Here is a 56,220-nt window from a genome sequence, read left to right as displayed (position 1 = left end):
TGAGGTCCGCACGGACCACCTCCAGCCGTGCGCCCGTGACGGTCAGCCGGGCAGGATCCCGTACGACCGCCGTGACCTCATGGCCCGCCTCCAGGCCCTGCCGAACGAGCTCGCGCCCGATGCCGCCGGTGGCACCGAAAACCGTGAGTTTCATGGGTACTCCCGTACTCGATGGAGGTGGGTGAGTATTCACTCACCCGTGTCTCCCTCTAGAGTGGGTAAGTACTCACCCACCCGTCAAGCCCGCCAACCGACCCAAGGGGACGAACAGCATGGAGCCCAAGTCCGGCCCGGCCCGCGTCCGCATCCTCGACGCCGCCCACGAGCTGATGCTCACCGTGGGGCTGGCGCGTGCCACGACCAAGGAGATCGCCAAGGCGGCCGGCTGCTCCGAGGCGGCGCTGTACAAGTACTTCACCGGCAAGGAGGAGGTGTTCATCCGCGTCCTCGCGGAACGCCTCCCGAAACTGGCCCCCCTGCTGCACGCCCTTGCCGCCGAGCCGGGCCGTCACACCCTGGAGGAGAACCTCACCGAGATCGCCCGCCAGGCCGCCCTCTTCTACGAGCAGAGCTTTCCGATCGCCGCCTCGCTGTACGCCGAGACCCAGCTCAAGCGGCGCCACGACGACGCGATGCGCGAAATGGAGTCCGGCCCGCACAAGCCGATCGAGTGGCTCGATGCCTACCTCAAGGCCGAGCAGTCCATCGGCCGGGTCGCCCCCACCGCTGACACCTTCGCCGCGGCCTCCCTGCTCCTGGGCGCCTGTGCGCAACGGGCGTTCGCCTACGACGCCACACAGGACGGCGTACGCCCGCCGGTGGAGGAGTTCGCCTCCCGGCTGGCCAGGACCCTGCTCGGCGGAATCTCGGTAGCCGGGGAATCGGCGTGACCGTCACGCTGGGCCCATGACATCCAGGACCCCCGAATGCGGCTGAGGCTCACGGAGTTCAGACCCCGCACCGGCCCCCATGAACACCGCGTCGTCCGGCCCCGCCACACCCTGCGCCACACGTCGCTGACCGCACCGGAACCGATCGGCCTGCTCCTCGGCGACCACGACGGACTGAACCGGCTCGCGGGCCTGTTCTCCTTCGCCGCCTACTCACGCCACACGATCGTCCATGTACCGCTGCGGGACGGGATCCCGCCGGACGAGGGTTGGGGGGAGCGCGTCGACCTCGTCCTCGCACACCACTCGTACGGGCTGCGCCCCAGCAAATGGCCCGAGCTGCGGCGCACCCTCAAGGCCGGCACCCCCCTGTCCGTACGCACCGACGAGGCACGTACGCACAAGGACGCCGACGCCTGGAGGCAACGACACACACGCGCGGACTTCCGGGACGAACTGCGGCACGCCACGCACGCGCGCACGTTCTTCCTGTTCGGCAGCCGGGACACCTTCGCCCTGGCGGCCGTGAACTTCGCGTACGCCGCGGGCTGGGGACCACGCCAGAAGGGCGTGGCCAAAGGGCACTCGGCCATGGTGACGGGAATCTGGCTGAAGGACGAGCCCGGCGGCGGGCACCCCCGCGAGGTCCTGGTCTGCTTCAAGCCCTACCCGCCCTACGCCCACTTCAAGAGGCCGGGTGGCTGAGCCAGTCGTCCACTCCCGACAGCAGCTTGGCCTTCATGTCCTCCGGCGCCGCCGAAGCCCGTACCGACTGCCGGGCCAGTTCCGCGAGCTCCGCGTCCGAGAAGCCGTGATACTGCCGGGCGATCTCGTACTGCGCGGCCAGCCGGGACCCGAACAGCAGCGGGTCGTCGGCGCCCAGCGCCATCGGCACCCCGGCCTCGAACAGCCTCCGCAGCGGCACATCCTCATGCTTCTCGTACACACCGAGCGCCACATTGGACGCCGGACACACCTCGCACGTCACCTGCCGGTCCGCCAGCCGCTTCAGCAGCCGCGGATCGTCCGCCGCGCGCACCCCGTGCCCGATCCGGTGCGCGTCCAGGTCGTCGAGACAGTCCCGTACCGACGACGGTCCGGCCAGCTCGCCGCCGTGCGGCGCCGACAGCAGCCCGCCCTCGCGCGCGATGTTGAAGGCCCGGTCGAAGTCCCGTGCCATGCCCCGGCGTTCGTCGTTCGAGAGTCCGAAGCCGACCACGCCCTTGTCCGCGTACCGCACCGCCAGCCGGGCCAGCGTGCGGGCGTCCAGCGGATGCTTCATCCGGTTCGCGGCGACCAGCACCCGCATCCCGAGCCCGGTCTCGCGCGAGGTCGTCTCCACCGCGTCCAGGATGATCTCCAGCGCCGGGATCAGCCCGCCGAGCCGGGGCGCGTACGACGTCGGGTCGACCTGGATCTCCAGCCACCCCGAGCCGTCACGCACATCCTCCTCCGCGGCCTCCCGCACCAGCCGCCGGATGTCCTCGGGCTCACGCAGACACGAGCGGGCCGCGTCGTACAGCCGCTGGAAACGGAACCAGCCCCGCTCGTCCGTCGCCCGCAGTTTCGGCGGTTCCCCGCTGGTCAGTGCTTCGGTCAGCGCCTCGGGCAGCCGTACTCCGTACTTGTCGGCCAGTTCCAGAACCGTCGCCGGGCGCATCGACCCGGTGAAGTGCAGGTGCAGATGGGCTTTCGGCAGCTCAGAGACATCACGTACACGCTCCATTCGAGGATCCTGCCGTACGTCACCGGTGTCCCGGTACCGCTTTCCCCTTTAGTGGTCTTGCTCGCACAAAAAGGCACCCCCTCACGTGAGGGGGTGCCTTTTCACGGCGGGCTCAGTCCTGTGCCTCCGCCAGCAGCTTCTGGATCCGCGAGACGCCCTCGACGAGATCCTCGTCACCCAGGGCGTAAGACAGCCGCAGATAGCCCGGCGTACCGAAGGCCTCGCCCGGAACGACCGCGACCTCGGACTCCTCCAGGATCAGCGCGGCCAGCTCGACCGTGTCCTGTGGGCGCTTGCCACGGATCTCCTTGCCGAGCAGGGCCTTGACCGACGGGTAGGCGTAGAAGGCGCCCTCGGGCTCCGGGCAGAGCACGCCGTCGATCTCGTTGAGCATCCGCACGATGGTCTTGCGGCGGCGGTCGAAGGCCGTGCGCATCTCCGCCACCGCGTCGAGGTTGCCGGAGACCGCGGCGAGGGCCGCGACCTGGGCGACGTTCGACACGTTGGACGTGGCGTGCGACTGGAGGTTGGTCGCGGCCTTGACGACGTCCTTCGGGCCGATGATCCAGCCCACGCGCCAGCCCGTCATGGCGTACGTCTTCGCGACACCGTTGACGACGATGCACTTGTCGCGCAGCTCGGGAAGGAGCGCGGGCAGCGAGGTGAACTTCGCGTCGCCGTAGACGAGGTGCTCGTAGATCTCGTCGGTCAGCACCCACAGGCCGTGCTCGACCGCCCAGCGGCCGATCGCCTCGGCGTCGGCCTCGCTGTACACGGCACCGGTCGGGTTGGAGGGGGAGACGAAGAGCACGACCTTCGTCTTCTCGGTGCGGGCCGCCTCCAGCTGCTCGACGGAGACCCGGTAGCCGGTCGTCTCGTCGGCGACGACCTCCACCGGGACACCGCCGGCCAGCCGGATCGACTCCGGGTACGTCGTCCAGTACGGCGCCGGGACGATGACCTCGTCGCCCGGGTCGAGGATCGCGGCGAAGGCCTCGTAGATCGCCTGCTTGCCGCCGTTGGTCACCAGGATCTGGGACGCGTCGACCTCGTAGCCGGAGTCACGCAGCGTCTTCGCGGCGATCGCGGCCTTCAGCTCGGGGAGGCCGCCGGCCGGGGTGTAGCGGTGGTACTTGGGGTTCGAGCAGGCCTCGATGGCGGCCTGGACGATGTAGTCCGGGGTCGGGAAGTCCGGCTCGCCGGCGCCGAAGCCGATCACCGGCCGCCCGGCGGCCTTCAGGGCCTTGGCCTTGGCGTCCACGGCGAGAGTGGCGGACTCGGAGATCGCGCCGACTCGGGCGGAGACCCGGCGCTCGGTGGGAGGGGTTGCAGCGCTCATGGGGCCCATCGTTTCAGACCGGAAACTCCCCCGGCACGCGGGTTTCACAGACTGAACAACTGCTGAACAACCGTCCGGATTCGCCTCGCACGCTGGGCGATCTTCCTTCCCCAAGCCCCCTACGGGCGCTTTCTGTTCGACGACGGCCCGCGGACCACGTACACTCTCACCTCGTTGGCCTTCAGCAGCCCACCCAGCCGGTGCACACCGAGCACCCGGTCGGATGCGGTACGTTGGGGGACGCACAAAGGGTCGTAGCTCAATTGGTAGAGCACCGGTCTCCAAAACCGGCGGTTGGGGGTTCAAGTCCCTCCGGCCCTGCTACACACACCTTCGCCAGGATGTGTGCGCATGTACGTACAGCAATGCACCGCCGTGCGGCTCCAACCGGGCGCGGCACGGCCACGACCCGGGAACAGGTGAGGACGAATGGCGGACGCCGTGGGCTCCATTGATACGCCTGATGCCCAGGATGAGGCGCCGGAGTCCAAGAAGACCCGTAAGGGCGGCAAGCGTGCCAAGAAGGGCCCGCTGAAGCGCCTCGCGCTCTTTTACCGGCAGATCGTCGCAGAGCTCCGCAAGGTCGTCTGGCCGTCGCGGAACCAGCTGACGACGTACACGACCGTGGTGATCGTCTTCGTCCTCGTCATGATCGGCCTGGTGACCGTGATTGACTATGGACTCAACCACGCCGCCAAGTACGTATTCGGCTGAGCACAGAGCGAAGGGCGCCGAGGTTACCGGCGCCCCTTTTCGCATGTTCCACCACAAAGTATCCAGGAAGAAGCAGCCACCGTGTCTGACCAGAACCTGAACGACGCCATCGAGCCCGACGAGTCTGTCGACGACGAGCTCGACATCGTCGAGGGCGCGGACGAGGACCTGGACGAGGTCGAGGCTGCCGACGCCGAGGCGGGCGAGCCCGCCGAGGAATCCGCCCTCCACGTCGAGGACGAGTCCGGCGGTGACGTCGAGGCCGTCGAGGACGAGGACGAAGAAGAGGTCGAGGAAGAGCCGGCCGAGCCGGTCGACCCCGTCGCCGCCCTGCGCGAGGAACTGCGGACCCTTCCCGGCGAGTGGTACGTCATCCACACCTACGCCGGTTACGAGAACCGCGTGAAGACCAACCTCGAGCAGCGTGCCGTCTCGCTGAACGTCGAGGACTTCATCTTCCAGGCCGAGGTGCCGCAGGAAGAGGTCGCGCAGATCAAGAACGGCGAACGCAAGACCATCCGCCAGAACAAGCTCCCCGGCTACGTGCTGGTGCGCATGGACCTGACGAACGAGTCCTGGGGCGTCGTCCGCAACACCCCCGGCGTCACCGGCTTCGTGGGCAACGCCTACGACCCGTACCCGCTGACCCTGGACGAGATCGTCAAGATGCTCGCCCCGGAGGCCGAGGAGAAGGCCGCCCGCGAGGCCGCCGAGGCCGAGGGCAAGCCCGCTCCGCAGCGCAAGGTCGAGGTCCAGGTGCTGGACTTCGAGGTCGGCGACTCGGTCACCGTCACCGACGGTCCCTTCGCCACCCTCCAGGCCACGATCAACGAGATCAACGCCGACTCGAAGAAGGTCAAGGGCCTCGTCGAGATCTTCGGCCGCGAGACCCCGGTCGAGCTGAGCTTCGACCAGATCCAGAAGAACTGAGGTTCTGCGGACCGCATGCTTCCGAGCAGGTCAGACGGGCTTTCGCAGCCTGTCTGACCTGCTCGGTTTTTGGCCGCGCATCTATACCCGCTATCGTTGTGCGGTATGCCTGCGTCCAGAGGAGCAATCTGGGCCCGGGTAGGACCCGAAGAGAGGAACCGGAGAGCTATGCCTCCCAAGAAGAAGAAGGTCACGGGGCTCATCAAGCTCCAGATCCAGGCCGGTGCCGCCAACCCGGCTCCGCCGGTCGGCCCCGCGCTGGGTCAGCACGGCGTCAACATCATGGAGTTCTGCAAGGCGTACAACGCCGCGACCGAGTCGCAGCGTGGCTGGGTGATCCCGGTGGAGATCACGGTCTACGAGGACCGCTCCTTCACCTTCATCACCAAGACGCCGCCGGCCGCCAAGATGATCCTCAAGGCCGCGGGCGTGGAGAAGGGCTCCGGCGAGCCGCACAAGACCAAGGTCGCCAAGATCACCCAGGCGCAGGTCCGCGAGATCGCCACCACCAAGATGCCCGACCTCAACGCCAACGACCTGGACGCCGCCGCGAAGATCATCGCCGGCACCGCGCGTTCCATGGGCGTCACGGTCGAGGGCTGAGCCCCAACCCCCCGTACAAAGCAGAAGTGGCAGGGCCTGCTCGGCCCGTACCACGACTCCTTTCAGAACACACAGGAGCAGTTGTGAGCAAGCGCAGCAAGGCCCTTCGCGCTGCGGACGAGAAGATCGACCGGGAGAAGCTGTACGCCCCGCTCGAGGCCGTCCGTCTCGCCAAGGAGACCTCCACGTCCAAGTTCGACGGCACCGTCGAGGTCGCCTTCCGTCTGGGTGTCGACCCGCGCAAGGCCGACCAGATGGTCCGTGGCACCGTGAACCTCCCGCACGGCACCGGTAAGACCGCCCGGGTCCTGGTCTTCGCGACCGGTGACCGTGCCGAGGCCGCACTCGCCGCGGGTGCCGACATCGTCGGCTCCGACGAGCTCATCGACGAGGTGTCGAAGGGCCGTCTGGACTTCGACGCCGTCGTCGCCACCCCGGACCTCATGGGCAAGGTCGGCCGCCTCGGCCGCGTGCTCGGTCCCCGTGGCCTCATGCCGAACCCCAAGACCGGCACCGTCACCCCCGATGTCACCAAGGCTGTCAACGACATCAAGGGCGGCAAGATCGAGTTCCGCGTCGACAAGCACTCGAACCTGCACTTCATCATCGGCAAGACGTCGTTCGACGACACCAAGCTGGTGGAGAACTACGGCGCGGCGCTGGAGGAGATCCTCCGTCTGAAGCCGTCCGCCGCCAAGGGTCGCTACATCAGGAAGGCCGCCATCAGCACCACGATGGGCCCCGGCATTCCGCTCGACTCCAACCGCACCCGCAACCTCCTCGTCGAGGAGGACCCGGCCGCGGTCTGAGACACCGGCAGGTTCCCGGGCCCCGCACCTTTCCAGGTGCGGGGCCCGTTCCCATGTGCGGGCGCTGCGCTCTGGGTTAGCGTGCGAGCAGGGCACTTGCACCAGGGGGACGCATGAAGAGGACGACGGTCTGGGTCACGACGGCCGCCGCGCTGACGGGACTGGCCGCCTGCACGTCCTCGGGCTCCTCCGACGAGCCGAAGGACAAGCCCACCTCCTCGGCCCCCGCCGCCCTCCCGGCCCTGCGCACCGCCGAGCGCTCCACCGAGCGGGCCGAGACGGCCCGGGTGAGGTCCACCACCGTGATGGGCACCCAGCTGTCCCTCACCGCCGACGGCGTCCTCGCCTGGCGCGACGGCCTCTCCGGCAGCCTCATCATCGACTACACCGGCGGCACCGCGGCCGAGACGATGCGCGGCCTCGGCGTCACCTCCATGGAGGCCCGCTACCTCTCCGACGCCTACTACGCGCGCATGGGTGACACCTTCGCCGCCAAAATGGGCGGCAAGCACTGGCTCAAGTACGCCTACGACGACCTGAAGACCCTCGGTGGCGGCGCCGACCTGGCCGACCAGATGCGCTCCACCACCCCCAACCAGTCGGTGAGGCTGCTGCTGGACTCCGGGAACGTGCGCGAGGTCGGCAGAGAGACCGTGGACGGCCAGGCCGCCACGCACTACTCCGGCACCGTGCGGGTCGAGGACGTCACCGACACCGAACTCCGGCGGCGCCTCCAGGACGCCGACGTCACCGCCGAGACCGTCGACGTCTGGATCAACGAGAAGAACCTCCTGGTCAAGAAGGTGGAGAAGACCAGCACGACGAACGGCAGGGTGACCCAGAGCGCCCACTACAGCGACTACGGCGTCAAGGTCGCCGTACACAAGCCGCCGGCCGCCGACACCGAGGACTTCAAGGCCCTCCTGTCACAGTCGAGCACCAACCCCACCTGAGCCGCAGGGAATTCGCGGATCCCTGGCGCCCCTCTCGGATAGGCTCGCGGTCTTGCTGTGAATCGACCATGTGTTCCTTGGGGGGAATCAATGGCTACTTCTGTACGACGTTCCGCGCACCGCCGGACCATCGGCGCGGGGCTCGCCGCCGTGGCCCTCGCCGCGGGTGCGGTGAGCTGTTCCAAGGGGGGCGAGGAATCGCCCGAGATGACGCCCGCGGCGGCGGTCGCCAAGGCGGCGAAGAACACGGAGGAGATCACCTCCTTCCGCTACCGCATGAAGGGCGAGATGCCCGAGCAGGGGCAGGTGGTGGCCGAGGCCTCCATGCGGACCAAGCCCGACCTCGCGATGAGCATGAAGATGACCGCGCCCAAGCAGGGCTCCGCTGAGATCCGGCTCGTCGACAAGGCCATGTACATCGGCGGCAACGCCGAGCTGGCCAAGGAGATGGACGGCAAGAAGTGGATGAAGTTCGACCTGTCCGGGCTCGACAAGGACGGCGGCCTCGGCGCCACCGCGCCCGGCGCCGGCCAGGCCGACCAGAACCCGGCCTCCATGTCCTCCTTCCTCAACGGGGCCAAGGACGTGAAGAAGGTCGGCACCGAGACGGTCGACGGGGTCAAGACGACCCACTACGCGGGCGACGTCACGCTGGCCGAGCTCAAGGCCTCCTACAAGGACGCCGACAAGTCGGTCCGCGAGCAGCGCGAGAAGAGCACCGAGCAGCTGGAGAAGCTGGGCCTGGACAAGTTCACGATGGACATGTGGGTCGACGGTGAGGACCACGCCAAGCAGTTCCGCATGCAGGGTGACGCGGACAAGGGCAAGTTCGACATGACCTTCACCTTCCTCGACTACAACAAGCCCGTGACCGTCACGGCCCCGCCCGCGAAGGACACCGCGGACCTGGCCGAGATGATGAAGGAACTCCAGAACGGCTGAGCGTCGTAGGGCCGGATTTGCTTGACAGGGATCCGGTCACGTACGCTCCTACAGAAGCCAAAGACCGCTGGTCGTTGCTGTGTTCTCGCTAGAGGGTGCAGTGGCCGAAGGATCCGCTGAAACCGCGGACGACCCGCGCAGGTGAATGTGGAAGTCGCTCCTGGACCACATGCATTACGTATGTGATGCCGGTCGAGCTACGCCCCGTGCGCCTGCGCCGGGGCGTTTCGTTTGTTCAGCCCCTTCTGAGCGGTCCTCATCACCCGGAAGGAGGCCGACGCTCTATGGCAAGGCCCGACAAGGCTGCCGCGGTAGCCGAGCTGACGGAGCAGTTCCGCAGCTCGAACGCCGCCGTGCTGACCGAGTACCGGGGTCTCACCGTGGCGCAGCTCAAGACGCTGCGTCGTTCGCTCGGTGAGAACGCCCAGTACGCCGTGGTGAAGAACACGCTGACCAAGATTGCGGCCAACGAGGCCGGGATCACGACGCTCGACGACCTGTTCAACGGTCCGACGGCGGTCGCCTTCGTCACCGGTGACCCGGTGGAGTCGGCGAAGGGTCTTCGTGACTTCGCCAAGGACAACCCGAACCTCGTCATCAAGGGCGGTGTCCTTGACGGCAAGGCGCTGTCCGCCGACGAGATCAAGAAGCTTGCGGACCTCGAGTCCCGCGAGGTTCTGCTCGCCAAGCTGGCGGGCGCCTTCAAGGGCAAGCAGACTCAGGCTGCTCAGGTCTTCCAGGCGCTCCCGTCGAAGCTCGTCCGCACCGTGGACGCGCTTCGTGCCAAGCAGGGCGAGCAGGGCGGTGCCGAGTAATTCGGCTCCCGAAATGATCGCTGCCTGAGGCGTCCCGCCTGAGGTGACGGTCGTCGCGGGCCGAACGTACGCCCGCCAGACATGTACATACCGGCACCAGCCGAATTAGTGGAAGGATCGCCCATCATGGCGAAGCTCAGCCAGGAAGACCTGCTCGCGCAGTTCGAGGAGATGACCCTCATCGAGCTCTCCGAGTTCGTGAAGGCGTTCGAGGAGAAGTTCGACGTCACCGCCGCCGCCGCGGTCGCCGTCGCCGGTCCGGCCGGTCCGGCCGCCGCCGCCGAGGTCGCCGAGGAGCAGGACGAGTTCGACGTCATCCTCACGGGTGCCGGCGAGAAGAAGATCCAGGTCATCAAGGTCGTGCGTGAGCTGACCTCCCTGGGTCTGAAGGAGGCCAAGGACCTCGTGGACGGCGCCCCGAAGCCCGTTCTCGAGAAGGTCGCCAAGGAAGCCGCCGAGAAGGCCGCCGAGTCCCTCAAGGGCGCCGGCGCCTCCGTCGAGGTCAAGTAACACCTCTCACAGGTCCCGCTGGACCTGTAACGCGCAAGCACTGAAGAGCGATCATCCATCCGGGTGGTCGCTCTTCGGCGTTCCTGGGGGCGCGGCCACGGTTACCTTGCCCCCTCCAGGGCGGGGGGTATGGTGATCTTCGTCGTGTCTCCCGAACGCCCCTGGTTCGGGCTGGGGGGCCTTGACGAACCGCACGCAGCGCGCAATTCTCAGGACGCGTCGCCAGAACGGTCCGAATCCGAGGCATGGATCGGTGACGAAGAGGGCAGTATCAACGTGCGTTGAGGGCAGGCATGCCGAGGACGTTGAGGGCAGCGAGAGTTTTTGAAGACTGGGCAGAAAAGCAGGGCTGGACATCAGTGCGCCAACTGGCTACACTGACCCTTTGCGCTGCCTGTTAGCTGCCCCCTGCCCGTCACCAGGGGTCTGCCCTCGCCTGAGCATCGATGATCGGACCATCTCTGAGCTGGCCTTTCGGCCGAATCGGAGATACCTGTCTCTATGCCGTGGGTGAGGGTCCGGGGAGCGCGTAGTGAGTCCGAGCCCTCGGAAGGACCCCCTCTTGGCCGCCTCGCGCACTGCCTCGACCGCGAATACGAACAACGCCGCCAGCACCGCCCCGCTGCGCATCTCTTTTGCAAAGATCAAGGAGCCTCTCGAGGTTCCCAACCTGCTCGCGCTGCAGACCGAGAGCTTTGACTGGCTGCTCGGGAACACCGCCTGGCAGAGTCGGGTCGAGGAGGCTCTGGAGTCAGGTCAGGACGTCCCCACCAAGTCCGGTCTGGAGGAGATCTTCGAGGAGATCTCCCCGATCGAGGACTTCTCCGGGTCGATGTCGCTGACGTTCCGTGACCACCGTTTCGAGCCGCCGAAGAACAGCATCGACGAGTGCAAGGACCGCGACTTCACGTACGCGGCCCCGCTCTTCGTGACGGCCGAGTTCACCAACAACGAGACCGGCGAGATCAAGTCCCAGACGGTCTTCATGGGCGACTTCCCGCTCATGACCCACAAGGGCACCTTCGTCATCAACGGCACCGAGCGTGTCGTGGTGTCGCAGCTGGTCCGCTCGCCGGGCGTCTACTTCGACTCCTCCATCGACAAGACGTCCGACAAGGACATCTTCTCGGCCAAGATCATCCCCTCCCGGGGTGCCTGGCTGGAGATGGAGATCGACAAGCGCGACATGGTCGGTGTCCGTATCGACCGCAAGCGCAAGCAGTCCGTCACCGTGCTCCTGAAGGCTCTCGGCTGGACCACCGAGCAGATCCTCGAGGAGTTCGGCGAGTACGAGTCGATGCGCGCCACCCTGGAGAAGGACCACACCCAGGGCCAGGACGACGCGCTGCTCGACATCTACCGCAAGCTGCGTCCGGGCGAGCCCCCGACCCGTGAGGCCGCGCAGACGCTGCTCGAGAACCTCTACTTCAACCCGAAGCGCTACGACCTCGCCAAGGTCGGCCGTTACAAGGTCAACAAGAAGCTGGGTGCGGAGGCTCCGCTCGACGCGGGCATCCTGACCGTCGAGGACATCATCTCGACGATCAAGTACCTGGTGAAGCTGCACGCGGGCGAGACCGAGACGGTCGGCGACAGCGGCACGAACATCGTCGTCGAGACCGACGACATCGACCACTTCGGCAACCGTCGTCTGCGCAGCGTCGGCGAGCTCATCCAGAACCAGGTCCGCACGGGTCTGGCTCGTATGGAGCGCGTCGTGCGTGAGCGCATGACGACCCAGGACGTCGAGGCGATCACGCCGCAGACCCTGATCAACATCCGGCCGGTCGTCGCCTCCATCAAGGAGTTCTTCGGCACCAGCCAGCTGTCGCAGTTCATGGACCAGAACAACCCGCTGTCGGGTCTCACCCACAAGCGCCGTCTGTCGGCTCTTGGCCCGGGTGGTCTCTCCCGTGAGCGGGCCGGCTTCGAGGTCCGTGACGTGCACCCGTCCCACTACGGCCGCATGTGCCCGATCGAGACGCCCGAAGGCCCGAACATCGGTCTGATCGGTTCGCTCGCCTCCTACGGCCGCGTCAACGCGTTCGGCTTCGTGGAGACGCCGTACCGCAAGGTCGACGGCGACGTCGTCACCGACGAGGTCGACTACCTGACGGCCGACGAGGAGGACCGCTTCGTCATCGCGCAGGCCAACGCCACGCTCGACGACGACATGCGCTTCACCGAGAACCGCGTCCTGGTCCGCCGTCGTGGCGGCGAGGTCGACTACGTTCCCGGTGACGACGTGGACTACATGGACGTCTCGCCGCGCCAGATGGTGTCGGTCGCGACCGCCATGATCCCGTTCCTCGAGCACGACGACGCCAACCGTGCCCTCATGGGCGCGAACATGATGCGTCAGGCCGTGCCGCTCATCAAGTCCGAGGCCCCGCTCGTCGGCACCGGCATGGAGTACCGCTCCGCCGTCGACGCCGGTGACGTGGTCAAGGCAGAGAAGGCGGGTGTGGTCCAGGAGGTCTCCGCGGACTACATCACCACCGCCAACGACGACGGCACGTACATCACGTACCGCCTGGCCAAGTTCGCCCGCTCCAACCAGGGCACCTCGGTCAACCAGAAGGTCATCATCGACGAGGGCGACCACGTCATCGAGGGCCAGGTCCTCGCCGACGGCGCGGCCACCGAGAACGGCGAGATGGCGCTCGGCAAGAACCTGCTCGTGGCGTTCATGCCGTGGGAGGGTCACAACTACGAGGACGCGATCATCCTGTCGCAGCGCCTCGTGCAGGACGACGTCCTCTCCTCGATCCACATCGAGGAGCACGAGGTCGACGCCCGTGACACCAAGCTCGGCCCCGAGGAGATCACCCGGGACATCCCGAACGTCTCCGAGGAGGTCCTCGCCGACCTCGACGAGCGCGGCATCATCCGCATCGGTGCCGAGGTCATCGCCGGTGACATCCTCGTCGGCAAGGTCACGCCCAAGGGTGAGACCGAGCTGACGCCGGAGGAGCGCCTGCTGCGCGCGATCTTCGGTGAGAAGGCCCGTGAGGTCCGTGACACCTCGCTGAAGGTGCCGCACGGCGAGACCGGCAAGGTCATCGGTGTGCGCGTCTTCGACCGCGAGGAGGGCGACGAGCTTCCCCCCGGTGTGAACCAGCTGGTGCGCGTGTATGTGGCGCAGAAGCGCAAGATCACCGACGGTGACAAGCTCGCCGGCCGACACGGCAACAAGGGTGTCATCTCCAAGATCCTGCCCATCGAGGACATGCCGTTCCTCGAGGACGGGACCCCGGTCGACATCATCCTCAACCCGCTCGGTGTGCCGTCCCGAATGAACCCGGGACAGGTTCTGGAGATCCACCTCGGCTGGCTCGCCAGTCGCGGCTGGGACGTCTCCGGGCTCGCCGAGGACTGGGCGCAGCGGCTCCAGGTGATCGGCGCCGACCAGGTCGCCCCGGGCACCAACGTCGCCACCCCGGTGTTCGACGGTGCGCGTGAGGACGAGCTCGCGGGTCTGCTGAACCACACCATCCCGAACCGCGACGGCGAGCGCATGGTGCAGCCGACCGGTAAGGCGAGGCTGTTCGACGGCCGCTCCGGCGAGCCGTTCCCGGAGCCGATCTCGGTCGGCTACATGTACATCCTCAAGCTGCACCACCTGGTCGACGACAAGCTGCACGCCCGTTCGACCGGTCCGTACTCGATGATCACCCAGCAGCCGCTGGGTGGTAAGGCCCAGTTCGGTGGCCAGCGCTTCGGTGAGATGGAGGTGTGGGCGCTGGAGGCATACGGCGCCGCCTACGCCCTCCAGGAGCTGCTGACCATCAAGTCCGACGACGTCACCGGCCGCGTGAAGGTCTACGAGGCCATCGTCAAGGGCGAGAACATCCCCGAGCCCGGCATCCCCGAGTCCTTCAAGGTGCTCATCAAGGAGATGCAGTCCCTGTGCCTCAACGTGGAGGTGCTGTCCTCGGACGGCATGTCCATCGAGATGCGCGACACCGACGAGGACGTCTTCCGCGCTGCGGAAGAGCTCGGCATCGACCTGTCCCGGCGCGAGCCGAGCAGCGTCGAAGAGGTCTGACGGGAGTCCGGCCGGAGGACCTGGTGAGGAACCTCCGGCCGGCCCCTGGACCCCCGTTTCAGACCCTAAGACTTACAACCCTGAGAGGGATTGACGCATAGTGCTCGACGTCAACTTCTTCGATGAGCTCCGGATCGGTCTGGCCACCGCTGACGACATCCGTCAGTGGAGCCACGGCGAGGTCAAGAAGCCCGAGACCATCAACTACCGCACCCTCAAGCCCGAAAAGGACGGACTCTTCTGCGAGAAGATCTTCGGTCCGACCCGGGACTGGGAGTGCTACTGCGGCAAGTACAAGCGTGTCCGGTTCAAGGGCATCATCTGTGAGCGCTGCGGCGTCGAGGTGACTCGCGCCAAGGTGCGCCGTGAGCGGATGGGCCACATCGAACTGGCCGCCCCCGTCACGCACATCTGGTACTTCAAGGGCGTTCCGTCGCGCCTTGGTTACCTGCTCGACCTTGCCCCGAAGGACCTGGAGAAGGTCATCTACTTCGCGGCGTACATGATCACGTACGTCGACGAGGAGCGCCGCACCCGCGACCTGCCCTCCCTGGAGGCGCACGTCTCCGTGGAGCGTCAGCAGGTCGAGAACCGGCGTGACGCCGACCTCGAGGCCCGCGCCAAGAAGCTGGAAAGCGACCTGGCCGAGCTGGAGGCCGAGGGCGCCAAGGCCGACGTGCGCCGCAAGGTGCGCGAGGGTGCCGAGCGTGAGATGAAGCAGCTGCGCGACCGTGCGCAGCGCGAGATCGACCGTCTCGACGAGGTGTGGACCCGCTTCAAGAACCTCAAGGTCCAGGACCTCGAGGGCGACGAGCTGCTCTACCGCGAGCTGCGGGACCGCTTCGGCACGTACTTCGACGGTTCGATGGGTGCCGCTGCGCTGCAGAAGCGCCTGGAGTCCTTCGACCTCGACGAGGAGGCCGAGCGCCTCCGCGAGATCATCCGTACCGGCAAGGGCCAGAAGAAGACCCGTGCGCTGAAGCGGCTGAAGGTCGTGTCTGCCTTCCTGCAGACCTCCAACAGCCCCAAGGGCATGGTGCTCGACTGCGTCCCGGTCATCCCGCCGGACCTTCGCCCGATGGTGCAGCTGGACGGTGGCCGCTTCGCGACCTCCGACCTGAACGACCTGTACCGCCGTGTGATCAACCGCAACAACCGCCTGAAGCGACTCCTTGACCTCGGTGCGCCCGAGATCATCGTGAACAACGAGAAGCGCATGCTTCAGGAGGCCGTCGACGCGCTCTTCGACAACGGCCGTCGTGGTCGCCCGGTCACGGGCCCCGGCAACCGTCCGCTGAAGTCGCTGTCCGACATGCTCAAGGGCAAGCAGGGTCGATTCCGTCAGAACCTGCTCGGCAAGCGTGTGGACTACTCCGCGCGTTCCGTGATCGTCGTCGGTCCGCAGCTGAAGCTGCACCAGTGCGGTCTGCCGAAGGCGATGGCGCTGGAGCTCTTCAAGCCGTTCGTGATGAAGCGCCTGGTCGACCTGAACCACGCGCAGAACATCAAGAGCGCCAAGCGCATGGTGGAGCGCGGCCGCACCGTCGTGTACGACGTCCTCGAAGAGGTCATCGCCGAGCACCCGGTGCTGCTGAACCGTGCTCCCACCCTGCACCGCCTCGGCATCCAGGCCTTCGAGCCGCAGCTGGTCGAGGGCAAGGCCATCCAGATCCACCCGCTCGTCTGCACCGCGTTCAACGCGGACTTCGACGGCGACCAGATGGCCGTCCACCTGCCGCTCTCCGCGGAGGCGCAGGCCGAGGCCCGCATCCTGATGCTGTCCTCGAACAACATCCTCAAGCCCGCCGACGGCCGTCCGGTGACGATGCCGACCCAGGACATGGTCCTCGGTCTGTTCTTCCTCACCACCGACGGCGAGCTGCGTGACACCAAGGGCGAGGGCCGGTCCTTCGGCTCCACGGCCGAGGCGATCATGGCGTTCGACGCCGGCGAGCTCGCGCTCCAGTCGCAGGTCGACATCCGCTTCCCGGTGGGCACCATCCCGCCGCGTGGCTGGACGCCGCCGGCGCGCGAGGAGGGCGAGCCCGAGTGGCAGCAGGGGGACACGTTCCGCCTGCGCACCACCCTGGGCCGCGCGCTCTTCAACGAGCTGCTGCCCGAGGACTACCCGTTCGTCGACTACTCGGTGGGCAAGAAGCAGCTCTCCGAGATCGTCAACGACCTGGCCGAGCGTTACCCCAAGGTCATCGTGGCGGCGACGCTCGACAACCTGAAGGCGGCCGGCTTCTTCTGGGCGACCCGTTCCGGCGTCACCGTGGCCATCTCCGACATCGTCGTTCCCGACGCGAAGGTCGAGATCGTCAAGGGCTACGAGGCTCAGGACGAGAAGGTCCAGAAGCAGTACGAGCGCGGTCTGATCACCAAGGAAGAGCGCACTCAGGAGCTCATCGCGATCTGGACCAAGGCGACCAACGAGGTCGCCGAGGCGATGAACGCGAACTTCCCCAAGACGAACCCCATCTTCATGATGGTTGACTCGGGTGCCCGAGGAAACATGATGCAGATGCGGCAGATCGCCGGTATGCGTGGTCTGGTGTCGAACGCCAAGAACGAGACGATTCCGCGTCCGATCAAGGCGTCCTTCCGTGAGGGCCTGTCCGTGCTGGAGTACTTCATCTCCACGCACGGTGCCCGTAAGGGTCTGGCGGACACCGCCCTGCGTACCGCCGACTCGGGTTACCTGACCCGTCGTCTGGTGGACGTCTCGCAGGACGTCATCATCCGCGAGGAGGACTGCGGCACCGAGCGCGGTCTTCGGCTCCAGATCGCGGAGGTCGGCGCGGACGGTGTGCTGCGCAAGGCGGACAACGTCGAGACCAGCGTGTACGCCCGTGCGCTGGCCGAGGACATCACCGTCGACGGCAAGGTGCTGGCCCCGGCCAACACCGACCTCGGCGACGTCCTCATCGACGAGCTCGTCAAGCACGGTGTCTCCGAGGTCAAGACCCGCTCGGTCCTGACCTGCGAGTCCGCCGTCGGCACCTGCGCCATGTGCTACGGCCGCTCGCTGGCCACCGGCAAGCTGGTCGACATCGGTGAGGCGGTCGGCATCATCGCCGCCCAGTCCATCGGTGAGCCCGGTACCCAGCTGACGATGCGTACCTTCCACACCGGTGGTGTGGCCGGTGACGACATCACCCAGGGTCTGCCGCGTGTCGTCGAGCTCTTCGAGGCCCGTACCCCGAAGGGTGTCGCCCCGATCTCCGAGGCCCAGGGCCGCGTGCGGATCGAGGAGACCGAGAAGACCAAGAAGATCGTCATCACGCCGGACGACGGCAGCGACGAGACGGCGTTCCCGATCTCGAAGCGCGCCCGACTCCTGGTCAGCGAGGGCGAGCACGTCGAGGTGGGCCAGAAGCTCACCGTGGGTGCCACCAACCCGCACGACGTGCTGCGCATTCTGGGCCAGCGTGCCGTCCAGGTCCACCTGGTCGGCGAGGTCCAGAAGGTCTACAACTCGCAGGGTGTGTCGATCCACGACAAGCACATCGAGATCATCATCCGGCAGATGCTGCGCCGCGTGACGATCATCGAGTCCGGCGACGCCGAGCTGCTGCCCGGTGAGCTGGTCGAGCGCTCGAAGTTCGAGACCGAGAACCGCCGTGTGGTCCAGGAGGGCGGTCACCCGGCCTCCGGTCGTCCGCAGCTGATGGGTATCACCAAGGCCTCGCTGGCGACGGAATCCTGGCTGTCGGCCGCCTCCTTCCAGGAGACGACCCGAGTCCTGACGGACGCGGCGATCAACGCCAAGTCCGACAGCCTCATCGGCCTCAAGGAGAACGTCATCATCGGTAAGCTCATCCCGGCCGGTACGGGTCTGTCCCGCTACCGCAACATCCGGGTCGAGCCGACCGAGGAGGCCAAGGCCGCGATGTACTCGGCCGTCGGCTACGACGACATCGACTACTCGCCGTTCGGCACGGGCTCCGGGCAGGCTGTGCCGCTGGAGGACTACGACTACGGGCCGTACAACCAGTAGGGCCTGCGTCTGAACGACTGAAGGGCGGTCACTCCGTTTCGTACGGGGTGGCCGCCCTTCGGCGTGTTCAGCGTGCTGTCGGGCCTCCGGTCGGGGGGCGGTGGGCACGCCGTTGCGGCCTGCTCGTGAGCCTCGACGGGATCGTGGAAGATCGTCCGGCGCGCGGTGTCGACTGTGGTCACGAGGTGGCACGGTCTCCCGCCCTCGCCGTGAAGTTGACGCTGCCGCGCGCACCGTCGAGAGGTCTCACGGCCCGAGAGGGTTCGCCGAGGGCGCGGTGCGCGACCGCCTGCGCCACGCCTCTGAACGGCCTTACATGTCCGAGTGGTTCCTTGCTCACCGTTCCTTCCGATTTGCCCGTTGGGCAATCTTATGAATACGACGTGAGCTGGATAACAAGTCCGTGAAGGAGTTACGTGCGGAAAGTGGGGGCGGGTTAAGGTGCGATGAAAGTATTTGAATGAGACATCAGTCCGTTAGTCGTACGAGTGTGCACAACGGTCTTCAGGTTTCCCGTGGTGTGTGGAGGGGGGCCCGTGTCGCGGACATGGGCCGAAGCACCATCGCGGTCGGGCAAGGGGGCCCGTGCCAGGAGTGATGTCCAGTGACTGCTCAAGTCCTTGGGGGGGCTTGCCTTGAGATCTCTGTCCATAGTCATTCCCGCGCTCAACGAGGCCGAAAACCTGCCGACGGTCATGGCGACCGTTCCGTACCGAGACCTGGCGGAAGCGGGCTGGGAGGTCGAGGTGATCGTGGTCGACAACGCCTCGACCGACGACACCGCCGACGTGGCCCGCTCGCTCGGTGCCAGGGTCGTCTCGCAGCCTTTGCGCGGATACGGCAACGCCTACCAGGCGGGTTTCGACGCGGCCCAGGGCGATGTCATCGCCACGGGTGACGCCGACTGCACATACCCTTTCGACGCGCTGCCGCACCTGCTGCACATCATGGATGCTCGGCGTGTGGAGTTCATGACCACGAACCGGCTCGGGGTCGAGAACCGCAGTGCCATGAAGCCGTCCCACACGGTCGCCAACCACGCGCTCAGTGCCCTGAGCCGGGCCCTGTTCCGTAACGGCCTGCGCGACTCGCAGTCCGGCATGTGGGTCTTCCAGCGTCATGTATGGGCCGCGATCGATGTCCGTTCGCCGGGCATGGCCTTCTCCCAGGAGATCAAGAACGCGGCGACCCGGGCCGGCTTCCGCTGCCTCGAGGTGCCGATCGAGTACCGGGTGCGCGGCGGACAGGTCAAGCTGAACGCCCTGCCCGACGGGGTGGCCAACCTGCGCCAGCTCTTCGAGCACAAGGTCCGGGACAATCGTTTCCGCACCACGCCCTCACGCATGGTTCCGCTGGCCGAGATGGCCCGTGCCAACGTCGCCGCCGAACGCGCCGCCGAGGCGGCCGAGCGTGCCGTGGCCGCCGTGGAGCAGCTCAGCGAGAAGACCGCGGCGGTGTTCGAGCGCGAGACGTCCGGTGCGGACGCATACGAGGCCGAGCCGGCCGATGTGCCCGAACTCTCCGACGGATCCGGGCTGCGCAAGGCCTATGGAACCTCTGCGATCTTCGAGGCGTCCGCGCCGTTCGACCCGGAGAAGCCCGCCACCGATCTGCTGCATGACGAGATCGACGAGATCACTGAATCGTTCGATCTCGACGCGTCTGCCGCGGACTCGACGGCACCCGGGGTGTCCCGATCGGCCAAGCCCTCCGTCTCCTCGGCCGAGAGCTTCGGCGAGACGACAATTGCGTCCCTGCCGGGGCAGCGGACCGCCGATGAGGTCCCCCTGGAAATGGCGTGAGCGGCACGCCGGACGACACCGGGCCCGGCCCGCAGGACACCGCGGGCGGGCCGGGGCGGCAGTCTGACGACCGGCAGTCCGGTGGTCAGGCGGAGGAGGCCGGTCGCGACCGGCAGGACCGGGAAGGCGAGTCCGGCCGCCGATCCCGGGCGACCGCGTCGGGCCGACGCGGTCGGCCGCTGCGCGGTACGACAAGTACGGTCGCCGCCCTGCTCGCCGTGGCCGTGCTCGGCGTCGGCGGCTGGTCCGTGCCCGAGGTCCGGACCGTGCTCAAGGATTCCTTCACCGAACGTCAGCAGACCTACATCGAGATGTACTTCGGCAAGGACCCGTTCTTCGACGGTGACGAACTCGTCGTGCCGCTGGAGGTCGTCGAGCACGGCGAGACCGGCGGCAAGCACGCGGTGCGGGCCTGGGCCGAGGACGCGAAGGGCGAGCGCCTCGCCGCCCGGACGGAATCCGTCACCACCAAGCCGGGTGCCCTGATCGGCGTCGACGTCCGGCTGCGTCTGAAGGGCAGCGGAAAGAAGAACGCGGACCTCGTCGAGGTGACGCTGCCGGGCCACTCACAGCGGCTCCGGATGCATCTGCGCTGACCGCTTCCAGCCCGCCCCCGTTCCACCCCACGAGCCGCACCTCCCACATTCCCGGGAACCTGAATGCCCACCATCGTCCAGATCACTCCCTACTACCCGCCGGCGCTCGGCGGGCTGGAGCGTGTCGTCTCCAACCTTGCGCGGGAGCAGGCCAAACGACACGACGTAGAGGTTCTGACCACCGCCCTGCGCACCGAGGGCTTGCCGCGCACCACCCGTGAGGAGGGGGTCGTGGTGCACCGGCACCGGGCCGTGGAGGTGGCGCACACCGCCCTCGCCCCGGGCCTCGCCACGCACCTCGCCAGGCTGCCCCGCGACGCGGTGCTCCATCTGCACTGCGCTCACGCCCTGCTTCCCGAGATGGTCGCTCTCGCCACCCGGCTGCGCGGCACCCGGTTCCTGCTCCACTTCCACCTCGACGTGGACGCCTCCGGTCCGCTCGGTGCTCTGCTTCCGCACTACAAGGAGCATGTGTTCGGACGCGTCCTGCGGAACGCGGCCGGAGTCATCGCGCTGACCGACGCCCAGGCGGCATTCCTCACGGACACCTACCGGGTCCCCGCCGACCGCGTCCACATCGTGCCCAACGGCGTCGGCGCCACGTATTTCATGCCGGCCCGCGAGCCCGCGCCCGGCCCTCTGAACCTGCTGTACGTCGGCCGCCTCGGCGTCCAGAAGAACGTGTCCCGACTGCTGAACGCCCTGGACCGGACGCGGCAGGACATCCGGCTGCGGATCGTCGGCGACGGCGAACTGCGGGGGCAGCTCCAGGAACAGGCCGCCGGCCTGGGCCTGGAGAACGTGGAGTTCAGCGGCGCACTGCTCGGGGAGGACCTGGTGAAGGCCTACGCGGACAGCGACGCCTTCGTGCTGCCCTCGGACAAGGAAGGCATGCCGCTGGTCGTGCTGGAGGCCATGGCGGCCGGGCTGCCGGTGATCGCCACCGATGTGCCCGGCACCCGGGAACTCGTTCGTGGCACCGGGCTCCTGGCTGCCCCCGAGCCGGCCGCCCTCGCCGCCGCCCTCGACTCCGTCGCCGCCGACCTCGCGCTGCGGGCGCGGCTGGCCCGCGCCAGCGTGGAGCGGGCCCGGGACTACTCGTGGGAGACCGTCGCCCGGCTCGTCGACGACGTTTACACCAAGGCCGGCCTGTTGTGACCATCAACGACGAAACCCTGGCGCTGAGGGTCACCGGCCCCGACCCGCAGTCGCACAGCGACGACGAGCCGCCCGTCGGGCCCAGCAGGTCCGCGGGCCCCCGGCGGGTCCCGATCGGCCGCCGCTGGGCCATCCTGCTCAGCCTCGCCCCGGCCAGCGTCCTGGAACTGCTGCCCCAGACACCCGGCCTGCTGCAGACCCTCGCCGGACTGTGGCTGTTGTTCGGCGCGCCCGTCCTGCTGTGGCGTGGTGTGACCGCGCGCATCGTGAGTACCGGGACCGCCCGCCTGCTGCTCGCTGTCGGGTTCACGGTGCTGACCGACATCGTCGTCGCGCTCACCGTGAACACCGTGCTTCCCCTGATCGGGGTCGACCGCCCGCTGACCCGGCTGTTCCTCACGGTCGCCACTGCCGCCGCCCTGGTCGTGCTCGGTGTTCTCGCACCCATGCCGGAACGCCCCGAAGGGTCCGTCCTGGACGCCTGGTCCACCACCCGTGGCCTCCGCCCGGTGGCGGCCCTCGGCTGCCTGGCCCTCATCCTCTCCGTGGCCGGGCCCATCCGGCTCAACAACGGCCTGGGCGGCGCGGTCAGCGCCGTCGCCACGGTCGTCGTGGCCGCGCTGATCTGTCTGCTCCTGCTGCGCCGGGCCCGCTACCCGGTCCCCGTCCTGGAGTTCGGCCTGTACTGCGCCTCGGCCGCACTGCTGCTGCTCACCTCGCTGCGCGGCCAGTACATCACCGGGCACGACATCCAGAAGGAGTACCTGTACTTCCGGCTCGCCCTGGGCGGCGAGTACTGGAACATCGGCACCTACACCGACCCGTACAACGCCTGTCTGAGCATCACGCTGCTGCCGGTGCACATCTTCCAGATGACCGCGCTCTCCGACACGTCGATCTTCAAGGTCGTCCTGCCGCTGCTGTTCGCGTTCACCCCGGTGCTGGTCCACCGCGCGGTGCGCAACGTGGCCCCACGCGTGGTCGCGCTGATCTCGGCGGTGTACTTCATCGTCTTTCCCACGTTCCTCACCGACATGACCTACCTCGGTCGCCAGGAGATCGCCTTCCTGCTGCTGGGCTGCGCCATGGTGGTGCTCACCGACTCGAGCGGCCCGCTGCCCCTGCGCCGGACGGTGTTCGTGGTGCTGCTGGGCGGCATCGTCCTCTCCCACTACTCCACGACCTACGTCGTCGTCGGCACCCTCGCCATCTCCTTCGCCCTGGACAAGGTGTGGCGGTTGGTGTCCCGGCGCGGTCGCGGAAGGGCGCGCCGCAAACGCCGCGAGGACCGGATGCTGTCCTTCCTCACCTGGTGGGTGGTGGCAGTGCCCGCCGTGCTCGCCCTGTTGTGGTCGGGCCCCCTCACCCACACGGGCGGCCAGGTCGAACGCACCCTGACATCGGTCGCCTCGGCCGTGTTCGGAGGCAAGTCGGAGTCGGGCTCCTCCGACACGGCGTACAGCATCCTCGGCGGTGAGAAGATCCCGGCGTCCGAGCGCCTGAAGGAGTACAAGGCCGACCTGCTGAAGCAGACCGCGGCCGAGCGGGACGACGGCGACTATCTGCCGCTGAAGCAGGTCGACAGCCTGTCCACGCCCGTCGTCGAGGTGCCGACGATGAAGCTGACCGCCACCGGACGGCTCCTGGACGCCTTCGGCATCAGCGTGCCGGGACTCAACGGCGCGCTCCGGCAGGGAGCCGCGCTGTTCTTCCAGTTGATGGTGATGGTCGGCTTCGCGGTGGCGCTGTGGGCCCGCCGCTCCGCGTTCCGTCCGGTGCGCGACCAGATCACCATCGCCGCCGGTGCCTGGTGCATGGTCGCCGTCTTCACGCTCGTACCGCAGCTTTCGGTGGACTACAGCCTGCTGCGCGCGTTCCAGCAGGGCCTGTTCTTCTTCGCGCCGTTCCTGGCCACCGCCACCCTGTGGGCCCTGCGCTGGGCGGGCCGCCGTACCGTGCCGCTGGCCTGCGTACTGCTGGCCGGGCTGCTGCTCGACCTGTCGGGTGTGGTGCCCAAGGCGCTGGGCGGCTATCCGGCACAGGTGCAGCTGTCCAACTCCGGCCAGTACTACTCCATCTACTACCCGCATGCCGAGGAGCGCCGGGCCGCGCTCTGGCTCGACGCGCGGATTGCCAAGGACGGCACGGGGCTGATCCAGACCGACCGGTTCAGCTACAGCCGCCTCCAGTCCCTTCTGACCCATCCCACTCTCGCCGACATCACCCCGGCCGCCCTGCGCACGGACTCGTATGTGCTTCTGGGCACCACACCGACCCGCACCGGCCAGGTGACCGTCTTCTACGGCGGCGACTTGATCACGTACGAGTACCCGATGAAGGTCCTGGACTCGCGGGACGTCATCTACAGCAACGGGGGAGCGGTGATCTACCGATGAGCACGAGACCGTTGAGGGTCCTCCTGGTCAGCCACTACTACCCGCCGCACGTCGGTGGCATCGAGAACGTCGCGCGCCGCGAGGCCGTCGGACTCGCGAGGGAGGGCGTCGACGTCACCGTCGTCACCAGCGCCGACCGCTCCTCCGTCACCCGTGAGGACGGGGTAAGGGTGGTCCGTGTCGCCGCCTGGAACGGTGCGGAGCGCAAGGCGGGTGTGCCCTTCCCGGTGTTCTCGCCCGCCCTGGCGGCCGTCGCGCTGCGCTGGGCGCGGCACGCGGACGCCGTACACATCCACGACTGCCTCTACATCAGCTCGTGGACGGCAGGCCTGGCGGCGAAGCTCACCCGCACCCCGTACGTCCTCACCCAGCATGTGGCCGTCGTCGAGCACCCCTCCGGTCTGGTCCAGGCTGTGCAGCGCGCGGTGTACGGGGTGGCAGGCCGGGGTCTCCTGCGCGGTGCCCGCGCGGTGTTCACGCTCAACGCCTCAGTCGCCAGGTTCGTGGATGGCCACGGCGCCCGTCGCCGGCACCATCTGGCCAACGGGGTGGACACGGAACTGTTCCGCCCCGCCGCCTCCGAGGCAGAGCGGGCGCTCGCACGGACGCGGTTCGGGCTGCCCGCCGACCGCGTACTGGTGCTGTTCGTGGGCCGGCTCGTGCCCAAGAAGGGCTATGACCTGCTCCTCGCCGCCCACACCCCCGACGCCGGCTACGACCTGGTGTTCTCCGGGGGCGGAGACACGGCGGCTCTGGCCGGTCGGACCGGCGTCCACCACCTCGGCGCGCTGCCGCCCGAGGCCGTCGCCGAGGCCTACCGGGCCTGCGACGTCTTCGCGCTGCCCTCCACCGCCGAGGGATTTCCGCTCACCGTGCAGGAGGCCATGGCCTCCGGCCTGCCGGTGGTCACCACCGACGATCCCGGCTACGCCCCCTATCACCTCGACCGCGACCAGGTGTCCCTGCTGCCCCGCGAGCCGGCCGTGCTCGCCGCCGAACTGCGCGCACTGGCCGCCGACCCCGAGCGGCGGGCCCGGATGGGGGAGTACGCGCGGACGTACGCGGAGAAGGCCTTCGCCTGGAACGACCACGTCCACACCTTGCTGGCGCACTACCGCGGTGAGCACCCATGACGGATGCCGGGAGTACCGCCCCGGCCACGCCCGCGCGTGGCCGACACCGCCGCCCGGGCGACCGGATCTACCGCAGTTCGTTCTTCCTGCTCGCCTCCACGGTGGTCACCGCCGGGCTCAGCTTCGTGTTCTGGGTGGTCGTCGCCCGCTTCTACAGCCCTTCCCAGGTCGGCCTCGCCACGTCGCTGATCTCCGCCACCTCCCTGCTGGCCACGTTCAGCCTGCTCGGCCTGAACAACACGCTGGTCCGCTTCCCGGCGGAGCGCGAGGCGCGCAACGCCCAGATCAGCCAGGCGATGGTGCTGGTGACGGTGGTCGGGTGCGTGGCGGCGGGCATCTACCTCCTCGGACTCCCCCTGTACGGCGGCAAGCTGGCGTTCGTCCGTGACGACTGGATGTCGGCGGTCGCCTTCGCCGTGTTCTGCGGCTGTGCGGCCGCCAGCATGCTGGTCAAGTCGGTCTTCAACGCGGCCCGCATTCCCGAGTACAACGTGCTGATCGACGGACTGACCCAGGGAGCCGCCAAGGTCGCCGTCCCGGCCGCTCTCACGGGGCTCGGCGTCTTCGGCATCGTGGCCTCGGCCGGCGTGGGCTACGCGGTGACGGTGCTCGTCGCCCTGGTGGTGCTGCGCCGCCGACTCGGTTTCCGCATGGACCTGCGCACCCACGGCACCCGGCTGCGCGAGAAGTTCCGCTTCTCCGTCGCCAGCCATGTCTCCAACCTGATCAATCTGACGCCGGTGCTGGCGACCCCGCTGATCGTGCTGCACCACCTGGGGGCGGCCGCGGCCGGCTACTTCTTCGTGGCGTTCCAGATCGCGGCGATGCTGAACTCCGTCTCCACCGCCGTCGGCGAGGCCGTCTTCGCGGAGGTCTCGCACCAGGAGTCGCGGTTTCGGGAGCTGATGCTGCGCTCCGGGCGGATCATCGCGGCCGTCCAGGTGCCCGCCGCCGCGGTCGTGGTCCTCGGCGGGGGACTGCTGCTGAAGATGTTCGGCGCGGAGTACGAGGACCAGGCCCGGCCCTTGCTGACCGTGCTGGCGATCGCCGCCCTGCCGGTCGCCCTGAACACCTGGGCCTGCTTCGCCCTCAAGCTGGCTCAGCGCATGCGGCACCTGATCGCCGCCAACACGATCATGGCCAGTCTGACCGTCGGTCTCGCCTCCGCCTTCGCCGACCGGGGCCTGGTGTGGATCGGCTACGCGTGGGCCACGGGCAACGCGGTCGCCGGCCTCTTCGCCACGGCGAGTCTGGTCCTGGGCAGCCGCGCTGCGCGGGTGCCGGTGGCCACCTCGGCGCCGGCGGCGGACACCCCGTCGCCGGAAGACACCCTGGCACTGCGACCGACGGACCTCGAGACGCCGTATGACCACGTGGTCGGCGGTTACGACGCGCCGTACCGGGTCGGGCCGGCCGACCCGTACGGGGTCGGACTGGAGTACCCGTACGCGGCGGCCGGCGGCGAGTCGTACGAGGACTACTACGGCCACTACACCGAGCCGTACGGGAACCCCTACGGCGATCCCTCGGGCGCCCCGGTCGACGCCCATGCCGGCCCCCACCCTGCCTCCGGCGTACTCACCTCCCCCACGAACACAGCCAGTTCGTTCAGTTCCGAGAGGCCCGTCCCTTGAAAATCGTGGTGATCAATGCGTACGTGCGTGAGAACGCCGGCGACGCCGCACTGCTCTCCGTCTGCCTGCGGCACGTGCAGGAGGCCTTTCCCGAAGCCGACGTGGTGATCGCGGGCATGGAGGACGCCGCTGTGCACCCGTCCTTCGAGGGCGTGCGCAACATCGGCTCGATCCGCCGCTATGTCGCCGACGGCACCGTCTCGCTGCCCCGGCGCCTGTTGCGCAAGGCGCTGCTCGGACTCGCGGGCACCGCGGCGGTGGTCCTGCCCCGCCCGTTCACCCGGGCCGTCGTCGCGGTCCTGCCCACCGAGGCCCGGCGCGAGGCCCGTGCCGTGGCCACGGCGGACCTGGTGGTCTCCATGGGCGGTGGCTATGTACTGGCCCGCCCCGGTCTCGACGGCTACCAGAACGTCTTCTTCGTCCTGCTGCCCGCGCTGTTCGCGCAGAAGGCGGGCGTCCCCGTGGTCTGGGCCCCGCAGTCCTTCGGTCCGTTCCCGGCCGCCGCACAGCGCAAGCTGGTCGGACGGGTCATGCGCCGCTCGGCTGCGGTACTGCCGCGCGAGGACGTCAGTGTGGGCGAGCTGCTCGCCTGCGACATCCCGGCGCAGCAGATCGAGCGGGCCGTCGACGCCGGTTTCGCGTTCGACCCGGAGCGCCGTATCGACTGGCGGGCCAAGATCGGCGTCGGTCCCGACGAGCGGCTGGTCGGCATCACCGCGCGCCGCTGGCTGGCCCCCGCCGCGCAGGAACGCTACGAACGCGAACTCGCCCGCACCATCGACGCCGTCCAGGCCACTGGCGCCCGAGCGGTCCTCATCCCCCAGGTGAGCACCGACTACCTCGGCGACGACGACCGCATCTGCGAGCGCCGCATCGCCGCCCACTGCACCAGCGGCCCGCTCATGGTCGACGAGGTCGTCGACTACCGCGACCTCAAGGGCCTGTACGACGAGTGTTCCCTGCTCATCGGCACCCGCTTCCACTCGGTGATCTTCTCGCTCACCAGCGAGGTGCCCTGCGTCGCCATCGAGTATGAGCACAAGACCCGGGGCATCATGGCCGACCTGGGCCTCGGCGAGTGGGTCCTGCCCATCGCCGACGTCACCCACGACAGGCTGTGGGCGCTGGTCGAGCCGCTGTTGAAGGACCCCGCCGCCTACCGCGCGATCCTCGACGCCAATCTGCCCGGCTACGTGGCCCGCGCCCAGTCGCTGCCCGCCCGGCTGCGGGAGTCGGTGTGAGCAGACGCCGTACTGTCGCGGTCGTCGCCCCGTACTACCCGCCGAAGATCGGAGGGGTGGAGCAGTACGCCGCGCGCATCGCGGCCGCCGTCGCGGGCGCCCCCGATCTGCGGCCCGTGGTGATCACCACGCGTCTCGACAGAGGGCTGCGCACCACCGTGGGCAACGAGGACGGCATCCCCGTCGTGCGGCTCGGCGTCTGGCTGAAGCTGTCCAACACCCCGCTCAGCCCGCTGTGGCCGCTGCAACTGCGTCACTGGCTGCGGCGGACCCGCGCCGAGGTCGTCAACGTGCACGCGCCCGTCCCCGGTCTCGGAGACCTCGCGGTCGCCGTGGCCGGGCGCCGGCCCACCGTGCTGACCTACCACGCGGGATCGATGCACAAGGGCGAGGCGGACAGCGGCGTCGCCGACCGGCTGATCGGCCTGTACGAGAGGGCCGTGCTGCCCCGGGTCTTCGCCCGCGCTCGGCGACTGGTCGCGGTGTCCCCGGTGTCACTCGCCGACGGGCACCCGCACGCGGTGCGGATCTCACCCGGCGTGGACACCGACCGCTTCACACCGGGCGAGCCGGCCTCGCGCCGTCCCCGCACGGTCGTCTACGTCGGCCGTATGGACCGCTCTTCGGCATGGAAGGGCGTCGACGTCCTGGTTCGCGCCTTCGCCCACCTCGCCCGCACGGTGCCCGACGCCCGTCTGCGCCTGGTCGGCGACGGCGACGCCCTGCCCGGCCTGCGCGCCCTCGCGGCCGAACTCGGCGTCGCCGACCGCCTGGAGACCCCAGGCGCCCTGAGTGGCGAAGCCCTGACGGACGCGGTGCGCACGGCAGCCGTGCTGGCGCTGCCCTCGCTCACCGAGGCGGAGTCCTTCGGTATGGCGTTGGTCGAGGCCATGGCCTGTGCCACGCCGGTCGTCGGCTCGGAGGTGGGAGGCATCCCGCACGTGGTCGACGACGGGGAGACGGGTCTGCTCGTCCCGCCGGGTGATCCGGACGCTCTCGCCGCGGCCTGTGCCAAGCTGCTGGCCGACGGGGATCTGGCGGACCGGATAGGAGCGGCCGGCCGGCGCACGGCAGAGGAACGTTACGCCTGGCCGAAGCTGACGGCCCGCTACCTGCAATTGTTCCGGGCGCTCTGACCGCACCGGGCTAGTCGTGGTCCTTGCGGTAGGCGGCGATCGCCTTCCGCAGGGCCTCGAACGCCGGCTTGCGGGTGCCGTCGTAGTACTTCAGACCGTAGTGCTGCGCCTTTCTGGACGTCGCGGTCTCGGGCTCGCCGTCCTGATACGCGAACCAGAACATCACGTCCACCGAGGGGATCGCCGCCGCTGCCGGCACGGTGTCGGTGGCGATCTCCGCCTGCAGCCGTGGGGTGACGTACTGGGTACCCACCGCGTCCGGGCTGTCCGCGACCTTGCCCTGGGCCCAGGTGGGAGCGCCGGTCTCGGTGATCCAGATCGGCATCTTGGGCTTGCCGTACTTCGTCAGGGTGGCGACGAGGCTGTCCTGCGTGCGGTCGATGTCCTCGTAGCGAGTGCCGGTGGCGGTCTCGGTGCTCGGCAGCAGGGGATAGGTGTACGGATGGTAGGAGATGGCGTCCACGTACTTCAGGGCGCCCAGCCGGGCCACCTCCGACAGGAACGTCTTGTGCGACACGTACCCCTTGGACGGGATGGTGTCCACCGCAGCCAGTCCACCGAACAGGAGATAGGCCTTGGGGTCGGCGGAGCGCATGGCCGGAGCGGTCGCGGCCAGCAGGGCGGTGTAGCGCTCGGCATCGGGGCCGGTCTTCCAGAACGGAAGGATGTTCGGCTCGTTCCATATCTCCCAGGTGTGCACACCCTTGGGCGCATACCGCTCGACGGCATGCCGCGCGAACTCGGCGAACTGCGCGTCGTCCGCGGGCGGGCAGGCCTGGGCAGTGCTTCCGCAGTCCGGGGCAGCGGCCCAGCGCGGGGTGTAGGAGATGGTGGGCAGGACCTCCAGGCCGTGGGCATGGGCGGCGTCCACCACACGGTCGAAGCGCTCCCACAGGTACTGGGTGGAGCTGTCGGGCTGGATGTTGCGCCACGACAGGTCCACTCGCAGCCAGCCGACGCCCAGTTCCTTGGCGTCGTCCATCGCCTTGGTGAGCTCGGTGTCCGTCATCCAGGTCAACCGGTCGCCGAAGGCCAGTCCGAAGCGGAGTTTCCGGTCCGAAGCGCGGTCGGCCCCGGTGGCGTTTGCCCCGGACGCGGACGCGGACGCGGCCCCGACGCCGTCATCGGGGATACGGGACGGGGTGCCGGCACCGGACCAGGCCACCACTGCGGCCACCGAGGCGCCGATGACGCCGATGGACACGAGTGCGCCGAGGAGCCGCCGCTGCACCCCGGACCGTTGCTTGCGGCGGGAGCGGGAGCGTGAACGGTCGGACGCGGGCTGTATGGGCTGCTGAGACACCCGCGCAGCCTAATGTCGGGTGCCCGGAGAATGGAGGCATTGTGGCGGAGTCGTGATTGAGATGCTTGCAGGCGGGGTAGTTCAATTCATTTTCGCCTGATTGCTCATCCCCTCTCGTCTCGGCCGTCCTCCCCGGCGTCCTGGCCCCCCTGGCCGACATGTGGGGTGGAAAAGGGCGGACGATGGCGCATCATTGGAGGGACCTCAGGGGTCGGGAGGTGCTCCGTGTCGCAGTCGTCGTGGCAGCCGTGGCAGGACAAGGACGAGCCGTCTGGCAGCGGTGGGCCGAACGCGTGGCACGGGAGAGAGGTCTCGCACCTCCAGCCCCACCACCCACCGTCCCGGCCGAGTGTGAACCACCCCGGGCAGCCCCAGGCCGCTCCCTCCATGCTCGCCTCCCACGCCGACCGTGAGCGTGCCGTCGATGTGCTTCGGGCCGGCTACGGGGAGGGGCGGCTGGAGAAGGACGAGTTCGACAAGCGGGTGGAGCGGGCGTATGGCGCCCGTACGGTCGGGGAGCTGGCGCTGCTCGTGTCCGATCTGCCGCTCGGGCCCGTGCCCCATCCGGCGCCCTTCACCGCCGTACCGCGGACCTTTCTGCCCGCCCCGCGGCCGCGGGCGAACGGGAAGGCGGTCGGAGCCGCGGTGTGCGGGCTGCTGTGTGTGCCGACCTTCGGGTTCACCGGGATCCCGGCGGTGATCCTCGGGCACGCCGCGCGCGCGGAGATCGACCGGACCGGAGAGGGCGGCGACGGGCTCGCGCTGACCGGGCTGGTGTTCGGCTGGCTGTCGATCGCCGCGTGGTCGATCCTGATGACGCTCCTGATCGCCGTGGGACTCGCCTCCGGGTGAGCCCGGCTTTCGCGTGTGCGCAGTGTGAAATCGAAGATCATCCACGGCGTAGGGGCTTGACACCGGCCGTCCCGAGAGCTTGCCGCCGTCCATTTGTTTTGACCGCAGCGAATCAGCTGGGTACGCTCAGACCTTGTGCCTGGGGTGTGCCCTGGCTCTCGTGCGTGCCTTCAACCGCACTAGGGGAGCCTCGAGCGGCCACCGCAATCTGCGCCCTTTTCGCCTCGCGGCGGGAGTCCGCCGGATTCGACACACCCGACCGCGTGGGTCGGCGAAGTTCCAGGTTAGCTTCACCATTCGGCACACAGAAACCGGAGAAGTAGTGCCTACGATCCAGCAGCTGGTCCGGAAGGGCCGGCAGGACAAGGTCGAGAAGAACAAGACGCCCGCACTCGAGGGTTCCCCTCAGCGTCGTGGCGTCTGCACGCGTGTGTTCACGACCACCCCGAAGAAGCCGAACTCGGCCCTGCGTAAGGTCGCGCGTGTGCGTCTGACCAGCGGGATCGAGGTCACTGCTTACATTCCGGGTGAGGGACACAACCTGCAGGAGCACTCCATCGTGCTCGTGCGTGGCGGTCGTGTGAAGGACCTGCCCGGTGTTCGTTACAAGATCATCCGCGGTTCGCTCGACACCCAGGGTGTCAAGAACCGCAAGCAGGCCCGCAGCCGCTACGGCGCCAAGAAGGAGAAGTAGAAATGCCTCGTAAGGGCCCCGCCCCGAAGCGCCCGGTCATCATCGACCCGGTCTACGGTTCTCCTCTGGTGACCTCCCTCATCAACAAGGTGCTGCTGAACGGCAAGCGCTCCACCGCCGAGCGCATCGTGTACGGCGCCATGGAGGGCCTGCGCGAGAAGACCAGCAACGACCCGGTCATCACGCTGAAGCGCGCGCTGGAGAACATCAAGCCGACCCTCGAGGTCAAGTCCCGCCGTGTCGGTGGCGCGACCTACCAGGTCCCGATCGAGGTCAAGCCGGGCCGTGCGAACACGCTCGCCCTGCGCTGGCTGGTCGGTTACTCCCGCGCCCGTCGCGAGAAGACCATGACCGAGCGTCTGCTCAACGAGCTTCTCGACGCTTCGAACGGCCTCGGTGCGGCCGTCAAGAAGCGCGAGGACACCCACAAGATGGCCGAGTCCAACAAGGCCTTCGCGCACTACCGCTGGTAGTCGCAGACCCCATCGAGACCGAGAGAAGACCGAAGCCTTATGGCTACCACTTCACTTGACCTGGCCAAGGTCCGCAACATCGGGATCATGGCCCACATCGACGCGGGCAAGACGACCACCACCGAGCGGATCCTCTTCTACACCGGCGTCAGCTACAAGATCGGTGAGGTCCACGACGGCGCCGCCACCATGGACTGGATGGAGCAGGAGCAGGAGCGTGGCATCACGATCACCTCTGCTGCCACCACCTGTCACTGGCCGCTTGAGGACAACGACTACACGATCAACATCATCGACACCCCCGGGCACGTCGACTTCACGGTCGAGGTGGAGCGTTCGCTCCGCGTGCTCGACGGTGCCGTCACGGTGTTCGACGGTGTCGCCGGTGTCGAGCCGCAGTCCGAGACGGTGTGGCGTCAGGCCGACCGTTACGGTGTGCCGCGCATCTGCTTCGTGAACAAGCTGGACCGTACCGGCGCCGAGTTCCACCGCTGCGTGGACATGATCTCGGACCGCCTGGGCGCCGTCCCGCTCGTCATGCAGCTGCCGATCGGCGCCGAGATGGACTTCAAGGGCGTTGTGGACCTGGTCCGCATGAAGGCGCTCGTGTGGTCCGCCGAGGCGGCGAAGGGCGAGATGTACGACGTCGTCGACATCCCGGCCACGCACACCGAGGCGGCCGAGGAATACCGCGGCAAGCTGGTCGAGGCCGTCGCGGAGAACGACGACGAGATCATGGAGCTGTTCCTGGAGGGCCAGGAGCCCACCGAGGAGCAGCTGTACGCCGCGATCCGTCGCATCACCATCGCGTCCGGCAAGTCCGACGGCGTCACGGTCACCCCGGTGTTCTGTGGCACCGCGTTCAAGAACAAGGGCGTCCAGCCCCTGCTCGACGCGGTCGTGCGCTACCTGCCGACCCCGCTCGACGTCGAGGCCATCGAGGGCCACGACGTCAAGGACCCCGAGGTCGTCGTCAAGCGCAAGCCGTCCGACGAGGAGCCGCTGTCCGCGCTGGCGTTCAAGATCATGAGCGACCCGCACCTCGGCAAGCTCACCTTCGTCCGGATCTACTCCGGTCGCCTGGAGTCCGGCACCGCGGTGCTGAACTCCGTCAAGGGCAAGAAGGAGCGCATCGGCAAGATCTACCGCATGCACGCGAACAAGCGTGAGGAGATCGAGTCGGTGGGCGCCGGCGACATCGTCGCCGTGATGGGCCTGAAGCAGACCACCACCGGTGAGACGCTGAGCGACGACAAGAACCCGGTCATCCTGGAGTCCATGGACTTCCCGGCGCCGGTCATCCAGGTCGCCATCGAGCCCAAGTCCAAGGGTGACCAGGAGAAGCTGGGTGTGGCCATCCAGCGTCTCGCGGAGGAGGACCCCTCCTTCCAGGTCCACTCGGACGAGGAGACCGGCCAGACCATCATCGGTGGTATGGGCGAGCTGCACCTCGAGGTGCTGGTCGACCGTATGCGCCGTGAGTTCAAGGTCGAGGCCAACGTCGGTAAGCCGCAGGTCGCCTACCGTGAGACGATCCGCAAGGCCGTCGAGCGCGTCGACTACACGCACAAGAAGCAGACTGGTGGTACCGGCCAGTTCGCCAAGGTGCAGATCGCGATCGAGCCGATCGAGGGCGGCGACGCCTCGTACGAGTTCGTGAACAAGGTGACCGGTGGTCGTATCCCGAAGGAGTACATCCCTTCGGTCGACGCCGGTGCGCAGGAGGCCATGCAGTTCGGCATCCTCGCCGGGTACGAGATGACGGGCGTCCGCGTCATTCTTCTCGACGGCGCCTACCACGAGGTCGACTCCTCCGAGCTCGCCTTCAAGATCGCCGGCTCGCAGGCCTTCAAGGAGGCCGCGCGCAAGGCCAGCCCCGTGCTGCTCGAGCCGATGATGGCCGTCGAGGTCACCACGCCCGAGGACTACATGGGCGACGTCATCGGCGACATCAACTCCCGCCGTGGTCAGATTCAGGCCATGGAGGAGCGGGCCGGTGCCCGCGTCGTGAAGGGCCTCGTGCCCCTCTCGGAGATGTTCGGCTACGTCGGAGACCTCCGCAGCAAGACGTCGGGTCGCGCAAGCTACTCGATGCAGTTCGACTCCTACGCCGAGGTTCCGCGGAACGTCGCCGAGGAGATCATCGCGAAGGCCAAGGGCGAGTAACGCACCGCGTTCGCACGCTTTAGGCTTGACTCCGGAGCCCGGAGGGGCATTCACCCGCATTTGCGGGGGGAGTGCCCCCGGGCCGAGGCTTTCCAGCAAAGATCACCTGGCGCCGATGAAGCAAGGCGTTCAGAACCACTCCACAGGAGGACCCCGTGGCGAAGGCGAAGTTCGAGCGGACTAAGCCCCACGTCAACATCGGCACCATCGGTCACATCGACCACGGTAAGACGACCCTTACGGCCGCCATTACCAAGGTGCTGCACGACGCGTACCCGGACCTGAACGAGGCCTCGGCCTTCGACCAGATCGACAAGGCTCCCGAGGAGCGCCAGCGCGGTATCACCATCTCGATCGCGCACGTCGAGTACCAGACCGAGACGCGTCACTACGCCCACGTCGACTGCCCCGGTCACGCGGACTACATCAAGAACATGATCACGGGTGCGGCGCAGATGGACGGCGCCATCCTCGTGGTCGCCGCCACCGACGGCCCGATGCCGCAGACCAAGGAGCACGTGCTCCTGGCCCGCCAGGTCGGCGTTCCCTACATCGTCGTCGCCCTGAACAAGGCCGACATGGTGGACGACGAGGAGATCCTGGAGCTCGTCGAGCTCGAGGTGCGTGAGCTCCTCTCCGAGTACGAGTTCCCGGGCGACGACCTGCCGGTCGTCAAGGTCTCGGCGCTCAAGGCGCTCGAGGGTGACAAGGAGTGGGGCCAGACCGTCCTCGACCTGATGAAGGCCGTCGACGAGTCCATCCCGCAGCCCGAGCGTGACGTCGACAAGCCGTTCCTGATGCCGATCGAGGACGTCTTCACGATCACCGGTCGCGGTACGGTCGTCACCGGCCGTATCGAGCGTGGTGTCCTGAAGGTCAACGAGACCGTCGACATCATCGGCATCAAGACCGAGAAGACCACCACCACGGTCACCGGTATCGAGATGTTCCGCAAGCTGCTCGACGAGGGCCAGGCCGGTGAGAACGTCGGTCTGCTCCTCCGTGGCATCAAGCGCGAGGACGTCGAGCGCGGCCAGGTCATCATCAAGCCGGGCTCGGTCACCCCGCACACCGAGTTCGAGGCGCAGGCCTACATCCTGTCCAAGGACGAGGGTGGCCGCCACACGCCGTTCTTCAACAACTACCGTCCGCAGTTCTACTTCCGTACGACGGACGTGACCGGCGTGGTGACCCTCCCCGAGGGCACCGAGATGGTCATGCCGGGTGACAACACCGAGATGAAGGTGGAGCTCATCCAGCCCGTCGCCATGGAAGAGGGCCTGAAGTTCGCCATCCGTGAGGGTGGTCGCACGGTGGGCGCCGGCCAGGTCACCAAGATCAACGCCTGATCTTGACCCGGTAGGTCTCTGAAGGGGCCCGTACGACTTCGGTCGTACGGGCCTTTTCGTATGCGCTCGTTCAGATGCGGGCGACACCCGCCTCCAGGGCGTCCAGCGAGGTCGCCGCCCCGCAACAGGGGACGGTGACGGCGAGGGTGGTGAACCCGTCGTCGCGGTGCGCCTCGACCAGGTCCCCGTACCACGGGCCGATCGCCGCGCCGCAGGGACGGGCAGTTGATCCGAGTCAGGTGCTCACGACCAGTGTGTCCTGGACGATGCTTCTTCGTTTGTACATGGCTGAGATCATCGGGACGGGCGTGGCGTCCTGACAAGACGTCAAGTGAAGTCTGCGGGAACTCTGTGAAGCGGTTCGGCGAGGTTTGCGGCAACTCCCCGGCGCCGGTGGGGGGATTGTTCTTGTCTGGTCGCTGTGGGGTGGTTGTGAGGGTCGTAGCCTGAGGCGTCCGGTGGCCACTCCCGGCCCGGCATTCCCTCGCGAGGACGGACGGACACCCAGGTGTCGATGCAGGATGCGGAGCGCAGAACGTCGATACCCCGACGGGTCGTCAGCGGCCTGCAGCAGCCGCTTCCGCCCCTCACCGTGCCCGCCCCGCCGGGACAGCCCACCCGCGCCGCCGTACGGGATCGCGCAGGCCGCCGGCTCTACGCCATCGACGGCATCCGGCTCCTCGCCGCCCTCATGGTCGCCGTGCACCACTACGCCGGCACCCACCGCGTCGACCAGCCGGGCAACCGCATCTGGGACCGTCCGGTCTCCGACATCATGCCGACGGTCTTCCGGTTCGCCTCCTACGGCTGGATCGGCGTCGAGATCTTCTTCGTGATCAGCGGCTTCGTGATCTGCATGTCCTGCTGGGGCCGTACCCCGAGACAGTTCTTCGTGTCACGGGTGATCCGGCTCTACCCGGCGTACTGGTTCGCCATCGCGTTCACCACCACCGTCCTGATGCTGCTGCCCGGCGTGTGGGACCGCCTGCGCATGCGCGACGTACTCCTCAACATCACGATGCTCCAGTCCGGTTCGGGCGTCATGAACGTCGACGGCGTCTACTGGACCCTCTGGTCGGAGCTGCGCTTCTACCTGCTGTTCCTGGTGGTCGTGTGGAGCGGCCTGACCTACCGCAAGGTCGTCGTCTTCTGCTGCGTGTGGGGCGCCGCGGCCATGCTCGCCCCGATCTCGAAGCTGCCGCTGCTGGAACTGGTCGCCAACCCGGAGGGCGCCTGGTACTTCATCGCGGGCCTGGCGCTGTATCTGATGCACCGCTTCGGCCAGGACCTGCTGCTGTGGGGCATCCTCGCGATGGCCTGGCTGATGGGCCAGCGCGAACTGGGCATCCGGATCGACGAGGTCGAGCATGTGTCGGGATGGCGGGGGAGCGTGGCGATCTTCACCGTGTTCCTGCTCGTCATGGTCGCCGTCGCCCTCGGGGCCACGGACCGCGTCCGGTGGAAGTGGCTGGTGACGGCGGGCGCGCTGACGTATCCGCTGTACCTGATGCACTACGCGGCCGGTACCGCGGTCATCAACCGCCTGCGCGACACCATGGACGCCCGGCTGCTGGTCGTCTCCGTGATCGCCGGTTTCATGCTGCTGAGCTGGCTGGTGCACCGGTTCGTGGAACGGCCGGCGGCACGGCTGCTGAAGCAGGGGCTTGACACGTCGTTCGCGCGGCTGCGGAACGCGAGCGCCTGAGTCCCGTACGGAGCTCCCTGGTTCCTCGACCGGCCCGGCCCGTGTTTGATCTGTGTCACTCCCGGGGTATTGTCTCCGGCTCGATTGGCCAGGCCCCTGCCCCGTATGGCAGACTAGCGGGGTTGCTCGGTCGAGTGTTGATGCTGCGCGCCTCCCGCCGGGAGGCCTGGAAGCGAGTCCCACAGTACTCGTCGCCCTAACTGCCATATGGCAGCGCTGGGGCGGACGTACGGGAATCTTCCGGGAAGTGGAGTGCGGCACTGGCCAGGCGCCCGGTGAACCTCTTTCCCAGATCAGGGATGTTCGAACAAGGGACATCTGTGTCAGTGAGAGTGCGACACGCCCGACCGCGTGGGTCGGAGGAAGTCACGGGACACCGGGTTCCAGAGCTGTAAAAGAGACAGGACTACGGAGTAGCCATGGCGGGACAGAAGATCCGCATCCGGCTCAAGGCCTACGACCACGAGGTCATCGACTCCTCGGCGAAGAAGATCGTCGAGACGGTGACGCGCACTGGTGCGTCGGTCGCGGGCCCGGTGCCGCTGCCCACTGAGAAGAACGTGTACTGCGTCATCAAGTCGCCGCACAAGTACAAGGACTCGCGCGAGCACTTCGAGATGCGCACGCACAAGCGTCTGATCGACATCCTCGACCCGACCCCCAAGACCGTTGACTCTCTGATGCGACTCGACCTCCCGGCCGGTGTCGACATCGAGATCAAGCTCTGAGGCCGGTGATCTGAACGATGGCTAAGCAGATCAAGGGCATCCTGGGCGAGAAGCTCGGCATGACGCAGGTGTGGGACGAGAACAACCGTGTTGTTCCGGTCACCGTCGTCAAGGCCGGCCCCAATGTCGTGACCCAGGTCCGTACGAGCGACGCCGACGGCTATGAGTCCGTCCAGATCGCGTTCGGCGAGATCGACCCGCGCAAGGTGAACAAGCCCCTCAAGGGCCACTTCGCCAAGGCCGACGTCACTCCCCGCCGCCACCTCGTCGAGATCCGTACCGCTGACGCCAGCGAGTACACCCTCGGCCAGGAGATCACCGCTGAGGTGTTCGAGGCCGGCATCAAGGTCGACGTGACCGGCAAGAGCAAGGGCAAGGGCTTCGCCGGTGTCATGAAGCGTCACAACTTCAAGGGCCTCGGCGCCGGTCACGGCACCCAGCGCAAGCACCGCTCTCCCGGTTCCATCGGTGGCTGCGCCACCCCGGGCCGCGTGTTCAAGGGCCTCCGCATGGCGGGTCGTATGGGCAACGAGCGGGTCACCACCCAGAACCTGACCGTTCACGCCGTTGACGCGGAGAAGGGCCTGCTCCTCATCAAGGGCGCGGTTCCTGGTCCGAACGGCGGCCTCGTCCTGGTCCGCACCGCGGCCAAGGGGGCCTGAGGACTATGAGCACCATTGACATTCTGTCGCCCTCCGGCGACACCGCCGGGACCGTTGAGCTCCCGGCCGAGATCTTCGACGTAGAGAAGATCAGCATTCCGCTGCTTCACCAGGTCGTCGTCGCGCAGCTGGCCGCCGCCCGTCAGGGCACGCACAAGGTCAAGCGTCGTGGCGAGGTCCGCGGTGGCGGCAAGAAGCCCTACCGCCAGAAGGGCACCGGCCGCGCCCGTCAGGGTTCGACCCGTGCGCCGCAGTTCGCCGGCGGTGGCGTCGTTCACGGCCCCACGCCGCGTGACTACTCGCAGCGGACCCCGAAGAAGATGAAGGCCGCGGCCCTGCGCCACGCCCTCACCGACCGGGCCCGCAACAACCGCATCCACGTCGTCTCCGGCGTCATCGAGGGCGAGTCGCCTTCGACGAAGGCCGCGAAGACGCTCTTCGGCAAGATCAGCGAGCGCAAGAACCTGCTGCTCGTCATCGACCGTGCCGACGAGGCCGCGTGGCTGTCCGCTCGCAACCTGCCCCAGGTCCACATCCTGGAGCCGGGCCAGCTGAACACGTACGACGTTCTCGTCTCGGACGACGTGGTCTTCACCCAGGCCGCTTTCGAGTCCTTCGTGTCTGGCCCCAAGGCCGCTGACACCGAAGGGAGCGAAGCCTGATGGCTACGCGTCACCCGAGCATCGCCTCGAAGGCCGCCAAGGCCAAGAAGGTCGCGCGCGTCGCCAAGGCGCGTCGCCACGAGACCGAGGGCAAGAACACCGTCGTCACCCCGGCGAGCAAGGCCTTCACGGACCCCCGTGACGTCCTGCTGAAGCCGGTCGTGTCCGAGAAGAGCTACGCGCTTCTCGACGAGGGCAAGTACACGTTCATCGTGGCCCCCGGCGCCAACAAGACCCAGATCAAGCAGGCCGTCCAGGCGGTCTTCTCGGTCAAGGTCACCGGCGTCAACACGATCAACCGCCAGGGCAAGCGCAAGCGGACCCGCACCGGCTTCGGCAAGCGTGCCGACAGCAAGCGCGCGATCGTGACCCTTGCCGAGGGCGACCGTATCGACATCTTCGGCGGTCCGACCGCGTAAGCGGGTCGGATCGTCCGATATCGGACGAGGACTGAGAAATGGGAATCCGCAAGTACAAGCCGACTACGCCGGGCCGTCGTGGCTCCAGCGTCGCCGACTTCGTCGAGGTCACGCGGTCCACGCCGGAGAAGTCGCTGGTCCGCCCGCTGCACAGCAAGGGCGGCCGTAACAACGCCGGTCGTGTGACCGTTCGCCACCAGGGTGGCGGACACAAGCGCGCCTACCGAGTCATCGACTTCCGTCGCCATGACAAGGACGGCGTGCCGGCGAAGGTCGCGCACATCGAGTACGACCCCAACCGCACCGCGCGCATCGCGCTGCTGCACTACGCGGACGGCGAGAAGCGCTACATCCTCGCCCCCCGCAACCTGCAGCAGGGTGACCGCGTCGAGAACGGTCCCGGGGCCGACATCAAGCCGGGCAACAACCTGGCGCTCCGCAACATCCCGGTCGGTACCACGATCCACGCGATCGAGATCCGTCCCGGTGGCGGCGCCAAGTTCGCCCGCTCCGCAGGCGCGTCGGTGCAGCTGCTGGCGAAGGAGGGCACGATGGCCCACCTTCGTATGCCCTCCGGTGAGATCCGCCTGGTCGACCAGCGCTGCCGCGCCACGGTCGGCGAGGTCGGCAACGCCGAGCAGAGCAACATCAACTGGGGCAAGGCCGGCCGCAAGCGCTGGCTGGGCGTCCGCCCGACCGTTCGCGGTGTGGCGATGAACCCGGTTGACCACCCCCACGGTGGTGGTGAGGGCAAGACCTCCGGTGGTCGCCACCCGGTCAGCCCCTGGGGTCAGAAGGAGGGTCGTACTCGTTCGCCGAAGAAGGCTTCGAACAAGTACATCGTCCGCCGCCGCAAGACGAACAAGAAGCGCTAGGAGCGGGTTTAGATGCCGCGCAGTCTCAAGAAGGGGCCCTTCGTCGACGACCACCTGATCAAAAAGGTGGACGCCCAGAACGAAGCCGGTTCCAAGAACGTCATCAAGACCTGGTCCCGTCGCTCCATGATCGTGCCGGCCATGCTCGGCCACACGCTCGCGGTGCACAACGGCAAGACCCACATCCCGGTGTTCGTCACCGAGTCGATGGTCGGCCACAAGCTCGGCGAGTTCTCGCCGACGCGCACCTTCCGGGGTCACGTCAAGGACGACCGGAAGTCGAAGCGCCGCTAAACGCGGATCGCATTCAGACACGTAAGTAACTGAGAGGGACAACCATGGAAGCCAGGGCCCAGGCGCGGTACATCCGCGTTACGCCCATGAAGGCCCGCCGCGTGGTGGACCTTATCCGTGGCATGGACGCCACGGAGGCTCAGGCGGTCCTGCGATTCGCTCCGCAGGCCGCCTCCGTGCCCGTCGGCAAGGTGCTCGACAGCGCCATCGCCAACGCCGCACACAACTACGACCACACCGACGCCGGCAGCCTCGTCATCTCCGAGGCGTACGTCGACGAGGGCCCGACCCTGAAGCGGTTCCGTCCGCGCGCCCAGGGCCGTGCCTACCGGATCCGCAAGCGGACCAGCCACATCACCGTGGTCGTCAGCAGCAAGGAAGGAACCCGGTAATGGGCCAGAAGGTAAACCCGCACGGGTTCCGGCTCGGCATCACCACGGACTTCAAGTCCCGTTGGTACGCCGACAAGCTGTACAAGGACTACGTCAAGGAAGACGTCGCCATCCGTCGGATGATGACGTCCGGCATGGAGCGCGCCGGTATCTCGAAGGTGGAGATCGAGCGCACCCGTGACCGTGTGCGTGTGGACATCCACACCGCGCGTCCGGGCATCGTCATCGGCCGCCGTGGCGCCGAGGCCGACCGCATCCGCGGTGACCTCGAGAAGCTCACGGGCAAGCAGGTCCAGCTGAACATCCTCGAGGTCAAGAACCCCGAGACGGACGCTCAGCTGGTTGCTCAGGCCGTCGCCGAGCAGCTCTCCTCCCGCGTCTCCTTCCGCCGCGCCATGCGTAAGAGCATGCAGTCGGCGATGAAGGCCGGCGCCAAGGGCATCAAGATCCAGTGCGGTGGCCGCCTCGGTGGCGCCGAGATGTCCCGCTCGGAGTTCTACCGCGAGGGCCGTGTGCCCCTGCACACGCTCCGCGCGAACGTGGACTACGGCTTCTTCGAGGCCAAGACGACCTTCGGCCGCATCGGTGTGAAGGTCTGGATCTACAAGGGCGACGTCAAGAACATCGCCGAGGTCCGCGCCGAGAACGCTGCCGCCCGTGCGGGTAACCGCCCGGCTCGCGGTGGCGGTGCCGACCGCCCGGCCCGTGGTGGCCGTGGTGGCGAGCGGCGCGGTCGCAAGCCGCAGCAGGCTGCCGGCGCCGAGGCCCCCAAGGCCGAGGCTCCCGCCGCCGCTCCGGCTGAGAGCACCGGAACGGAGGCCTGACCGACATGCTGATCCCCCGTAGGGTCAAGCACCGCAAGCAGCACCACCCGAAGCGCCGTGGTCAGGCCAAGGGCGGTACGACGGTCTCGTTCGGCGAGTACGGCATTCAGGCCCTCACGCCGGCGTACGTGACCAACCGCCAGATCGAGGCGGCCCGTATCGCGATGACCCGCCACATCAAGCGTGGCGGCAAGGTCTGGATCAACATCTACCCGGACCGCCCGCTCACGAAGAAGCCTGCCGAGACCCGCATGGGTTCCGGTAAGGGTTCGCCGGAGTGGTGGATCGCGAACGTGCACCCGGGCCGGGTCATGTTCGAGCTGTCCTACCCCAACGAGAAGATCGCCCGTGAGGCCCTGACTCGCGCAGCCCACAAGCTGCCGATGAAGTGCCGGATCGTCAAGCGCGAGGCAGGTGAAGCGTGATGTCGGCCGGTACCAAGGCGTCCGAGCTGCGCGAACTGGGTGACGAGGAGCTTCTCAACAAGCTCCGCGAAGCCAAGGAAGAGCTGTTCAACCTCCGCTTCCAGGCGGCGACGGGTCAGCTCGAGAACCACGGTCGGCTCAAGGCCGTCCGTAAGGACATCGCGCGGATCTACACCCTGATGCGTGAGCGCGAGCTGGGCATCGAGACGGTGGAGAGCGCCTGATGAGTGAGAGCAACGTGACTGAGCAGACTGCAGAGGCCCGCGGCTTCCGCAAGACCCGTGAGGGTCTCGTCGTCAGCGACAAGATGGACAAGACCGTCGTCGTCGCCGTCGAGGACCGCGTCAAGCACGCGCTGTACGGCAAGGTCATCCGCCGTACCAACAAGCTCAAGGCGCACGACGAGCAGAACGCTGCCGGCGTCGGCGACCGGGTCCTCCTCGCGGAGACCCGCCCGCTGTCGGCGACCAAGCGCTGGCGCGTCGTCGAGATCCTCGAGAAGGCCAAGTAATTTCCTGCGAGGCACCCCTCGCAGGACAGTTCCGCCAGGCTCCGGGGGCCGTTCCTTAAGCGGCCCCCGGGGAACCGGCAGACAAACAGGAGATAGACGTGATCCAGCAGGAGTCGCGACTGCGTGTCGCCGACAACACTGGTGCGAAGGAGATCCTTTGCATCCGTGTGCTCGGTGGCTCCGGTCGCCGCTACGCGGGCATCGGTGACGTCATCGTCGCCACCGTCAAGGACGCGATCCCCGGTGGCAACGTGAAGAAGGGTGACGTCGTCAAGGCGGTCATCGTTCGCACCGTCAAGGAGCGCCGCCGTCCGGACGGCTCGTACATCCGCTTCGACGAGAACGCCGCCGTCATTCTGAAGAACGACGGCGACCCTCGCGGTACCCGCATCTTCGGCCCGGTCGGGCGCGAGCTGCGCGAGAAGAAGTTCATGAAGATCATCTCGCTGGCTCCGGAGGTGCTGTAAGCATGAAGATCAAGAAGGGCGACCTGGTCCAGGTCATCACCGGTAAGGACAAGGGCAAGCAGGGCAAGGTCATCGCGGCCTTCCCCCGCGAGGACCGTGTCCTGGTCGAGGGTGTCAACCGGGTCAAGAAGCACACCAAGGCCGGCCCGACCGCTCGCGGTTCGCAGGCCGGTGGCATCGTCACGACCGAGGCGCCGATCCACGTCTCCAACGTCCAGCTGGTCGTTGAGAAGGACGGCAACAAGGTTGTCACGCGTGTCGGTTACCGCTTCGACGACGAGGGCAACAAGATCCGCGTTGCCAAGCGGACGGGTGAGGACATCTGATGGCTACCACCACGACTCCGCGTCTCAAGACGAAGTACCGCGAGGAGATCGCGGGCAAGCTGCGTGACGAGTTCAAGTACGAGAACGTCATGCAGATCCCCGGCCTCGTCAAGATCGTGGTCAACATGGGTGTGGGCGACGCCGCCCGCGACTCCAAGCTGATCGAGGGCGCCATCCGCGACCTCACCACGATCACCGGTCAGAAGCCGGCCGTCACCAAGGCCCGCAAGTCCATCGCGCAGTTCAAGCTGCGTGAGGGCCAGCCGATCGGTGCCCACGTCACACTCCGTGGCGACCGCATGTGGGAGTTCCTGGACCGCACCCTGTCGCTCGCGCTGCCGCGCATCCGCGACTTCCGTGGTCTGTCCCCCAAGCAGTTCGACGGCCGTGGCAACTACACCTTCGGTCTCACCGAGCAGGTCATGTTCCACGAGATCGACCAGGACAAGATCGACCGTACCCGGGGCATGGACATCACCGTGGTGACCACGGCGACCAACGACGCTGAGGGCCGCGCGCTCCTTCGTCACCTCGGCTTCCCCTTCAAGGAGGCGTGAGCGAGATGGCGAAGAAGGCTCTGATTGCCAAGGCTGCTCGCAAGCCCAAGTTCGGTGTTCGCGGCTACACGCGCTGCCAGCGCTGCGGCCGTCCGCACTCCGTGTACCGCAAGTTCGGCCTGTGCCGCGTCTGCCTTCGTGAGATGGCTCACCGTGGCGAGCTGCCGGGCGTGACCAAGAGCTCCTGGTAATCCCCCTTTAGGGATTCCCGAAGCTCTCGGTAAGCAATGGGCGTGTCAGGCGCCCACCCTTTCATGGCTTAGGCTTGGAGGGTTGGGCGCCTGACGCCCGTACGACTTACTACGCCGTAGGTCCACCGCACCGCACCCGCCTCGTCTCGGATCGAGGAGAGGGATGGGCACCTGGAAACCCCGGCGAGAGAGGCCGAAGGCCAATTCATGACCATGACTGATCCGATCGCAGACATGCTTACGCGTCTGCGGAACGCGAACTCGGCATACCACGACTCCGTGACGATGCCGGCGTCCAAGATCAAGTCTCACATCGCGGAGATCCTCCAGCAGGAGGGCTTCATCACGGGCTGGAAGGTCGAGGACGCCGAGGTCGGCAAGAGCCTCGTTCTCGAGCTGAAGTTCGGCCCGAACCGTGAGCGCTCCATCGCGGGCATCAAGCGGATCTCCAAGCCCGGTCTCCGGGTTTACGCGAAGTCCACCTCCCTGCCGAAGGTGCTGGGCGGCCTCGGCGTGGCGATCATCTCCACGTCGCACGGGCTCCTCACCGACAAGCAGGCCGGCAAGAAGGGCGTGGGTGGGGAAGTCCTCGCCTACGTCTGGTAGCGGAAGGGAACGGAGGAAACAGCTATGTCGCGTATTGGCAAGCTCCCCATCACGGTTCCCGCCGGCGTGGACGTCACCATCGACGGCCGTACGGTCTCGGTCAAGGGCCCCAAGGGTTCCTTGAGCCACACCGTCGCTGCGCCGATCGACATCGCCAAGGGTGAGGACGGCGTACTCAACGTCACCCGCCCCAACGACGAGCGTCAGAACAAGGCCCTGCACGGCCTGTCCCGCACGCTGGTGGCGAACATGATCACCGGCGTGACCCAGGGTTACGTGAAGAAGCTCGAGATCAGCGGTGTCGGTTACCGCGTGACGGCCAAGGGTTCGAACCTCGAGTTCGCTCTCGGCTACAGCCACCCGATCACCGTCGAGGCCCCCGAGGGCATCACCTTCAAGGTGGAGGCCCCCACCCGGTTCTCGGTCGAGGGCATCGACAAGCAGAAGGTCGGCGAGGTTGCGGCCAACATCCGCAAGCTGCGCAAGCCCGACCCGTACAAGGCCAAGGGCGTCAAGTACGAGGGCGAAGTCATCCGCCGCAAGGTCGGAAAGGCGGGTAAGTAAGCCATGGCATACGGACAGAAGATCCTCAAGGGCGACGCTTACAAGCGTGCCGCGATCAAGCGTCGCCACATCCGGATCCGTAAGCACATCTCGGGTACGGCTGAGCGTCCGCGCCTGGTCGTGACGCGCTCCAACCGCCACATCGTGGCCCAGGTCATCGACGACATCAAGGGTCACACCCTGGCGTCGGCGTCGACCCTGGACACCACGATCCGCGGCAACGAGGGCGACAAGTCCGCGCAGGCCAAGTCGGTCGGCGCCCTGGTTGCCGAGCGCGCCAAGGCCGCCGGTGTCGAGGCTGTCGTATTCGACCGTGGTGGCAACCAGTACGCCGGGCGCATCGCCGCCCTGGCGGACGCCGCCCGCGAAGCCGGGCTCAAGTTCTGAGCCGCTTCCGTAGCTAGCGGAAAGAGAGAGGTAATCCAATGGCTGGACCCCAGCGCCGTGGAAGCGGTGCCGGTGGCGGCGAGCGGCGGGACCGGAAGGGCCGTGACGGCGGCGCTGCTGCCGCCGAGAAGACCGCGTACGTTGAGCGCGTTGTCGCGATCAACCGCGTCGCCAAGGTTGTGAAGGGTGGTCGTCGCTTCAGCTTCACTGCGCTCGTCGTAGTGGGCGACGGTGACGGCACCGTGGGTGTCGGTTACGGCAAGGCCAAGGAGGTGCCGGCCGCCATCGCCAAGGGTGTTGAGGAGGCCAAGAAGCACTTCTTCAAGGTCCCCCGTATCCAGGGCACCATCCCGCACCCGATCACGGGTGAGAAGGCGGCGGGCGTCGTCCTGCTCAAGCCGGCGTCCCCCGGTACCGGCGTTATCGCCGGTGGCCCGGTGCGTGCCGTGCTCGAGTGCGCCGGCGTTCACGACATCCTGTCGAAGTCGCTCGGCTCGTCGAACGCGATCAACATCGTGCACGCGACCGTGGAGGCCCTGAAGGGCCTGCAGCGTCCCGAGGAGATCGCGGCCCGCCGTGGTCTGCCGCTCGAGGACGTCGCTCCCGCGGCTCTGCTGCGTGCGCGTGCCGGGGCTGGTGCTGCGTAATGGCTCAGCTCAAGATCACGCAGACGAAGTCGTACATCGGCAGCAAGCAGAACCACCGTGACACCCTGCGCTCCCTTGGTCTCAAGGGCATCAACACGCAGGTCGTCAAGGAGGATCGTCCCGAGTTCCGCGGCATGGTGCACACCGTCCGCCACCTCGTGACGGTCGAGGAGGTCGACTGATCATGGCGGAGAACAACCCGCTCAAGATCCACAACCTCCGTCCCGCCCCGGGCGCCAAGACCGCCAAGACCCGTGTGGGTCGTGGTGAGGCGTCGAAGGGTAAGACGGCCGGTCGTGGTACCAAGGGTACGAAGGCCCGCTACCAGGTTCCGGAGCGCTTCGAGGGTGGGCAGATGCCCCTCCACATGCGTCTTCCGAAGCTGAAGGGCTTCAAGAACCCGTTCAAGACCGAGTTCCAGGTCGTGAACCTCGACAAGCTGGGCGCGCTGTACCCCGAGGGTGGCGAGGTCACCGTCGAGGACCTCGTGGCCAAGGGTGCCGTTCGCAAGAACAGCCTCGTCAAGGTCCTCGGCCAGGGCGAGATCTCCGTGGCGCTGCAGGTGACGGTCGACGCCGTCTCCGGCTCCGCCAAGGAGAAGATCACCGCCGCCGGTGGCACGGTCACCGAGCTCGTCTGAGATCCGCAGGCGTCTCGATGACGTAAGCAGTCCCGACCGGGGATACCTCACAACGGGGTATCCCCGGTTGGTCGTTCCACCGCAGGCCTTGTCGCCGGTAAGGTGGCCTGCACTGCTTTCCCACATATTCGTCGAACCTCAAGACCGTCACCCTTGACGCAGTAGCGCGGGGGTCGCAGGAGGCACCGTGCTCACCGCGTTCGCCCGGGCGTTCAGGACGCCCGACCTGCGCAAGAAGCTGCTCTTCACGCTCGCCATCATCGTGGTGTACCGCGTGGGTACCCACATCCCGATCCCTGGCGTGGACTACAAGTCCGTCCAGGAGTGTGTGGACCAGGCGTCCGGCAACCAGGGACTCTTCGGTCTGGTCAACATGTTCAGCGGTGGCGCGCTGCTGCAGATCACGATCTTCGCGCTCGGCATCATGCCGTACATCACGGCGAGCATCATTCTGCAGCTGCTGACCGTGGTGATCCCACGCCTGGAAGCCCTCAAGAAGGAGGGCCAGGCCGGTACGGCGAAGATCACGCAGTACACCCGTTACCTCACGGTGGCGCTCGCCATCCTTCAGGGCACGGGCCTGGTGGCCACCGCCCGCAGCGGCGCTCTCTTCTCCGGCTGCACCGTCGCGTCGAGCATCGTCCCCGACCGGGCGATCTTCACCACGATCGTCATGGTCATCACGATGACCGCCGGTACGGCCGTCGTCATGTGGCTCGGTGAGCTCATCACCGACCGCGGCATCGGCAACGGCATGTCGATCCTGATGTTCATCTCGATCGCCGCCACCTTCCCGTCCGCCCTGTGGGCCATCAAGAAGCAGGGCACCCTGGCCGACGGCTGGATCGAGTTCGGCACCGTCATCGCGGTCGGCCTGGTCATGGTCGGCCTGGTGGTCTTCGTCGAGCAGGCCCAGCGCCGTATCCCGGTGCAGTACGCGAAGCGCATGATCGGCCGTCGTTCCTACGGCGGGACGTCGACGTACATCCCGCTGAAGGTCAACCAGGCCGGTGTGATCCCTGTCATCTTCGCGTCGTCGCTGCTGTACATCCCGGCGCTGGTGGCGCAGTTCTCGAGTGGTACGTCGAGCTGGAAGACCTGGATCGAGACCAACCTCACCAAGGGCGACCACCCGATTTACATCAGCATGTACTTCTTGCTCATCGTTTTCTTCGCGTTCTTCTACGTGGCGATCTCCTTCAACCCCGAGGAAGTCGCCGACAACATGAAGAAGTATGGTGGCTTCATCCCGGGCATCCGGGCTGGCCGACCGACCGCTGAGTACCTGTCGTACGTACTCAACCGGATCACCTGGCCGGGTTCGCTGTACTTGGGTCTGATCGCACTCGTACCGACGATGGCGTTGGTTGGCTTCGGGGCAAGCCAGAACTTCCCGTTCGGTGGGACAAGCATCCTGATCATCGTGGGTGTGGGTCTCGAGACGGTGAAGCAGATCGAGAGCCAGCTCCAGCAGCGCAATTACGAAGGGTTCCTCCGCTGATGCGTATCGTCCTCGTCGGGCCGCCGGGCGCCGGTAAGGGAACGCAGGCCGCGTTCCTCGCCCAGAACCTGTCGATCCCGCACATCTCCACGGGCGACCTGTTCCGCGCCAACATCAGCCGGCAGACGGACCTCGGCAAACTCGCGAAGTCCTACATGGACGCGGGCAACCTGGTTCCGGACGAGGTCACCATCGGGATGGCCAAGGACCGCATGGAGCAGCCCGACGCCGAGAACGGCTTCCTGCTGGACGGCTTCCCGCGGAACGTCTCGCAGGCCGAGTCGCTCGACGAGATGCTGCAGCACGAGGGCATGAAGCTGGACGCGGTGCTGGACCTCGAGGTACCCGAGGAGGAGGTCGTCAAGCGCATCGCCGGCCGCCGCATCTGCCGCAACGACTCGGCGCACGTCTTCCACGTCTCGTACAAGGCGCCGAAGCAGGACGGCGTCTGTGACGCCTGCGGCGGCGAGCTGTACCAGCGGGACGACGACTCCGAGGAGACGGTCCGCAAGCGCCTGGAGGTCTACCACACCCAGACCGAGCCGATCATCGACTACTACAAGGCCCAGGGCCTGGTGGTCACGATCTCGGCGCTCGGCAAGGTGGAGGACGTCACCGGCCGCGCCATGGAGGCGCTCCAGCACGAGGGCGACGCCGCGTAGCGGTTTTTCCGAGTACGACAGCCGCGGTTCCCTTCCGAGGGGGCCGCGGCTGCTGTGTGGGCGCACGTATCGTTGAAGCACCCGTCCCCTGCCAGGTTTTCCCGGTTCCAGAAAGGCTTCCGCCGCATGGTGCAGATCAAGACCCCCGAGCAGATCGCCAAGATGCGCGAGGCGGGACTGGTCGTCGCCGCCATCCACGCGGCGACCCGAGAGGCCGCGGTGCCCGGGGCCACGACCAGGGATCTCGACCAGGTCGCGCGCAAGGTGCTCGCGGAGCACGACGCCAAGCCGAACTTCCTGGGGTACGGCGGTTTCCCGGCCACGATCTGCACCTCCGTGAACGAGGTCGTCGTCCACGGCATCCCGTCCGACGAGGTCGTCCTCAAGGACGGCGACATCATCTCCATCGACTGTGGCGCGATCATCGACGGCTGGCACGGCGACGCGGCCTACACGGCCTTCGTGGGCTCGGGCCACGCCCCGGAGCTCCTCGAGCTCTCGCGGGTGACCGAGGAGTCCATGTGGGCCGGCATCGCGGCGATGAAGCAGGGCAACCGGCTCGTCGACGTCTCCCGGGCCATCGAGACGTACATCCGCCGCCAGCCGAAGCCGGGCGGCGGCCGCTACGGGATCATCGAGGACTACGGCGGTCACGGCATCGGCACCGAGATGCACATGGACCCGCACCTGCTGAACTACGTCGACCGGCGCCGGGGGAAGGGGCCGAAGCTGGTCACCGGGTTCTGCCTGGCGATCGAGCCGATGGTGTCCCTGGGTACGCCGAGGACCGAGGTCCTGTCGGACGACTGGACGGTCATCACGACGGACGGCACATGGTCGTCCCACTGGGAGCACTCGGTGGCGCTGACGGACGAGGGGCCGCTGGTTCTCACGGCTCCCGACGGGGGCAGGGCGAAGCTGGCGGAGCACGGCGTCACGGCCGCTCCCGACCCGCTCGCTTAACGATCTACGTTCCCGGGCATCCTTCCTCGATTCGTGTTTCGGAGTGGCCTGACGTAGACTGACTCGTCGGCTCTCGTGCACCCGCATGTCCGCATGCGCCCCTCAGGGGGAAGCAAGGAGAGTCGATCAAGGTAGTCGATTCGAAGGGCGAAGCGTGGCCAAGAAGCAAGGTGCCATCGAGATCGAGGGCACTGTCGTCGAGTCTCTTCCGAACGCCATGTTCAAGGTCGAGCTCCAGAACGGCCACCAGGTCCTGGCTCACATCAGCGGAAAGATGCGTATGCACTACATCCGTATCCTCCCTGACGACCGGGTCGTGGTGGAGTTGTCTCCGTACGACCTGACGCGTGGCCGGATCGTCTACCGGTACAAGTAGATCTTGCCCGCATCCCGCTGCGGCGGGGTGGTGGCACTGACCCGGAGAACCTCAATCCCATGAAGGTCAAGCCGAGCGTCAAGAAGATCTGCGACAAGTGCAGGGTGATCCGCCGTCACGGTCGGGTCATGGTCATTTGCGAGAACCCGCGCCACAAGCAGCGCCAGGGCTGACGCACGACCGACCCTCTGCTCTCGCAGAGTTTCGCGCGACGCAAGTTGAACATGTTCATACGCAGAGCCCAGACGTGCTTCGTCTGACACCCCCGGTTCGGAGGCCGGGGATCCAGTTCGTACCTGGTACGGCGGCTGGGAGCCGGTTCTGCGGAAGACCTCCGAAGATCACCAGGAGCCATTGAATGGCACGCGTTTCCGGTGTTGACATCCCGCGCGAAAAGCGCGTGGAGGTCGCCCTGACCTACGTGTTCGGTATCGGCCGCACTCTCTCCCAGCTCACGCTGGCCGAGACCGGCATCGACCCGGACACCCGCGTTCGCGACCTCTCCGAGGAGCAGCTCGTCGCGATTCGTGAGTACGTCGACAACAACTTCAAGACCGAGGGTGACCTCCGTCGCGAGGTCCAGGCCGACATCCGCCGCAAGGTCGAGATCGGCTGCTACCAGGGCCTGCGGCACCGCCGTGGTCTGCCCGTCCGTGGTCAGCGCACCAGCACGAACGCTCGTACCCGCAAGGGCCCGCGTCGCGCCATCGCCGGCAAGAAGAAGCCGGGCAAGAAGTAGTCCTCAGCGGACAACGCTTCATCAGCGGTCTTCGCTGTAGGACCGACCACCTCCCCGTAGGAGAAGTAGATGCCCCCCAAGGGTCGTCAGGGCGCTGCCAAGAAGGTGCGCCGCAAGGAAAAGAAGAACGTCGCTCACGGCCACGCGCACATCAAGAGCACGTTCAACAACACGATCGTCTCGATCACGGACCCCTCGGGCAACGTGATCTCCTGGGCCTCCGCCGGCCACGTCGGCTTCAAGGGCTCGCGCAAGTCCACCCCCTTCGCCGCGCAGATGGCCGCCGAGTCGGCCGCCCGCCGCGCGCAGGAGCACGGCATGCGCAAGGTCGACGTCTTCGTCAAGGGTCCCGGCTCCGGCCGTGAGACCGCGATCCGCTCCCTCCAGGCCACCGGCCTCGAGGTCGGCTCGATCCAGGACGTCACGCCCACCCCGCACAACGGCTGCCGTCCGCCCAAGCGCCGCCGCGTCTGAGGCTCGGTTGTCTTGAGGTTTCGGGCGGTACGGCTCTTCGAAGCTGTGCCGCCCGTACCCTTGCAGTAACAGCAGGACGTCAAATAGCGGGCGTCCATGACTGAAGGATTCACAACATGCTGATCGCTCAGCGTCCCTCGTTGACCGAAGAGGTCGTCGACGAATTCCGCTCCCGGTTCGTGATCGAGCCGCTGGAGCCGGGCTTCGGCTACACCCTCGGCAACTCCCTCCGCCGCACCCTCCTCTCGTCGATCCCCGGCGCTGCTGTCACCAGCATCCGCATCGACGGCGTCCTGCACGAGTTCACCACCGTGCCGGGCGTCAAGGAGGACGTCACCGACCTGATCCTCAACATCAAGCAGCTGGTCGTCTCCTCGGAGCACGACGAGCCGGTCGTGATGTACCTGCGCAAGCAGGGCCCGGGTCTGGTCACCGCCGCCGACATCGCGCCCCCGGCCGGTGTCGAGGTCCACAACCCCGACCTCGTCCTCGCCACGCTCAACGGCAAGGGCAAGCTGGAGATGGAGCTCACGGTCGAGCGTGGCCGCGGTTACGTCTCCGCCGTGCAGAACAAGCAGGTGGGCCAGGAGATCGGCCGTGTTCCGGTCGACTCCATCTACAGCCCCGTGCTGAAGGTCACGTACAAGGTCGAGGCGACCCGTGTCGAGCAGCGCACCGACTTCGACAAGCTGATCGTCGACGTCGAGACCAAGCAGGCCATGCGTCCGCGTGACGCCATGGCGTCGGCCGGTAAGACCCTGGTCGAGCTGTTCGGTCTGGCCCGCGAGCTCAACATCGACGCCGAGGGCATCGACATGGGCCCGTCCCCGACGGACGCCGCCCTTGCCGCTGATCTCGCCCTGCCGATCGAGGAGCTCGAGCTCACCGTTCGGTCGTACAACTGCCTCAAGCGTGAGGGCATCCACTCCGTGGGTGAGCTCGTCGCCCGCTCCGAGGCCGACCTCCTGGACATCCGCAACTTCGGTGCGAAGTCCATCGACGAGGTCAAGGCGAAGCTGGCCGGCATGGGCCTGGCCCTCAAGGACAGCCCGCCCGGATTCGACCCGACCGCCGCCGCCGACGCCTTCGGCGCCGACGACGACGCGGACGCGGGTTTCGTGGAGACCGAGCAGTACTGATCGGTTGTTGCCGGTGAGCATCCGCTCGCCGGGTTCCTGACCCCGGTACCTGATACGGCCGGGGCAGATACCAAGGAGAAAGAAATGCCGAAGCCCACCAAGGGTGCCCGTCTGGGCGGCAGCGCCGCGCACGAGAAGCTGCTCCTCGCGAACCTCGCGAAGAGCCTCTTCGAGCACGGCCGTATCACCACCACCGAGGCGAAGGCGCGCAAGCTGCGTCCGTACGCCGAGCGTCTGATCACCAAGGGCAAGAAGGGCGACCTTCACAACCGCCGTCAGGTGCTTCAGGTGATCACGGACAAGAGCGTCGTCCACACGCTCTTCACCGAGATCGGCCCGCGCTACGAGAACCGCCCCGGTGGCTACACCCGCATCACCAAGATCGGTAACCGCCGTGGCGACAACGCGCCCATGGCTGTCATCGAGCTGGTCGAGGCGCTGACGGTCGCGCAGGCTGCGACGGGTGAGGCCGAGGCCGCCACCAAGCGTGCCGCCAAGGACGCCGAGGCTGCTCCGGCTGCCGAGGAGACCAAGGTCGACACGACCAAGGCCGACGAGGCCGAGGACGCCGCCGAGGAGTCCAAGGACGCCTGACGCTTCCGCGTTGTGACGGGCCCGCCCCCTTTCGGGGCGGGCCCGTTCGCGTTGTGCGGGGTCAGAGAGGGCAACCTCACAGCGGGCTCATAGGTCATGCATACGCGTCGCCGATCCGGGAGGCGCGCCAGATGTCTGACTTACGGGGGTCCCATGACGTCTCTCGCCGCTGTGCGGCGCACCATCTCCGCCTTCGCGCTCGCCGCACTGGCCGCTACGGCGCTCGCCGCTCCGGCCGGCGCCCAGGAGGAATTACTGCCGGTGTCCGTCGTCGGACCCGACAGCGTGAACCTCTCGCTGCAACCGGAGTCCGGCGAACCCGGTGAGCCGGGCGAGCCGCAGATCGAACTCGGACTCCGGGCGCCCGGCGAGCCGGTACCGGACGAGAACGGAGTCATCCATCCGATCCACCAGGGCGACTACACGGTCACGGTGGACGCGAGCTCCCTGGCCGGTGTCGCCGCTGTCGACTTCTCCCGGCTCGGAGGGTGGCGGGGCTGCTCCGTCGACGGGCTGGTCGCGACCTGCAGTGACTACGAGATCTACGCCGGCCAGGACTACAACGACCTGGGCGGCATCCGTCTCGACGTGACCGACGAGAGCGCCGCGGGCGACTTCGGCACCATCTCCGTCACCGCAGCGGGCGAGGGGCTGGCCTTCACCGGGCACACGGTGGACGTACTGGTCGGCGGCCCCGAGCTGCGGATGAAGCAGCTGGCCGAGCCGGAGGGCTTCCGGGCCGGCGACACCTTCCAGGCACCGCTGAGCTTCCGCAACCAGGGCGGCCTGGGCGGCAAGGGCGTCGTGCTGCGGATCTCCGGCACCCGGGGCCTCTCCTTCCCGAGCACCTTCGGCAACTGCTGGTACGACCCACGTGACCCCGACGATCTGCGCGGGTGGTCCACGGCGCTGTGCGTCTTCGACAGCGAGTTCGCCGCAGGGGCGGTCTACGGGCTGAGTGCCCCCTTCCCGATCGGGACGGCCGGCTTCGCGCTCTACGACTCGATGTCCTACAGCTTCAGCGCGGTGCCCGCCGACCGGGTGGCGGACCTGCTGGCCGCGGGCGACTACCAGCCGGGTACCGGGCCGGAGCTGGGCCTGGTGCGGCTGCCGGACGCCGATCCGGCGGGCTACACGCAGTACGCGGAAATGGACTTCCCGACGACGAACACTTTCGACCTCGACCTGACCGGTGAGCGGCTGCGGGCCCGCAAGGGGCAGACGGTGTCGGTGGACGTCGGATTCGCCAACCACGGCCCCGCCTGGCTGGCCCTGCTCCGCTCCGGCGGCGAGCCGATCTCCTTCTGGGTGGACCTTCCCCCCGGAACCACGACCACCACGGCCCCCGAGGCCTGCCGGGCCGCCGACTGGGAGGGCGCCGAGGGCGACTACCTCTGCAACATCGACACACCGATCCTGGAGGACGCCTCCCGCACCTTCACCTTCGGTCTCCGCGTCGACGAAGTGATCAAGAACGCCACCGGCCGGGCGTTCTTCGCGTACACGATGCCGAACGAGGGCAATCCGGCGAACGACACCGGCGAGATCGTGCTGAACCCGAGGGGCCGGCACTGATCGTCCACGGCTCTGGTCGTACGGGTCCGCCCCTCGGGGCGGGCCCGTCTCGCGTTCCTGAGAGGATCCAGGGGTGAGCGACGAAGTACAGCCCGGTTACGTC

Annotated in this window: 62 protein-coding genes and 1 tRNA gene (2 of these 63 running past the window's edge); 59 read left to right on the top strand and 4 right to left on the bottom strand. The window is 67.5% G+C overall.

The annotated features are described in order from the left end of the window. On the bottom strand, positions 1-154 hold the beginning of the coding sequence (locus RNB18_RS41590; protein ID WP_311719298.1) for an NAD(P)-dependent oxidoreductase. It extends 479 nt beyond the left edge of the window; the window shows 154 of its 633 coding nt (coding positions 1-154); the start codon lies at positions 152-154; the stop codon falls past the left edge of the window. Between the two features lie 118 nt (positions 155-272). On the opposite strand from RNB18_RS41590, the gene RNB18_RS41585 reads away from it, so the two are divergent. Then, a complete protein-coding gene (locus RNB18_RS41585; protein ID WP_311719297.1) occupies positions 273-890 on the top strand; it encodes a TetR/AcrR family transcriptional regulator in 618 nt (205 codons plus the stop codon). A gap of 36 nt (positions 891-926) precedes the next feature. After that, positions 927-1,595 carry a hypothetical protein gene (locus RNB18_RS41580; protein ID WP_311719295.1) on the top strand — a complete coding sequence of 223 codons (669 nt, stop codon included), beginning with the start codon at positions 927-929 and terminating at the stop codon, positions 1,593-1,595. On the opposite strand, the gene RNB18_RS41575 is transcribed toward RNB18_RS41580, so the two are convergent. Both RNB18_RS41575 and RNB18_RS41570 read right to left on the bottom strand, forming a co-directional pair. Further along, the gene (locus tag RNB18_RS41575) at positions 1,576-2,616 is read right to left on the bottom strand and encodes an adenosine deaminase (protein WP_311719293.1); all 1,041 of its coding nucleotides are present in this window, start codon (positions 2,614-2,616) and stop codon (positions 1,576-1,578) included. The genes RNB18_RS41580 and RNB18_RS41575 overlap by 20 nt on opposite strands. Before the next feature lie 112 nt (positions 2,617-2,728). After that, positions 2,729-3,955, bottom strand: a complete 1,227-nt coding sequence (locus tag RNB18_RS41570) for a pyridoxal phosphate-dependent aminotransferase (RefSeq protein WP_311719292.1) — start codon at positions 3,953-3,955, stop codon at positions 2,729-2,731. 248 nt (positions 3,956-4,203) lie between these two features. Between RNB18_RS41570 and RNB18_RS41565 the strand changes: the two genes are divergently transcribed. The 19 genes from RNB18_RS41565 to RNB18_RS41475 all read left to right on the top strand — a co-directional run bounded on the left by RNB18_RS41565 (position 4,204) and on the right by RNB18_RS41475 (position 29,375). After that, positions 4,204-4,276: transfer RNA gene (locus RNB18_RS41565), tRNA-Trp, on the top strand. Positions 4,277-4,384: 108 nt separating this feature from the next. Continuing rightward, positions 4,385-4,669, top strand: coding sequence for a preprotein translocase subunit SecE (gene secE, locus RNB18_RS41560; protein WP_057607929.1), 285 nt, complete (start codon positions 4,385-4,387; stop codon positions 4,667-4,669). An 81-nt stretch (positions 4,670-4,750) separates the two neighbouring features. Then, positions 4,751-5,599 carry a transcription termination/antitermination protein NusG gene (nusG, locus tag RNB18_RS41555; protein ID WP_266521119.1) on the top strand — a complete coding sequence of 283 codons (849 nt, stop codon included), beginning with the start codon at positions 4,751-4,753 and terminating at the stop codon, positions 5,597-5,599. Between the two features lie 168 nt (positions 5,600-5,767). After that, complete coding sequence (gene rplK, locus RNB18_RS41550) at positions 5,768-6,202, top strand: 50S ribosomal protein L11 (protein ID WP_007384044.1); 435 nt, start codon at positions 5,768-5,770, stop codon at positions 6,200-6,202. A gap of 83 nt (positions 6,203-6,285) precedes the next feature. Next, on the top strand, positions 6,286-7,011 hold the full coding sequence (rplA, locus tag RNB18_RS41545; protein ID WP_311719289.1) for a 50S ribosomal protein L1: 726 nt from the start codon (positions 6,286-6,288) through the stop codon (positions 7,009-7,011). A 113-nt stretch (positions 7,012-7,124) separates the two neighbouring features. Next, positions 7,125-7,964 carry an LppX_LprAFG lipoprotein gene (locus tag RNB18_RS41540; RefSeq protein ID WP_311719287.1) on the top strand — a complete coding sequence of 280 codons (840 nt, stop codon included), beginning with the start codon at positions 7,125-7,127 and terminating at the stop codon, positions 7,962-7,964. Positions 7,965-8,054: 90 nt separating this feature from the next. Beyond that, positions 8,055-8,906 (top strand): DUF1396 domain-containing protein, encoded by an 852-nt coding sequence (locus RNB18_RS41535; RefSeq protein ID WP_311719285.1) that lies wholly within the window; start codon positions 8,055-8,057, stop codon positions 8,904-8,906. A 284-nt stretch (positions 8,907-9,190) separates the two neighbouring features. Continuing rightward, the gene (gene rplJ, locus RNB18_RS41530; protein WP_057607923.1) at positions 9,191-9,721 is read left to right on the top strand and encodes a 50S ribosomal protein L10; all 531 of its coding nucleotides are present in this window, start codon (positions 9,191-9,193) and stop codon (positions 9,719-9,721) included. Positions 9,722-9,847: 126 nt separating this feature from the next. Next, positions 9,848-10,231, top strand: a complete 384-nt coding sequence (gene rplL, locus RNB18_RS41525; RefSeq protein WP_266560781.1) for a 50S ribosomal protein L7/L12 — start codon at positions 9,848-9,850, stop codon at positions 10,229-10,231. A gap of 562 nt (positions 10,232-10,793) precedes the next feature. Next, on the top strand, positions 10,794-14,279 hold the full coding sequence (rpoB, locus tag RNB18_RS41520; protein WP_311719284.1) for a DNA-directed RNA polymerase subunit beta: 3,486 nt from the start codon (positions 10,794-10,796) through the stop codon (positions 14,277-14,279). A gap of 100 nt (positions 14,280-14,379) precedes the next feature. Further along, complete coding sequence (locus RNB18_RS41515; protein ID WP_057607920.1) at positions 14,380-18,279, top strand: DNA-directed RNA polymerase subunit beta'; 3,900 nt, start codon at positions 14,380-14,382, stop codon at positions 18,277-18,279. Between the two features lie 635 nt (positions 18,280-18,914). After that, positions 18,915-20,081, top strand: coding sequence for a glycosyltransferase family 2 protein (locus RNB18_RS41510; protein ID WP_311719282.1), 1,167 nt, complete (start codon positions 18,915-18,917; stop codon positions 20,079-20,081). Then, positions 20,078-20,677 (top strand): hypothetical protein, encoded by a 600-nt coding sequence (locus RNB18_RS41505; protein WP_311719281.1) that lies wholly within the window; start codon positions 20,078-20,080, stop codon positions 20,675-20,677. The genes RNB18_RS41510 and RNB18_RS41505 overlap by 4 nt, the downstream gene beginning before the upstream one ends. Before the next feature lie 63 nt (positions 20,678-20,740). Beyond that, a complete protein-coding gene (locus RNB18_RS41500; RefSeq protein ID WP_311719280.1) occupies positions 20,741-21,835 on the top strand; it encodes a glycosyltransferase family 4 protein in 1,095 nt (364 codons plus the stop codon). After that, positions 21,832-24,231, top strand: a complete 2,400-nt coding sequence (locus RNB18_RS41495) for a DUF2206 domain-containing protein (RefSeq protein ID WP_311719278.1) — start codon at positions 21,832-21,834, stop codon at positions 24,229-24,231. Before RNB18_RS41500 ends, RNB18_RS41495 begins: the two co-directional genes overlap by 4 nt. Then, the gene (locus RNB18_RS41490; RefSeq protein ID WP_311719277.1) at positions 24,228-25,364 is read left to right on the top strand and encodes a glycosyltransferase family 4 protein; all 1,137 of its coding nucleotides are present in this window, start codon (positions 24,228-24,230) and stop codon (positions 25,362-25,364) included. Before RNB18_RS41495 ends, RNB18_RS41490 begins: the two co-directional genes overlap by 4 nt. Then, positions 25,361-26,998, top strand: coding sequence for a lipopolysaccharide biosynthesis protein (locus RNB18_RS41485; protein WP_311719276.1), 1,638 nt, complete (start codon positions 25,361-25,363; stop codon positions 26,996-26,998). Before RNB18_RS41490 ends, RNB18_RS41485 begins: the two co-directional genes overlap by 4 nt. A gap of 23 nt (positions 26,999-27,021) precedes the next feature. Beyond that, a complete protein-coding gene (locus RNB18_RS41480) occupies positions 27,022-28,239 on the top strand; it encodes a polysaccharide pyruvyl transferase family protein (RefSeq protein ID WP_311719275.1) in 1,218 nt (405 codons plus the stop codon). Then, positions 28,236-29,375 carry a glycosyltransferase family 4 protein gene (locus RNB18_RS41475; RefSeq protein ID WP_311719274.1) on the top strand — a complete coding sequence of 380 codons (1,140 nt, stop codon included), beginning with the start codon at positions 28,236-28,238 and terminating at the stop codon, positions 29,373-29,375. Before RNB18_RS41480 ends, RNB18_RS41475 begins: the two co-directional genes overlap by 4 nt. Positions 29,376-29,385: 10 nt before the next feature. Here RNB18_RS41475 and RNB18_RS41470 read toward each other — a convergent pair whose 3' ends face one another. Next, positions 29,386-30,678 carry a cellulase family glycosylhydrolase gene (locus RNB18_RS41470; protein WP_311719272.1) on the bottom strand — a complete coding sequence of 431 codons (1,293 nt, stop codon included), beginning with the start codon at positions 30,676-30,678 and terminating at the stop codon, positions 29,386-29,388. A gap of 225 nt (positions 30,679-30,903) precedes the next feature. On the opposite strand from RNB18_RS41470, the gene RNB18_RS41465 reads away from it, so the two are divergent. The 38 genes from RNB18_RS41465 to truA all read left to right on the top strand — a co-directional run. Then, positions 30,904-31,530: a DUF1707 and DUF4190 domain-containing protein gene (locus RNB18_RS41465; protein ID WP_394817759.1), complete on the top strand. Its 627-nt coding sequence runs from the start codon at positions 30,904-30,906 to the stop codon at positions 31,528-31,530. Positions 31,531-31,852: 322 nt separating this feature from the next. Beyond that, positions 31,853-32,224, top strand: a complete 372-nt coding sequence (gene rpsL, locus RNB18_RS41460) for a 30S ribosomal protein S12 (protein ID WP_003948652.1) — start codon at positions 31,853-31,855, stop codon at positions 32,222-32,224. A gap of 2 nt (positions 32,225-32,226) precedes the next feature. Continuing rightward, a complete protein-coding gene (rpsG, locus tag RNB18_RS41455) occupies positions 32,227-32,697 on the top strand; it encodes a 30S ribosomal protein S7 (protein WP_005481264.1) in 471 nt (156 codons plus the stop codon). A gap of 39 nt (positions 32,698-32,736) precedes the next feature. Further along, a complete protein-coding gene (gene fusA, locus RNB18_RS41450; protein ID WP_266560763.1) occupies positions 32,737-34,863 on the top strand; it encodes an elongation factor G in 2,127 nt (708 codons plus the stop codon). Between the two features lie 155 nt (positions 34,864-35,018). After that, complete coding sequence (tuf, locus tag RNB18_RS41445) at positions 35,019-36,212, top strand: elongation factor Tu (protein ID WP_057607917.1); 1,194 nt, start codon at positions 35,019-35,021, stop codon at positions 36,210-36,212. A 514-nt stretch (positions 36,213-36,726) separates the two neighbouring features. After that, a complete protein-coding gene (locus RNB18_RS41440; RefSeq protein ID WP_311719304.1) occupies positions 36,727-37,917 on the top strand; it encodes an acyltransferase family protein in 1,191 nt (396 codons plus the stop codon). A gap of 419 nt (positions 37,918-38,336) precedes the next feature. Continuing rightward, positions 38,337-38,645, top strand: coding sequence for a 30S ribosomal protein S10 (gene rpsJ, locus RNB18_RS41435; protein ID WP_003948644.1), 309 nt, complete (start codon positions 38,337-38,339; stop codon positions 38,643-38,645). Between the two features lie 17 nt (positions 38,646-38,662). After that, a complete protein-coding gene (gene rplC / locus RNB18_RS41430; RefSeq protein ID WP_311719271.1) occupies positions 38,663-39,307 on the top strand; it encodes a 50S ribosomal protein L3 in 645 nt (214 codons plus the stop codon). A 5-nt stretch (positions 39,308-39,312) separates the two neighbouring features. Next, positions 39,313-39,969 (top strand): 50S ribosomal protein L4, encoded by a 657-nt coding sequence (gene rplD / locus RNB18_RS41425; protein WP_057607914.1) that lies wholly within the window; start codon positions 39,313-39,315, stop codon positions 39,967-39,969. After that, on the top strand, positions 39,969-40,388 hold the full coding sequence (rplW, locus tag RNB18_RS41420) for a 50S ribosomal protein L23 (RefSeq protein WP_311719269.1): 420 nt from the start codon (positions 39,969-39,971) through the stop codon (positions 40,386-40,388). The genes rplD and rplW overlap by 1 nt, the downstream gene beginning before the upstream one ends. Before the next feature lie 38 nt (positions 40,389-40,426). Continuing rightward, positions 40,427-41,263, top strand: a complete 837-nt coding sequence (gene rplB, locus RNB18_RS41415) for a 50S ribosomal protein L2 (protein WP_030039757.1) — start codon at positions 40,427-40,429, stop codon at positions 41,261-41,263. 12 nt (positions 41,264-41,275) lie between these two features. After that, entirely contained in the window at positions 41,276-41,557 is a 282-nt protein-coding gene (gene rpsS, locus RNB18_RS41410) for a 30S ribosomal protein S19 (RefSeq protein ID WP_057607913.1), read from the top strand. A 44-nt stretch (positions 41,558-41,601) separates the two neighbouring features. After that, the gene (gene rplV, locus RNB18_RS41405; protein WP_006604878.1) at positions 41,602-41,949 is read left to right on the top strand and encodes a 50S ribosomal protein L22; all 348 of its coding nucleotides are present in this window, start codon (positions 41,602-41,604) and stop codon (positions 41,947-41,949) included. Next, the gene (gene rpsC / locus RNB18_RS41400) at positions 41,949-42,773 is read left to right on the top strand and encodes a 30S ribosomal protein S3 (protein ID WP_037719146.1); all 825 of its coding nucleotides are present in this window, start codon (positions 41,949-41,951) and stop codon (positions 42,771-42,773) included. The genes rplV and rpsC overlap by 1 nt, the downstream gene beginning before the upstream one ends. A 5-nt stretch (positions 42,774-42,778) precedes the next feature. Continuing rightward, on the top strand, positions 42,779-43,198 hold the full coding sequence (rplP, locus tag RNB18_RS41395; protein WP_006140905.1) for a 50S ribosomal protein L16: 420 nt from the start codon (positions 42,779-42,781) through the stop codon (positions 43,196-43,198). After that, complete coding sequence (gene rpmC / locus RNB18_RS41390; RefSeq protein ID WP_005481220.1) at positions 43,198-43,422, top strand: 50S ribosomal protein L29; 225 nt, start codon at positions 43,198-43,200, stop codon at positions 43,420-43,422. The genes rplP and rpmC overlap by 1 nt, the downstream gene beginning before the upstream one ends. Then, positions 43,422-43,709, top strand: coding sequence for a 30S ribosomal protein S17 (gene rpsQ, locus RNB18_RS41385; RefSeq protein WP_007384073.1), 288 nt, complete (start codon positions 43,422-43,424; stop codon positions 43,707-43,709). Before rpmC ends, rpsQ begins: the two co-directional genes overlap by 1 nt. A 98-nt stretch (positions 43,710-43,807) precedes the next feature. Next, complete coding sequence (gene rplN, locus RNB18_RS41380; RefSeq protein ID WP_003998823.1) at positions 43,808-44,176, top strand: 50S ribosomal protein L14; 369 nt, start codon at positions 43,808-43,810, stop codon at positions 44,174-44,176. 2 nt (positions 44,177-44,178) lie between these two features. Next, positions 44,179-44,502 carry a 50S ribosomal protein L24 gene (gene rplX / locus RNB18_RS41375; protein ID WP_003992365.1) on the top strand — a complete coding sequence of 108 codons (324 nt, stop codon included), beginning with the start codon at positions 44,179-44,181 and terminating at the stop codon, positions 44,500-44,502. Then, positions 44,502-45,059 (top strand): 50S ribosomal protein L5, encoded by a 558-nt coding sequence (rplE, locus tag RNB18_RS41370; RefSeq protein WP_020135807.1) that lies wholly within the window; start codon positions 44,502-44,504, stop codon positions 45,057-45,059. Before rplX ends, rplE begins: the two co-directional genes overlap by 1 nt. Positions 45,060-45,064: 5 nt before the next feature. After that, complete coding sequence (locus tag RNB18_RS41365; protein ID WP_003948630.1) at positions 45,065-45,250, top strand: type Z 30S ribosomal protein S14; 186 nt, start codon at positions 45,065-45,067, stop codon at positions 45,248-45,250. A 207-nt stretch (positions 45,251-45,457) separates the two neighbouring features. Beyond that, the gene (gene rpsH / locus RNB18_RS41360) at positions 45,458-45,856 is read left to right on the top strand and encodes a 30S ribosomal protein S8 (protein WP_057607912.1); all 399 of its coding nucleotides are present in this window, start codon (positions 45,458-45,460) and stop codon (positions 45,854-45,856) included. Positions 45,857-45,880: 24 nt separating this feature from the next. Continuing rightward, positions 45,881-46,420 carry a 50S ribosomal protein L6 gene (gene rplF / locus RNB18_RS41355; protein WP_123991106.1) on the top strand — a complete coding sequence of 180 codons (540 nt, stop codon included), beginning with the start codon at positions 45,881-45,883 and terminating at the stop codon, positions 46,418-46,420. A 3-nt stretch (positions 46,421-46,423) separates the two neighbouring features. Next, positions 46,424-46,807: a 50S ribosomal protein L18 gene (gene rplR, locus RNB18_RS41350; RefSeq protein WP_057607911.1), complete on the top strand. Its 384-nt coding sequence runs from the start codon at positions 46,424-46,426 to the stop codon at positions 46,805-46,807. 38 nt (positions 46,808-46,845) lie between these two features. Next, the gene (gene rpsE, locus RNB18_RS41345) at positions 46,846-47,454 is read left to right on the top strand and encodes a 30S ribosomal protein S5 (protein WP_010354225.1); all 609 of its coding nucleotides are present in this window, start codon (positions 46,846-46,848) and stop codon (positions 47,452-47,454) included. After that, positions 47,454-47,636, top strand: a complete 183-nt coding sequence (rpmD, locus tag RNB18_RS41340) for a 50S ribosomal protein L30 (RefSeq protein ID WP_005481207.1) — start codon at positions 47,454-47,456, stop codon at positions 47,634-47,636. The genes rpsE and rpmD overlap by 1 nt, the downstream gene beginning before the upstream one ends. A 2-nt stretch (positions 47,637-47,638) precedes the next feature. After that, the gene (gene rplO / locus RNB18_RS41335) at positions 47,639-48,094 is read left to right on the top strand and encodes a 50S ribosomal protein L15 (RefSeq protein WP_007384079.1); all 456 of its coding nucleotides are present in this window, start codon (positions 47,639-47,641) and stop codon (positions 48,092-48,094) included. A 187-nt stretch (positions 48,095-48,281) separates the two neighbouring features. Further along, positions 48,282-49,595: a preprotein translocase subunit SecY gene (secY, locus tag RNB18_RS41330; protein WP_311719268.1), complete on the top strand. Its 1,314-nt coding sequence runs from the start codon at positions 48,282-48,284 to the stop codon at positions 49,593-49,595. Further along, positions 49,595-50,257: an adenylate kinase gene (locus RNB18_RS41325; RefSeq protein WP_311719267.1), complete on the top strand. Its 663-nt coding sequence runs from the start codon at positions 49,595-49,597 to the stop codon at positions 50,255-50,257. Before secY ends, RNB18_RS41325 begins: the two co-directional genes overlap by 1 nt. Positions 50,258-50,383: 126 nt before the next feature. After that, a complete protein-coding gene (gene map / locus RNB18_RS41320) occupies positions 50,384-51,220 on the top strand; it encodes a type I methionyl aminopeptidase (protein WP_266387952.1) in 837 nt (278 codons plus the stop codon). A gap of 154 nt (positions 51,221-51,374) precedes the next feature. Continuing rightward, on the top strand, positions 51,375-51,596 hold the full coding sequence (gene infA, locus RNB18_RS41315; RefSeq protein ID WP_003948620.1) for a translation initiation factor IF-1: 222 nt from the start codon (positions 51,375-51,377) through the stop codon (positions 51,594-51,596). A gap of 59 nt (positions 51,597-51,655) precedes the next feature. Further along, complete coding sequence (gene rpmJ, locus RNB18_RS41310; protein WP_003998809.1) at positions 51,656-51,769, top strand: 50S ribosomal protein L36; 114 nt, start codon at positions 51,656-51,658, stop codon at positions 51,767-51,769. Positions 51,770-51,954: 185 nt separating this feature from the next. After that, on the top strand, positions 51,955-52,335 hold the full coding sequence (gene rpsM / locus RNB18_RS41305) for a 30S ribosomal protein S13 (protein ID WP_057607907.1): 381 nt from the start codon (positions 51,955-51,957) through the stop codon (positions 52,333-52,335). Positions 52,336-52,404: 69 nt separating this feature from the next. Next, on the top strand, positions 52,405-52,809 hold the full coding sequence (rpsK, locus tag RNB18_RS41300; RefSeq protein ID WP_003956432.1) for a 30S ribosomal protein S11: 405 nt from the start codon (positions 52,405-52,407) through the stop codon (positions 52,807-52,809). Positions 52,810-52,925: 116 nt separating this feature from the next. Beyond that, positions 52,926-53,948, top strand: coding sequence for a DNA-directed RNA polymerase subunit alpha (locus RNB18_RS41295; protein WP_062640332.1), 1,023 nt, complete (start codon positions 52,926-52,928; stop codon positions 53,946-53,948). 84 nt (positions 53,949-54,032) lie between these two features. Continuing rightward, entirely contained in the window at positions 54,033-54,542 is a 510-nt protein-coding gene (rplQ, locus tag RNB18_RS41290; protein ID WP_057607906.1) for a 50S ribosomal protein L17, read from the top strand. A gap of 153 nt (positions 54,543-54,695) precedes the next feature. Further along, positions 54,696-56,117: a hypothetical protein gene (locus tag RNB18_RS41285; RefSeq protein WP_311719266.1), complete on the top strand. Its 1,422-nt coding sequence runs from the start codon at positions 54,696-54,698 to the stop codon at positions 56,115-56,117. Between the two features lie 73 nt (positions 56,118-56,190). After that, positions 56,191-56,220, top strand: partial view of a tRNA pseudouridine(38-40) synthase TruA gene (gene truA / locus RNB18_RS41280; protein WP_311719265.1) — the start only. 828 nt of this gene lie beyond the right edge of the window; 30 of the gene's 858 nt are visible here — the first part of the coding sequence; it begins with the start codon at positions 56,191-56,193; the stop codon falls past the right edge of the window.

Origin of the sequence: Streptomyces doebereineriae, from assembly GCF_031845645.1 — a bacterium.
Taxonomy (GTDB): domain Bacteria; phylum Actinomycetota; class Actinomycetes; order Streptomycetales; family Streptomycetaceae; genus Streptomyces; species Streptomyces canus.
The sequence above is the reverse complement of the archived record's forward strand: the minus strand, read 5'-3'. Positions and strand labels throughout refer to the sequence as shown.

Bases quoted from the DNA above. Each gene is read 5' to 3' on its own strand.
- RNB18_RS41585 (WP_311719297.1), top strand. From the start codon at position 273: ATGGAGCCCAAGTCCGGCCCGGCCCGCGTCCGCATCCTCGACGCCGCC.
- RNB18_RS41580 (WP_311719295.1), top strand. From the start codon at position 927: ATGCGGCTGAGGCTCACGGAGTTCAGACCCCGCACCGGCCCCCATGAA.
- RNB18_RS41575 (WP_311719293.1), bottom strand. From the start codon at position 2,616: ATGGAGCGTGTACGTGATGTCTCTGAGCTGCCGAAAGCCCATCTGCAC.
- RNB18_RS41570 (WP_311719292.1), bottom strand. From the start codon at position 3,955: ATGAGCGCTGCAACCCCTCCCACCGAGCGCCGGGTCTCCGCCCGAGTC.
- secE (WP_057607929.1), top strand. From the start codon at position 4,385: ATGGCGGACGCCGTGGGCTCCATTGATACGCCTGATGCCCAGGATGAG.
- rplK (WP_007384044.1), top strand. From the start codon at position 5,768: ATGCCTCCCAAGAAGAAGAAGGTCACGGGGCTCATCAAGCTCCAGATC.
- RNB18_RS41540 (WP_311719287.1), top strand. From the start codon at position 7,125: ATGAAGAGGACGACGGTCTGGGTCACGACGGCCGCCGCGCTGACGGGA.
- RNB18_RS41535 (WP_311719285.1), top strand. From the start codon at position 8,055: ATGGCTACTTCTGTACGACGTTCCGCGCACCGCCGGACCATCGGCGCG.
- rplJ (WP_057607923.1), top strand. From the start codon at position 9,191: ATGGCAAGGCCCGACAAGGCTGCCGCGGTAGCCGAGCTGACGGAGCAG.
- rplL (WP_266560781.1), top strand. From the start codon at position 9,848: ATGGCGAAGCTCAGCCAGGAAGACCTGCTCGCGCAGTTCGAGGAGATG.
- RNB18_RS41500 (WP_311719280.1), top strand. From the start codon at position 20,741: ATGCCCACCATCGTCCAGATCACTCCCTACTACCCGCCGGCGCTCGGC.
- RNB18_RS41490 (WP_311719277.1), top strand. From the start codon at position 24,228: ATGAGCACGAGACCGTTGAGGGTCCTCCTGGTCAGCCACTACTACCCG.
- RNB18_RS41485 (WP_311719276.1), top strand. From the start codon at position 25,361: ATGACGGATGCCGGGAGTACCGCCCCGGCCACGCCCGCGCGTGGCCGA.
- rpsG (WP_005481264.1), top strand. From the start codon at position 32,227: ATGCCTCGTAAGGGCCCCGCCCCGAAGCGCCCGGTCATCATCGACCCG.
- fusA (WP_266560763.1), top strand. From the start codon at position 32,737: ATGGCTACCACTTCACTTGACCTGGCCAAGGTCCGCAACATCGGGATC.
- RNB18_RS41440 (WP_311719304.1), top strand. From the start codon at position 36,727: ATGCAGGATGCGGAGCGCAGAACGTCGATACCCCGACGGGTCGTCAGC.
- rpsJ (WP_003948644.1), top strand. From the start codon at position 38,337: ATGGCGGGACAGAAGATCCGCATCCGGCTCAAGGCCTACGACCACGAG.
- rplC (WP_311719271.1), top strand. From the start codon at position 38,663: ATGGCTAAGCAGATCAAGGGCATCCTGGGCGAGAAGCTCGGCATGACG.
- rplD (WP_057607914.1), top strand. From the start codon at position 39,313: ATGAGCACCATTGACATTCTGTCGCCCTCCGGCGACACCGCCGGGACC.
- rplW (WP_311719269.1), top strand. From the start codon at position 39,969: ATGGCTACGCGTCACCCGAGCATCGCCTCGAAGGCCGCCAAGGCCAAG.
- rplB (WP_030039757.1), top strand. From the start codon at position 40,427: ATGGGAATCCGCAAGTACAAGCCGACTACGCCGGGCCGTCGTGGCTCC.
- rpsS (WP_057607913.1), top strand. From the start codon at position 41,276: ATGCCGCGCAGTCTCAAGAAGGGGCCCTTCGTCGACGACCACCTGATC.
- rplV (WP_006604878.1), top strand. From the start codon at position 41,602: ATGGAAGCCAGGGCCCAGGCGCGGTACATCCGCGTTACGCCCATGAAG.
- rpsC (WP_037719146.1), top strand. From the start codon at position 41,949: ATGGGCCAGAAGGTAAACCCGCACGGGTTCCGGCTCGGCATCACCACG.
- rplP (WP_006140905.1), top strand. From the start codon at position 42,779: ATGCTGATCCCCCGTAGGGTCAAGCACCGCAAGCAGCACCACCCGAAG.
- rpmC (WP_005481220.1), top strand. From the start codon at position 43,198: ATGTCGGCCGGTACCAAGGCGTCCGAGCTGCGCGAACTGGGTGACGAG.
- rpsQ (WP_007384073.1), top strand. From the start codon at position 43,422: ATGAGTGAGAGCAACGTGACTGAGCAGACTGCAGAGGCCCGCGGCTTC.
- rplX (WP_003992365.1), top strand. From the start codon at position 44,179: ATGAAGATCAAGAAGGGCGACCTGGTCCAGGTCATCACCGGTAAGGAC.
- rplE (WP_020135807.1), top strand. From the start codon at position 44,502: ATGGCTACCACCACGACTCCGCGTCTCAAGACGAAGTACCGCGAGGAG.
- RNB18_RS41365 (WP_003948630.1), top strand. From the start codon at position 45,065: ATGGCGAAGAAGGCTCTGATTGCCAAGGCTGCTCGCAAGCCCAAGTTC.
- rpsH (WP_057607912.1), top strand. From the start codon at position 45,458: ATGACCATGACTGATCCGATCGCAGACATGCTTACGCGTCTGCGGAAC.
- rplF (WP_123991106.1), top strand. From the start codon at position 45,881: ATGTCGCGTATTGGCAAGCTCCCCATCACGGTTCCCGCCGGCGTGGAC.
- rplR (WP_057607911.1), top strand. From the start codon at position 46,424: ATGGCATACGGACAGAAGATCCTCAAGGGCGACGCTTACAAGCGTGCC.
- rpsE (WP_010354225.1), top strand. From the start codon at position 46,846: ATGGCTGGACCCCAGCGCCGTGGAAGCGGTGCCGGTGGCGGCGAGCGG.
- rpmD (WP_005481207.1), top strand. From the start codon at position 47,454: ATGGCTCAGCTCAAGATCACGCAGACGAAGTCGTACATCGGCAGCAAG.
- rplO (WP_007384079.1), top strand. From the start codon at position 47,639: ATGGCGGAGAACAACCCGCTCAAGATCCACAACCTCCGTCCCGCCCCG.
- RNB18_RS41325 (WP_311719267.1), top strand. From the start codon at position 49,595: ATGCGTATCGTCCTCGTCGGGCCGCCGGGCGCCGGTAAGGGAACGCAG.
- map (WP_266387952.1), top strand. From the start codon at position 50,384: ATGGTGCAGATCAAGACCCCCGAGCAGATCGCCAAGATGCGCGAGGCG.
- rpmJ (WP_003998809.1), top strand. From the start codon at position 51,656: ATGAAGGTCAAGCCGAGCGTCAAGAAGATCTGCGACAAGTGCAGGGTG.
- rpsM (WP_057607907.1), top strand. From the start codon at position 51,955: ATGGCACGCGTTTCCGGTGTTGACATCCCGCGCGAAAAGCGCGTGGAG.
- rpsK (WP_003956432.1), top strand. From the start codon at position 52,405: ATGCCCCCCAAGGGTCGTCAGGGCGCTGCCAAGAAGGTGCGCCGCAAG.
- RNB18_RS41295 (WP_062640332.1), top strand. From the start codon at position 52,926: ATGCTGATCGCTCAGCGTCCCTCGTTGACCGAAGAGGTCGTCGACGAA.
- rplQ (WP_057607906.1), top strand. From the start codon at position 54,033: ATGCCGAAGCCCACCAAGGGTGCCCGTCTGGGCGGCAGCGCCGCGCAC.
- RNB18_RS41285 (WP_311719266.1), top strand. From the start codon at position 54,696: ATGACGTCTCTCGCCGCTGTGCGGCGCACCATCTCCGCCTTCGCGCTC.